The organism is Streptomyces sp. NPDC005925 (assembly GCF_040638805.1).
GTDB lineage: Bacteria > Actinomycetota > Actinomycetes > Streptomycetales > Streptomycetaceae > Streptomyces.
This window is the reverse complement of record NZ_JBEXVL010000005.1, coordinates 226,030-282,747: the sequence shown is the minus strand read 5'-3', so window position 1 is coordinate 282,747 and position 56,718 is coordinate 226,030. Positions and strand designations below refer to the sequence as shown.

The following is a 56,718-nucleotide window of genomic DNA, read 5'->3' as shown; positions in this document are numbered from 1 at the left end:
CCCGGCGGCAGACCTCGAAGATCTCGGCGGGGTCGGGCAGCCGGCCCTTGCCGGTGTCGACGCCGGTGAGGCGCCCGACGGCCGGTTCGACGACGAGGGCGCCGCGGCGGCGCAGCGTGGCCACGTTCTCCCGGGTGGCCGGGTGCTCCCACATCTCGGTGTGCATCGCGGGGGCGAAGACGACGGGGCAGCGGGCGGTGAGGAGCGTGTTGGTGAGCAGGTCGTCGGCCATGCCGTGGGCGGCCTTGGCGAGCAGGTCGGCCGTGGCCGGGGCGACGATCACCAGGTCGGCGTGCTGGCCGATGCGGACGTGCGGGACCTGGTGCACGTCGTCCCAGACCTCGGTGGAGACCGGGTGGCCGGACAGGGCGGACCAGGTGGCGGCGCCGACGAAGTGCAGCGCCGACGCCGTGGGGACGACGCGGACGTCGTGGCCCGACTCCGTCAGTCTGCGCAGCAGCTCACAGGCCTTGTAGGCCGCGATGCCGCCACTGACTCCCAGAACGACCTTGGGCTTGTCCACCGTCTCTCCCGCATGCTCGGCTCGGGTGCGCCGGACGACGCGCGCACGCCTCCATCACACACCACAGGCCCGGCAGCGTGACTGCCGGGCCTGTGGAAAAGCCAACCGCAAGCTGTGAATACGCCTACTGCGCCGGGCCCTCGACGGCCTCGGACGTCAGCAGTCCCGCGTTGATCTCCCGGAGGGAGATGGACAGCGGCTTCTCGTGGACGTGCGTGTCGACGAGCGGACCGACGTACTCGAGGAGGCCCTCGCCGAGCTGCGAGTAGTACGCGTTGATCTGGCGGGCCCGCTTGGCCGCGTAGATCACGAGGCTGTACTTCGAGTCGGTGGCCTCGAGGAGCTCGTCGATCGGCGGGTTGATGATGCCCTCGGGCGCGGAGATGGAAGAGGACACGCTCTACCTTCCGATGGATGGGAAAAGACCGGTCGTGATCACAGAGCGGGGAGGGGCTCCGCGTGGAGACCCGGAGGGAAATCCGGACAGAACCTGTCAGAGCTCGCGATCACACAACACCCAGCAAGGCTAGCAGCTCGCGCGCCACATCCTCGACGGAGGTGTTGACCAGGGTCTCGTCGAACTCGGGCTCGGCCGCGAGCTCGATCTTGGCCGCGGTCAGGCGGCGCTCGATCACGTCGGGCGGCTCGGTGCCCCGGCCGGTGAGTCTGCGCACCAGCTCCTCCCAGGAGGGCGGAGCCAGGAACACGAGATGAGCCTCCGCCATCGACTCGCGTACCTGCCGGGCACCCTGCAGGTCGATCTCCAGGAGGACGGGCACGCCCGCCCCCAGGTGCTCCAGGACGGCCGCACGCGGCGTGCCGTAGCGGTTACCGGCGAATTCGGCCCATTCCAGCAGCTCACCATTGGCGATCAGCTTGTCCATCTCCTCGTCGGTGACGAAGAAGTAGTGGACTCCATGCCTCTCGCCCGGGCGGGGCTTGCGGGTCGTCGCCGACACCGAGAGCCAGACCTCGGGGTGTTCCTTGCGCATATGGGCGACGACCGTGCTCTTGCCGACCCCGGAGGGGCCGGAGAGCACGGTCAGCCGCGGACGTTCACTCATGCAGCGATTATTCCAGCAATCCCGGGCTGCCCGGGACTCAGGAGCCGGTGCTGCCGAACTCGCGCTCCAGGGAGGCGATCTGGTTGGAACCGAGGCCACGCACTCGACGGCTCTCGGAGATACCCAGCCGCTCCATGATCTGCTTGGCGCGGACCTTGCCCACGCCCGGCAGGGACTCGAGGAGGGCGGAGACCTTCATCTTGCCGATGACGTCGTTCTCCTGGCCCTGCTTGATGACCTCGTGGAGGGAGGCGCCGGAGTGCTTGAGTCGATTCTTGACCTCGGCCCGCTCCCGGCGAGCCGCGGCGGCCTTTTCGAGCGCGGCTGCGCGCTGTTCAGGGGTAAGGGGCGGAAGAGCCACGCCTACGTCACCTCGGATGTCGAACTGTCGGATACGGACCGGTGAGGAACCTAGTCGCCCCACACCTGGGGAGCCACGAGCAACACGCTTGCCCGACCTCCTCCTCTGCCGCGAGGGCGTGGGAGGTGCACCCACCCGTCGGAGACTAGCGGGCAAGTCCGCCAGAGTCAGCGAGAACAGCGGAAAAGTCCTGGTCAGCCTCCGTCAGGCTGGACATTTAAGACATAATGCCCTGGATTCGAGGATGTATCCACGCTCAGGCCGGCGGCGGAACGTTCAGTCGGCGCTCCGGAAAGCGGTGGAAAGGGCTCCGGGAACGTTCTCGCCAGGGCTCCGGCGTGCTCAGCGGGCGGCCACCGCGTCGCGGATCTCCCGGGCGAAACGGTCCGCCGCCGCGCGCAGCGCCCCGGCGCCGGGCCCGTGCCGCAGGACGCCGCGGCTGACGTTCGGCACGACGTTGCGCACCGCGGCACCGAACACGGCGGGCAGGTCGGCCGGAGTCGCCCCCTGCGCGCCGATGCCGGGAGCCAGCAGCGGGCCGTTGATGTCCAGGTCGTACGTCGACAGGTCGCCCAGGGTGGCGCCGACCACCGCGCCGAAGGAGCCCAGCGGCTCCTCCCCCGCGTTCTCGGCGGCCAGGTGCGCCAGCACGGTCGCCCCGACGCCCCGCCCGTCGGGCCGTACGGCGTGCTGGACCTCGCCGCCCTCCGGGTTGGAGGTCAGCGCCAGCACGAACAGCCCGGCGCCGCTCTCGCGGGCCAGCGCGACCGCCGGGCTGAGCGAGCCGTAGCCGAGGAACGGGGAGACGGTCAGCGCGTCCGAGAACAGCGGGGCGTCCCGGCGCAGGAACGCCTCGGCGTACGCGGCCATGGTCGAGCCGATGTCGCCGCGCTTGGCGTCCATGACGACCAGCGCGCCAGCGGCACGGGCCTCCCCGACGGACTTCTCCAGCACGGCGACGCCGCGCGAGCCGAAGCGCTCGAAGAACGCGCTCTGCGGCTTGAGCACGGCGACCCGGTCGGCCAGGGCCTCGACGACGGTGCGGCTGAACCGCTCCAGGCCCGCCACGTCGTCGTTCAGTCCCCACTCGGCGAGCAGGGAGGCGTGCGGGTCGATGCCGACGCACAGCGGGCCGCGCTCGTCCATGGCGCGGCGCAGGCGGGCGCCGAAGGGCTCCAGAACCGTCATGCGGGCTTCCTCACGTCGGCGCCGACCGCGTCGGCGAGGGTGGCGTACGGGCTGGTGCGCAGGCGGGCCGCCAGGCCCTTGTGGACGGCGCGGCTCCAGAAGGGGCCCTCGTAGATGAAGGCGCTGTAACCCTGGACCAGCGTGGCGCCGGCCAGGATGCGCTGCCAGGCGTCCTCGGCGCTCTCGACGCCGCCGACGCCGATCAGGGTGATGCGGTCGCCCACCCGCGCGTACAGGCGGCGCAGTACCTCCAGGGAGCGGGCCTTGAGGGGTGCTCCGGAGAGCCCGCCGGTCTCCGCGACCAGGGACGGCTCGGATTCCAGACCGAGCCCCTCACGCGCGACGGTGGTGTTCGTGGCGATGATGCCGTCCAGGCCGAGTTCGACGGCGAGGTCGGCGACCGCGTCCACGTCCTCGTCGGCCAGGTCGGGTGCGATCTTGACCAGCAGCGGCACGCGCCGGGCCGGGACGCTGCGGTCGGCGGCCTCGCGGACGGCGCTCAGCAGCGGGCGCAGGTGGTCGACGGCCTGGAGGTCGCGCAGTCCGGGCGTGTTCGGGGAGGAGACGTTGACGACGAGGTAGTCGGCGTACGGGGCGAGCCGCTCGGCGGACTTCACGTAGTCGGCGACGGCCTCCTCCTCCGGGACGGCCTTCGTCTTGCCGATGTTCACGCCGACGACCGGCTCGAAGACGGGGCTGCGGGCGGCCAGCCGGGCGGCGACGGCGAGCGAGCCGTCGTTGTTGAAGCCCATGCGGTTGATCAGCGCGCGGTCCGGGACGAGGCGGAACAGCCGCTTTTTCGGGTTGCCGGGCTGCGGCTCGCCCGTGACCGTGCCGATCTCGACGTGGCCGAAGCCGAGCATGGCCAGGCCGTCGATGGCGACGGCGTTCTTGTCGAAGCCGGCCGCCAGCCCGAAGGGGCCGTGCAGGCGCAGCCCGAGCGCCTCCGTGCGCAGCTCCTTGTGGCGGGGGGCCAGCACAGCGGCGACGACGGTACGCAGCACAGGGACGCGGGCGGTGAGGCGGATCCAGCGGAAGGCGAGGTGGTGGGCTCGTTCCGCGTCCATCCGGCGGAAGACGAGAGTGAAGAAGAACGTGTACATGGGTGTCCTCAGCAAGGTGGCCTCATGCCGAGGGGGACACCGTTCTCGGTGTCCCCCTCCGGGTCGGCTGCTAGTCGCGGGCCGCGGTCAGGAACTCCGCGTGTTCCTGGAGTGATCGCACGCCCACGTCGCCGTGGTTGAGCGCGTCGATGCCCTGGACCGCGGCGGCGAGCGCCTGGACCGTCGTCAGGCAGGGCACGGAGCGCGCCACGGCCGCCGTACGGATGTCGTAGCCGTCGAGGCGGCCCCCGGTGCCGTACGGGGTGTTGACGATCAGGTCGACCTCGCCGTCGTGGATGAGCTGGACGACGGTCCGCTCGCCGTTCGGGCCGGGGCCCTCGGACTGCTTGCGCACGATGGTGGCGTGTATGCCGTTGCGCTTGAGGACCTCGGCGGTGCCGGAGGTGGCCATCAGCTCGAAGCCGTGGGCGACCAGCTCGCGCGCCGGGAAGATCATCGAGCGCTTGTCGCGGTTGGCGACCGAGATGAAGGCGCGGCCCGTGGTGGGCAGCGGGCCGTAGGCACCCGCCTGCGACTTGGCGTACGCCGTGCCGAAGACGGAGTCGATGCCCATGACCTCGCCGGTGGAGCGCATCTCCGGACCGAGGACGGTGTCGACGCCGCGGCCGTGGATGTCGCGGAAGCGCGACCACGGCATGACGGCCTCCTTGACGGAGATCGGCGCGTCCAGCGGCAGCTCGCCGCCGTCACCGGTCGCCGGCAGCAGGCCCTCGGCGCGCAGCTCGGCGACGGTCGCGCCGAGCGAGATACGGGCGGCGGCCTTCGCCAGCGGCACCGCGGTCGCCTTCGAGGTGAAGGGGACGGTCCGGGAGGCGCGCGGGTTGGCCTCCAGGACGTAGAGGATGTCGCCGGCCAGCGCGAACTGGATGTTGATCAGACCGCGTACGCCGACACCGCGCGCGATGGCCTCGGTGGAGGCGCGCAGCCGCTTGACGTCGAAGCCGCCGAGGGTGATCGGGGGCAGGGCGCACGCCGAGTCCCCGGAGTGGATGCCGGCCTCCTCGATGTGCTCCATGACGCCGCCGAGGTAGAGCTCCTCGCCGTCGTAGAGGGCGTCGACGTCGATCTCGATGGCGTCGTCGAGGAAGCGGTCCACCAGGACCGGCCGGGAGGGGCTGATCTCGGTGGACTCGGCGATGTAGGACTCCAGCCGGGTCTCTTCGTAGACGATCTCCATGCCGCGCCCGCCGAGGACGTAGGACGGGCGGACGAGGACGGGGTAGCCGATCTCGTCGGCGATGGCCTTGGCCTCGGCGAAGGTGGTGGCGGTGCCGTGCTTGGGGGCGGGCAGGCCGGCCTCCTTGAGGACCTGGCCGAAGGCGCCGCGGTCCTCGGCGGCGTGGATGGCCTCCGGGGAGGTGCCGACGATCGGTACGCCGTTGTCCTTGAGGGCCTGGGAGAGGCCGAGCGGGGTCTGCCCGCCGAGCTGCACGATGACGCCCGCGACCGGCCCGGCCTGCCGCTCGGCGTGGACGATCTCCAGCACGTCTTCCAGCGTGAGCGGCTCGAAGTACAGGCGGTCGGAGGTGTCGTAGTCCGTGGAGACGGTCTCGGGGTTGCAGTTGACCATCACGGTCTCGTACCCGGCGTCGCCGAGCGCGAAGGACGCGTGGACGCAGGAGTAGTCGAACTCGATGCCCTGGCCGATGCGGTTCGGGCCGGAGCCCAGGATGATCACCGCGGGCCTGGTCCGGGGCGCGACCTCGGTCTCCTCGTCGTAGGAGGAGTAGAAGTACGGCGTCCGCGCGGCGAACTCGGCGGCGCAGGTGTCGACCGTCTTGTAGACCGGGCGGATGCCGAGCGCGTGCCGTACCTCGCGGACGACGTCCTCGCGCAGGCCGCGGATCTCGCCGACCTGCTGGTCGGAGAAGCCGTGCCGCTTGGCCTCGGCGAGCAGTTCGCGGGTCAGCTCGGGCGCCTCGGCGAGCTCGTCGGCGGTCTCCTTGATGAGGAAGAGCTGGTCGACGAACCAGGGGTCGATCTTCGTGTGGTCGAAGACCTCCTCGGCAGTGGCCCCCGCGCGGATGGCCCGCATGACGGTGTTGATGCGGCCGTCGGTGGGGCGTACGGCCTCGCGCAGCAGCTCGGCCTTGTCGCCGGGGTCGCCGGTGAACGTGAACTGGCTGCCCTTCTTCTCCAGCGAGCGCAGCGCCTTCTGGAAGGCCTCGGTGAAGTTGCGGCCGATGGCCATGGCCTCGCCGACCGACTTCATGGTGGTGGTGAGCGTGGAGTCGGCCTGCGGGAACTTCTCGAAGGCGAAGCGGGGCGCCTTCACGACCACGTAGTCGAGCGTCGGCTCGAAGGAGGCCGGGGTCTCACGCGTGATGTCGTTCGGGATCTCGTCGAGGGTGTAGCCGACGGCGAGCTTGGCGGCGATCTTGGCGATGGGGAAGCCGGTCGCCTTGGAGGCGAGTGCCGAGGAACGCGACACGCGGGGGTTCATCTCGATGACGATGACGCGCCCGTCCTCGGGGTTCACCGCGAACTGGATGTTGCAGCCGCCCGTGTCGACACCGACCTCGCGGATGATCGCGATCCCGACGTCGCGCAGCACCTGGTACTCGCGGTCGGTGAGCGTCATCGCCGGGGCGACGGTGATGGAGTCGCCGGTGTGCACGCCCATCGGGTCGAAGTTCTCGATGGAGCAGACGACCACGACGTTGTCGTGCTTGTCGCGCATCAGCTCCAGCTCGTACTCCTTCCAGCCGAGGATGGACTCCTCCAGGAGCACCTCGGTGGTCGGGGAGAGGGTGAGGCCCTGGCCGGCGATGCGGCGCAGCTCGTCCTCGTCGTGGGCGAAGCCGGAGCCGGCGCCGCCCATGGTGAAGGAGGGGCGGACGACGACCGGGTAGCCGCCGAGCTCCGCGACGCCCTTGAGGACGTCGTCCATGGAGTGGCAGATGTAGGACCGGGCGGACTCGCCGTGCCCGATCTTGGCGCGGACGGCCTCCACGACCTCCTTGAACAGGTCGCGGTCCTCGCCCTTGTGGATCGCCGTCACGTTGGCGCCGATCAGCTCGACGCCGTATTTGTCGAGGACGCCGTTCTCGTGCAGCGAGATCGCGGTGTTGAGGGCCGTCTGGCCGCCCAGGGTGGGCAGCAGGGCGTCCGGCCGCTCCTTGGCGATGATCTTCTCGACGAAGTCCGGGGTGATCGGCTCGACGTACGTGGCGTCGGCGATCTCCGGGTCGGTCATGATCGTCGCCGGGTTGGAGTTCACCAGGACGACGCGCAGGCCCTCGGCCTTGAGGACCCGGCACGCCTGGGTGCCGGAGTAGTCGAACTCGGCGGCCTGACCGATGACGATCGGGCCGGAGCCGATGACCAGGACGGACTGGATATCGGTGCGCTTAGGCACGCTGGCCCTCCATCAGGGAGACGAAGCGGTCGAACAGGTATGCCGCGTCATGCGGACCGGCCGCCGCCTCGGGGTGGTACTGGACGCTGAAGGCCGGCCGGTCGAGGAGCCGCAGCCCCTCGACCACGTCGTCGTTGAGGCAGACGTGGGAGACCTCGGCGCGGCCGAAGGGGGTGTCGGACACCGTGTCGAGGGGGGCGTCGACGGCGAAGCCGTGGTTGTGGGCGGTGACCTCGACCTTGCCGGTCGTACGGTCCTGCACCGGCTGGTTGATGCCGCGGTGGCCGTACTTCAGTTTGAACGTGCCGAAGCCGAGGGCGCGGCCCAGGATCTGGTTGCCGAAGCAGATGCCGAACAGGGGTGTGCCGCGCTCCAGGACGCCTCGCATGACGGAGACGGGGTGGTCGGCGGTGGCCGGGTCGCCGGGGCCGTTGGAGAAGAACACGCCGTCGGGGTTCACGGCGTAGACGTCCTCGACGGTGGCCGTCGCGGGCAGCACGTGCACCTCTATGCCGCGCTCGGCCATGCGGTGCGGGGTCATGCCCTTGATGCCGAGGTCGACGGCGGCGACGGTGAACCTCTTCTCCCCGATGGCGGGCACCACGTACGGCTCGGTGGTGGCGACCTCGGCGGAGAGGTCCGCGCCCGTCATCTCGGGCGTCTGGCGGACCTCGGCGAGCATCGTGCCGTCGTCGGGCAGCGCGTGGCCGGAGAAGATGCCGACGCGCATGGCGCCGCGCTCGCGCAGGTGCCGGGTCAGGGCGCGGGTGTCGATGCCGCTGATGCCGACGACGCCCTGCGCGGCCAGTTCCTCGTCCAGGGAACGGCGGGAGCGCCAGTTGGACGGCACGCGCGCGGGGTCGCGGACGACGTAGCCGGAGACCCAGATCTTCTTCGACTCCATGTCCTCGTCGTTGACGCCGGTGTTGCCGACGTGCGGGGCCGTCATCACGACGACCTGACGGTGGTACGACGGGTCGGTGAGGGTCTCCTGGTAGCCGGTCATGCCGGTGGAGAACACGGCCTCGCCGAACGTCTCCCCCACGGCCCCGTAGGCGCGGCCGCGGAAGATCCGGCCGTCCTCCAGGACGAGTACGGCGGGGACCCTGTTCTTTCCCCTGGTGGAGGTCGTCATCGTTCGGCGCCTTCCGTGCTGTTGGTTTCGATCATGGAGTTGACGGCGTCGACCCACTCCCGGTGCTCCGCCGCGCGGTCCGAGCGGAACCCGGAGTCGAGCAGCTTGCCGCCGTGCGCCCAGGTGACGACGAGCAGCCCGCCCTCGGTGAGGACCTTGCCGGCGATGCCCTTGTCGAGCCGGGCCCCGCGCAGCGCCTGGCGGGGGACGAAGAAGTCGGTGGCGCCGGGGCGGACGACGTCCAGTCCCTCCTCCGTCAGGGTGAGCTCGGCCCGGCTGCGGGTGCCCAGGCCGTGCGCGACGATGCGGTCGAGCCACTGCCCGGCGGTGGTGGAGCCGTGATAGCGGCCGCTGAGAGTCAGTTTCGCCGGGCCGGGGCTGTCCGGCGCGTCGGGCAGGTCCGGCAGGTCGCTCTGCAGGGTGCCGCGCCACTTCCAGCCCTCGCGCATCAGCCAGTAGACGAGCGCGACGAAGAGGGCGAGGCCGGCCACCCAGCCGATACGAGCGGCCCAGTCGGTCACTTCCGCCGATTTCTTCTCGGCGGCCAGCAGGATCAGAGTTGTCACGTGAGCTTCCCGTCGACGAGTGTGGCCTTGCCCCGCAGCCAGGTGTGCGTCACACGGCCCGGCAGCTCGCGGCCCTCGTACGGGGTGTTGCGGCTGCGCGAGGCGAAACCCGCGGGGTCCACCGGCCCACGGTATGCCGTGTCCACCAGCGTGAGGTTGGCGGGCTCGCCTGCCGAGACGGGCCGGCCGTGGCCCTCGGCCCGGCCGATCCGCGCGGGCGTGAACGACATGCGGTCGGCGACCTGCGCCCAGTCCAGCAGGCCGGTCTCCACCATCGTCTCCTGGACCACCGACAGCGCGGTCTCCAGGCCCACCATGCCCATGGCGGCGGCGGCCCACTCGCAGTCCTTGTCCTCGTGCGGGTGGGGGGCGTGGTCGGTGGCGACGATGTCGATCGTGCCGTCGGCGAGCGCCTCGCGCAGCGCCCTGACGTCACGCTCGGTGCGCAGCGGCGGGTTCACCTTGTAGACCGGGTTGTACGTCCGGACCAGTTCGTCGGTGAGGAGCAGGTGGTGCGGGGTGACCTCGGCGGTGACGTCGATGCCGCGGGACTTGGCCCAGCGGACGATCTCGACGGAACCGGCCGTCGACAGGTGGCAGATGTGGACGCGGGATCCGACGTGCTCGGCGAGCAGCACGTCCCGGGCGATGATCGCCTCCTCGGCGACCGCGGGCCAGCCCCCGAGGCCCAGCTCGGCGGAGACCACACCCTCGTTCATCTCGGCGCCCTCGGTCAGCCGGGGCTCCTGCGCGTGCTGGGCGACGACGCCGCCGAAGGCCTTCACGTACTCCAGTGCGCGGCGCATGATCACCGCGTCGTGGACGCACTTGCCGTCGTCGGAGAAGACGGTCACGCCGGCGGCCGACTCGTGCATGGCGCCCAGCTCGGCGAGCTTCCTGCCCTCCAGGCCGACGGTGACGGCGCCGACGGGCCGTACGTCGCAGTAGCCGTGCTCCTTGCCGAGCCGCCAGACCTGCTCGACCACGCCCGCGGTGTCGGCGACGGGGAAGGTGTTGGCCATGGCGAACACGGCGGTGTAGCCGCCGGAGGCGGCGGAGCGGGTGCCGGTCAGGACGGTCTCGGAGTCCTCCCGGCCGGGCTCGCGCAGGTGGGTGTGCAGGTCGACCAGGCCGGGCAGCAGCACCTTGCCGCCGGCCTCGACGACCTCGGCGCCCTCGGCCTGCAGTCCGGCGCCCACGGCCGCGACGGTCTCGCCGTCGATCAGGATGTCCTGCGGTTCGCCGCCGAGCACCTTCGCACCTCGGATCAGGGTCTTGCTCATGGTTCCTACTTCTCCTCGGTACGGGTTTGGGTGACGGCGGGCTCGTTGCCGCCCAGCAGCAGGTACAGGACCGCCATCCGGACGGAGACCCCGTTGGCGACCTGCTCCACGACGGTGCAGCGGTCGGAGTCGGCGACCTCGGCGGTGATCTCCATGCCGCGGACCATCGGACCGGGGTGCATGACGATCGCGTGCTCCGGCATCTTCGCCATGCGGTCGCCGTCGAGGCCGTAGCGACGCGAGTACTCGCGCTCGGTCGGGAAGAACGCGGCGTTCATCCGCTCGCGCTGTACGCGCAGCATCATCACCGCGTCGGACTTGGTCAGCGTGGAGTCCAGGTCGTACGACACCTCGCAGGGCCAGGTCTCGACGCCAACGGGCACCAGGGTGGGCGGGGCGACCAGGGTGACCTCGGCGCCGAGCGTGTGCAGCAGGTCGACGTTGGAGCGGGCGACGCGGCTGTGCAGGATGTCGCCGACGATCGTGATGCGCCGGCCGGACAGGTCCTGGCGGAGCCCGGCGTCGCGGCCGACGAGCCGACGGCGCATGGTGAACGCGTCCAGCAGGGCCTGGGTGGGGTGCTGGTGGGTGCCGTCGCCGGCGTTGATCACGGCGGCGTCGACCCAGCCGGAGTTGGCCAGCCGGTAGGGGGCGCCGGAGGCGCCGTGCCGGATGACGACCGCGTCGACGCCCATGGCCTCCAGGGTCTGGGCGGTGTCCTTCAGGGACTCGCCCTTGGACACCGACGAGCCCTTGGCGGTGAAGTTGATGACGTCCGCGGACAGCCGCTTCTCGGCGGCCTCGAAGGAGATCCGGGTGCGCGTGGAGTCCTCGAAGAAGAGGTTCACGACGGTGCGGCCGCGCAGGGTCGGCAGCTTCTTGATAGGCCGGTCGGCGACCCGGGCCATCTCCTCGGCGGTGTCGAGGATCAGGACGGCGTCGTCGCGGGAGAGGTCGGCGGCCGAGATGAGATGACGCTGCATCTGTCAGGCTCCGTAAGGCAGTTCATAGGGGAGAATTCGCAGAATTCGGGCAGGCGGGGGCGTGCCTGGGCGGGCGTACGCCGATGCGTACGCCGGTGTCCTACTGCTGCGCGCCCGGGGCGTCCGGCTTGGCGCCGAGCAGCACGGTGTCGCGACCGTCCTCCTCGGCGAGCAGGACCTTGACCGTCTCCCGCAGCGACGTGGGGAGGTTCTTGCCCACGTAGTCGGCGCGGATGGGCAGTTCGCGGTGGCCCCGGTCGACGAGGACCGCGAGCTGCACCGCGCGCGGGCGCCCGATGTCGTTCAGCGCGTCGAGTGCGGCGCGGATGGTGCGGCCGGAGAAGAGCACGTCGTCCACGAGGACGACGAGGCGGCCGTCGATGCCGTCACCGGGGATCTCGGTGCGGGCCAGCGCACGCGGCGGGTGCATGCGCAGGTCGTCGCGGTACATGGTGATGTCGAGCGAGCCGACCGGCACCTTGCGTTCGGTGATCTGCTCGAGCTTGGCGGCGAGCCGCTGGGCGAGGAAGACGCCCCGGGTCGGAATGCCGAGGAGCACCACGTCGTCGGCGCCCTTGGCGCGCTCGACGATCTCGTGGGCGATGCGGGTCAGTACCCGCGCGATGTCGGGGCCCTCGAGAACGGGCCGCGCATCGGACTGCGTGTGCTGCGTGTCCTGCTTGTCCATACGAAACGGACCTCCTTCTCCGCCTCACGGGACGGACCTTAAAGGACGTCGACATTGCGTTTCCCACCGTAGCAGGCGCTCCCGGCACGCCCCGGGCGGCCCTTCCGGCCACTCGCCCTTCACCCGTTCGGCGCAATCGCCCGCCGCCCGCGCGGAAGCGCCGGGGCGGACCGCTCGGCTTGACGGAGCAGAGTAACGCTGCGTAACCTCACAGTGAGTTACCACCGCGCGGCACGGATCAGAGTCAGGCCGCGTCGACACAGTGCCGGGGAGCTATATGTCCAGCGAATACGCCAAACAGCTCGGGGCCAAGCTCCGGGCCATCCGCACCCAGCAGGGCCTTTCCCTCCACGGTGTCGAGGAGAAGTCCCAGGGACGCTGGAAGGCGGTCGTGGTCGGTTCTTACGAGCGCGGCGACCGCGCCGTCACCGTGCAGCGACTCGCCGAGCTCGCCGACTTCTACGGTGTGCCCGTGCAGGAACTGCTCCCGGGCACGACGCCCGGCGGTGCGGCCGAGCCGCCGCCCAAGCTGGTCCTGGACCTGGAGCGGCTGGCCACGGTGCCGGCCGAGAAGGCGGGCCCGCTGCAGCGGTACGCGGCGACGATCCAGTCGCAGCGCGGTGACTACAACGGCAAGGTGCTGTCGATCCGCCAGGACGACCTGCGCACCCTCGCCGTCATCTACGACCAGTCGCCGTCGGTCCTCACCGAGCAGCTGATCGGCTGGGGTGTACTGGACGCCGACGCGCGTCGCGCGGTGGCCCACGAGGAAGGCTGACCGCCCCCTGGTTCCCTCCGGGGGCCACCAGGACGAGGCCCAGCAGAAACGTGCCTCCCTGAGCCGTACGACGCATCGTGCGGCCGGGGACGAAGGCCGGAGGGCCCGCAGCAGGATCGCTGCGGGCCCTCCGGCGTCTCTCGCTGCCTGTTACGCCTCGTCGCGGCGCAGGGACGGCTTCAGTTCCTTCAGCCGGCCGAGCAGACCATTGACGAACGAGGGCGAGTCGTCCGTGGAGAACTCCTTCGCCAGCTGCACCATCTCGTCGAGAACGACGGCGTCCGGGGTCTCGTCGGCCCAGATCAGCTCGTAGGCGCCGAGCCGCAGGATGCTGCGGTCCACCACCGGCATGCGGTCGAGCGTCCAGCCGACGGAGTACTGCGAGATCAGCTCGTCGATGCGCCTCGCGTGCTCCGCGTAGCCCTCGATCAGCTGCATCGTGTACTCGCTCACCGGCGGCTGCCGGGTGTCGGCCCGGGAGTGCCGGATCCAGTCCGCGAGGACCGTCAGGACGTCGGCGCCGCGCTGGTCGCCCTCGAAGAGGATCTGGAAGGCACGCTTGCGGGCCGTGTTGCGGGCAGCCACGGTTAGCTGTTCACCCGGCCGAGGTAGTCGCTCGTGCGGGTGTCGACCTTGATCTTCTCACCGGTGGTGATGAAGAGCGGCACGTTGATCTGGTGGCCGGTCTCCAGAACGGCGGGCTTGGTGCCGCCCGTGGAGCGGTCGCCCTGCACGCCCGGCTCGGTCTCCTGGATCGTCAGCTCCACGGCGGCCGGGAGCTCCACGAAGAGCACCTCGCCCTCGTGCTGCGCGACGGTGGCGGTGAAGCCCTCCACGAGGAAGTTCGCGGCGTCGCCGACGGCCTTCCGGTCCACCAGCAGCTGGTCGTACGTCTCCATGTCCATGAAGACGAAGTAGTCGCCGTCCATGTAGGAGAACTGCATGTCGCGCTTGTCGACGGTGGCCGTTTCGACCTTGACGCCGGCGTTGAAGGTCTTGTCGACGACCTTGCCGGAAAGCACGTTCTTGAGCTTGGTGCGCACGAAGGCCGGGCCCTTGCCGGGCTTGACGTGCTGGAACTCGACGACGGACCAGAGCTGGCCGCCTTCGAGCTTGAGCACCATGCCGTTCTTGAGGTCGTTCGTGGAAGCCACGGTTGCGGAATCTCCTGGACTGACGTGGACGACCCCGGGGCAGGCGCCGCGGCTGTGCCGCTACAGCGCGAGCAGCTCCTTGGTCGTAATGGTGAGTAGCTCGGGTCCGCCGTCCGCCTCTGGGCGCACGACGAGCGTGTCATCGATCCGGACGCCGCCCCTGCCCGGGAGGTGGACCCCCGGCTCGACGGTGACCGGCACGCAAGCGTCCAGTTTACCCATGGCCGCGGGGGCCAACTGAGGGTCCTCGTCGATTTCGAGCCCGACGCCGTGTCCGGTGAGCGCCGGAAGTGCCTGGGCGTAGCCGGCCGAGTCCAGGACGTGGCGTGTCGCGCGGTCCACGTCGCGGTAGGCGGCACCCGGTACGAGACTCTCGCGGCCGGCCCGCTGCGCCGCGAAGACCAGGTCGTACAGCTCGATCTGCCAGTCGGCGGGGCTGGTGCCGATGACGAACGTGCGGCCGATCTCGCAGCGGTAGCCGCGGTAGGAGGCGCCCAGGCACACGGAGAGGAAGTCGCCCTCCTCCACGCGTCGGTCCGTGGGACGGTGGCCGCGGCGGCCGGCGTTCGGGCCGGTGGCGACGGCGGTGGGGAAGGCGGGGCCGTCACCGCCGTGATCCACGAGGCGGCGTTCCAGCTCGAGGGCGAGATGGCGTTCGGTGCGGCCCACGAGGATCGATTCGAGGAGCTCACCGAGCGCCTGGTCCGTGATCTCGGCGGCGATGCGCAGGCAGGAGATCTCCTCCTCGTCCTTGACGACCCTGAGCTGCTCGACCGCGCCGGCCAGGTCCCCCAGGCACAGGCGGGGGGCGGCCGCGTGGATCTCGCGGTGGCGGGCGACGGTGACGTGGTTCTCCTCCACGGCGAGGGAGTCGGCGCCCTGGTCGACGGCAGCCCGGGCGGCGGCCGCGGCGGGGTGGGGGCCGGGAGCGGGGACGGTGCGGATGTCGAGGGTGTCGTCTGGGTGGGGGCGGGCGTCGGCTCCAGGGATGCCGAGGGTGCCGGATTCGGGGTGGTACGGGGTGGTGGCCCGGGTCGGGTGGTCGTCCGGGGAGTCGGGGCAGAGCAGGAGGTCGTCGGTGGCGCCCAGGAGCAGGACAGCGCCCCGGGGGGCGGGGCCCGCGAGGTAGCGCACGTTGGCGGGGCGGGAGACGAGCGCCGCCGCGCTGCCGCCCGCGTTGCAGCGTTCCCGTAGGCGGGTTCGGCGGTCCGCGTACACCTCTGGCATGAGCCGAGCGTACGAGGGGCGGGGGAATGGTGCCGGTTGGGCGAGCCAAGTGGGGGCGGGCGAGCAGCCGCGGTGCGGGTGCGCCCACGGCCCGTGCACGGGCGGGCATGGGCAGTGCGGGGGCGTCCCGGCCGCTCAGGGGCGGGCAGTCGTGCCGCCCGAAGGGTGCGGCACGGTGGGCGCAGGTGGCGGCACGCGACGCCGGGCCGCGTGACCCACCCCTGGTCCTCGGCTCGCCGGAGGCGGTCGCGTCCGCGTTCACCAGGTGGGCGGGCTGGCTATCGCTCTCGTCAGGATGTCGTCCAGGACTCTCGCCGTTTCCGGGATGTCCAGCTGGGAGTTGTCGATGATCGGGAGGCCCGAGCCGTACCAGCCGGCCATGCGGCCGTGGATGCGGGCGACCTCCTCGTCGGTGAGGCGGCGGTTGCCCGAGCGTTCCGCGTTGCGTTCCAGGACGATGTCGAGGCCGGGCAGGAGGACGACGGGGAGGAGGCCGGGGCCCACGTGGCGCTTCCAGCCGCCGAGGCCGACGACCGGACGGTCGGGGAAGACGGCGTCGTCGAGGATGCAGGAGATGCCGTTGGCGAGGAAGTTGCGGGCGGCGAAGCCGCAGGTGCGGCGGGCCAGGCGGTACTGCGCCTCGGAGTGGTCGTTCCAGCCGGACTGGGGGTCGGCGAAGCCGGAGCGGACCCATTCGCGTACGTCGTCGAGGCTGATGTGGGCGGTGGGAACGCGTCGGTGGTCCGCCCAGTGCTTGGCGACGCTGGTCTTTCCGGCGCCCGCCGGCCCTATGAGCAGCACCGCGAGGGTGGTGGTCGTGGGGTCCGGGGCCGTGGCCGGAGAGGGGACGGGCACGGCGACCGGGGCGCCCGGCGGCAGCGGGACGTGGCCCGTGGTGTCCGGAGCGGGGGGCATCGGCGGGTGCTGCGCGGGTGCCGCGGGCGGGGTGAAGCCCGGTGGCGGAGGTGCGGGGGCGGGACCCTGGTGCTGCGCGCCAGGGTGGTGGGCGGCCGGCGCCCAGCCGGCGGCCGGTCCGTGCCCCGGCTGGTGGGGCGGCGGCAGCGGAGAACCCACTGCGTGCTGCATCCGGTGCCACTCCGTCTCGTACAGGCGATGTCGATGCTGACGGCGGGGGGAAACCCGCGCGTTACCGAACGGTACCGCCCCCTGCCGTCGTTTGGTGAACGGCCGGGGGCGGTGCCAAGTGCCCGGTGCGGGAAGAGAATCGGGCGGACGGCGCCTTCTGTTGGGGCTACTCGCCCACTTCGCCGTAGGCGGCGAGGAGGACGGCCGGGTCCGGGCCCTCCATCACGGTGGGCTTGGCCAGGCCGTCCAGGACGATGAAGCGCAGCAGGTCGCCGCGGGACTTCTTGTCGATCTTCATGTTCTCCACGAGCTTCGGCCACTGGTCGTAGCGGTAGTGGAGGGGAAGTCCGACGGATTCGAGGATCGCGCGGTGGCGGTCGGCGGTCGCGTCGTCCAGGCGGCCGGCGAGACGGCCCAGTTCGGCGGCGAAGTGCATGCCGACGGAGACGGCGGCGCCGTGCCGCCACTTGTAGCGCTCGTTCTTCTCGATGGCGTGGCCGAGGGTGTGGCCGTAGTTGAGGATCTCCCTCAGACCCGACTCCTTCAGGTCGGAGGAGACGACCTCGGCCTTGACCCGGATCGAGCGCTCGATCAGCTCGGCGGTGTGCGGACCGGCCGGAGTGCGGGCGGCTTGCGGGTCCGACTCGATGAGGTCCAGGATCACCGGGTCGGCGATGAAGCCGGCCTTGATGACCTCGGCGAGGCCGGAAACGTAGTCGTTGACCGCGAGGGAGTCCAGCGCGGCCAGGTCGCAGAGGACACCGGCGGGCGGGTGGAAGGCGCCGACCAGGTTCTTGCCCTCGGCGGTGTTGATGCCGGTCTTGCCGCCGACGGCCGCGTCCACCATGGCCAGGACGGTCGTCGGGACCGCGATCCAGCGCACGCCGCGCAGCCAGGTCGCGGCGACGAATCCGGCCAGGTCGGTGGTGGCTCCGCCGCCGACGCCGACGACGACGTCGGTGCGGGTGAAGCCGGACTGGCCGAGGGCCTTCCAGCAGTACGCCGCGACCTCGGCGGTCTTGGCCTCCTCCGCGTTCGGCACCTGGACGGCGATGGCGTCGTAGCCCTGCCCGGCCAGGTCGGCGCGCAGCGCGTCCCCGGTCTCGGCGAGGGCCTCCGGGTGCAGGACGGCGACCTTCCTCGCCCTCGGGCCGATCAGCCCGGCCAGTTCGCCCAGCAGCTGACGGCCCACCAGGACCTCGTACGGGTCGGTGCCCGCCGTGCCGCCCACCTGGATCCGGGTGACTGCCTCGCTCATGCTTCCTTCAACTCCAGTGCGTCCAGGGCCGCTTCGGTGACCTTTTCGGGCGTCCGTCCGTCGGTCGTCACCACGGCCGTGGCGACCTCCTCGTACAGATGGCGGCGGGCTTCCATGAGTTCGCGCCACTGTTTGCGCGGGTTGACGGCGAGCAGGGGCCGCGCGGCGTTCAGGCCGGTGCGCTTGACCGCCTCCTCGACGTCCATGGAGAGGTAGACGACGCGCTGTCCGGCGAGCGCCGCGCGCGTGTCGGCGTCGAGGATCGCGCCGCCGCCCAGGGCGAGGATGCCGTCGTGCTCGGCGAGCGCCCGGCGTACGGCCTGCTTCTCGATCGCGCGGAAGGCCGCTTCGCCCTCCTCGAAGAAGATGTCCGAGATGGCGCGGCCCTGCTCGGACACGATGTCGTCGTCGGTGTCGCGGTAGCCGACACCGAGCCGCTCCGCGAGGAGGTGCCCGACGGTCGACTTGCCCACACCCATGGGGCCGACCACCACGATCAGCGGGGCCGCCGTCATCGGACGGTCAGGTTGTCGAGGTACGACGTGACGTTGCGGCGGGTCTCCCCCACCGAGTCGCCACCGAACTTCTCCGCCACCGCGTCGGCGAGGACGAGCGCGACCATCGCCTCGGCGACGATGCCGGCCGCCGGGACGGCACACACGTCGGAGCGCTGGTGGTGGGCCTGGGCGGCCTCGCCGGTGACGACGTCCACCGTCTGCAGCGCCCGCGGCACGGTCGCGATCGGCTTCATCGCGGCGCGCACACGCAGCAGCCCGCCCGTGGTCAGGCCGCCCTCGGTGCCGCCGGAACGGCCGGTGGTCCGCCTGATGCCCTCGTCGGTACTGACGATCTCGTCGTGCGCCTGCGAGCCGGGCACACGCGCCAGGTCGAAGCCGTCGCCGACCTCGACACCCTTGATGGCCTGGATGCCCATCAGCGCGGCGGCGAGACGGGCGTCCAGCCGGCGGTCCCAGTGCACGTGCGACCCGAGGCCCACCGGTACGTCGTAGGCGAGGACCTCGACGACTCCGCCGAGGGTGTCGCCGTCCTTGTGGGCCTGGTCGATCTCCGCGACCATCGCCTTCGAGGCGTCCGCGTCCAGGCAGCGCACCGGGTCCTCGTCCAGCTTCGCCACGTCCGCCGGCGTCGGGTACACCCCGTACGGCGCCCTGGCCGCGGCCAGCTCCACGACGTGGGAGACGATCTCGATGCCGGCCGTCTCCTTCAGGTACGACCGGGCCACCGCGCCCAGCGCCACCCGGGCCGCGGTCTCCCGCGCGGAGGCGCGCTCCAGCACGGGGCGGGCCTCGTCGAAGCCGTACTTCTGCATGCCGGCGAGGTCGGCGTGGCCGGGGCGCGGGCGGGTCAGCGGCGCGTTGCGCGCCAGGCCCGCCAGGATCTCGGGGTCGACGGGGTCGGCCGCCATGACCTGCTCCCACTTCGGCCACTCGGTGTTGCCCACCATGACCGCGACCGGGGAACCGAGGGTCAGGCCGTGCCGGACACCGCCGAGGAAGGTGACCTCGTCGCGCTCGAACTTCATCCGGGCACCGCGGCCATAGCCCAGCCGCCGCCTCGCCAAGTGGTCCGCCACCATGTCCGTGGTGATCGGCACGCCGGCGGGAAGGCCCTCCAGCGTCGCCACGAGTGCGGGACCGTGGGACTCCCCCGCGGTCAGCCAGCGCAACCTGCTCAACGGTGCTCCTCAGTCCTCGCGCCCCGGTAGTACTGCCCGTACGTGCGCGTGTCCTCGCGCACGGCGACGGCTCGACCGGGTGCGCGGTCCCGGCCCGCCACCTCCGATCCTCCCACGACCCGCGGCGGCCGACGGCCGCCGGTCCATCTGGCGGACGGCCCGGAGGACCGGCAGGGACGCGGGCCGGGGGCGGGCCGGGACGGAAGCGGGGTCAGTCCGTGGGCCCGTCCATGCGGGCCGCCGCGGCCTTGATCGCCTCACGGATGCGCACGTACGTCCCGCAGCGGCACACGTTCGCGATCTCGTCGATGTCGGCGTCGGTGGGGTTGCGGGTGCGCCTGAGCAGGGCGACGGCGGCCATGATCTGCCCGGGCTGGCAGTAGCCGCACTGCGCCACGTCGGCCGCCAGCCAGGCCTCCTGGACCGGGTGCAGGGTGTCGCCGTCGGCGAGGCCCTCGATCGTGGTGACCTCGCGGCCCGCGGCCTGCGCCACCGGGACGACGCACGGGTTGACGGCCTCGCCGTCGAGGTGGCTGGTGCAGGCCTTGCAGACGTTGATGCCGCAGCCGTACTTGGGGCCGCGGATGCCGAGCAGGTCGCGCAGCACCCACAACAGGGGCAGGTCGTCGGGGGCGTCGACGGTGACGGTCTCCCCGTTCACGGTGAAGGTGTGGGACGGCATGACGATGCGGCTCCTCAGCGCGGGAAGGGTTCGAAGTCGACGTCGAAGTTCAGCGGGAAGCGGCGCGGCCGGGTCCCGGTGGCCTTCGCGTACGCGTTGGCGATGGCGCCGACCGCGGCGGGCACGCCGAGTTCTCCGGCGCCGCCGGGCTCGCCGGTGCCGGGCATCACGAAGACGCGGGCGTCGAGCGGACTGTCCTTCTGCCGCGCGTAGTGGAACTGCGAGTAGCTGCCCTCCAGCGGCAGGCCCCGTTCGATGTGCAGGCCGGCGCGCAGGGTGGTGGCGATGGCGTCGGTGAGGCCGCCGAGCATCTGGGCCTCCAGGCCGCGCGGGTTGATCGCCCGTCCGACGTCGACGGCGATGACGGCCCGGACGACGCGCGGGTCCTCGGGGTCCGTGGCGTCGATCTCGACCAGGCAGGCGGTGCAGGACTTGTACTCGTCGTGGAAGCCGACGCCCTGCGCGTGCCCGGCGGGCAGGTCGCGCCCCCATCGCCCCTCGTGGGCGGCCTTGTCGAGGACGGCGCGCTGCCGGTCGTCGCGCAGGTGCCGGCGGCGGAAGGCGACCGGGTCGGAGCCGAGCTCGCGCGCGAGTTCGTCCACGACGATCTCCTCGGCGCCGCGGCTGGTCGCGGAGTACACCGAGCGCCAGGAGCCGGTGGGCATCCGCAGCGGGATCTCGGTGAGGGCGTGCGAGGTGACGCCGAAGTGGTACGGGGACTTCACCGTGAGCAGGAACTCGGACTGCGCGACCGTCCGGTTGACCAGGCCGTCGGGCAGTTCGGAGGCGAAGGAGGTGAGGACGTCGCCCATGCCGTGCCCGAAATCGGTCTGCACGGCCGCCGCCCGGTGGGTGAAGGAGAGGACCTCGCCGAGCAGGTGGGTGGCACGGATGCGGTGGTGCGTGGCGGGCCGCATCCGGCCGTGGCGCATGTCGTCGGTGCGGGTCCACATCAGGCGTACCGGGCGGCCGGACTTCTTCGACACCTTGGCGGCCTCGACGGCGCCGTCGTAGAAGAGGCGTCTGCCGAAGGAGCCGCCGGACTGGGTGACGTGGACGGTGACTCTGCCGAGCGGCAGTCCGACGGCCTCGGCTATCGCCCGCCGGGCGGCTATGGGGGTCTTCAGGCCGGACCAGATCTCGGCGCGGTCCTCCCGTACGTCGGCGACGGCGGAGTTGGGTTCCAGCGGGGCGTGGCTGACGAAGGCGAAGTCGAACTCGGCGTCGACCTTGCCGACGAGCAGGTCCGGCAGGGGCAGCGCGGGCACGGCGGCTCTGAGCCCGGCACGGATGTCGTCGTCGGACAGGTTGTCGACGGTGCCGGGTCCCCAGGCGACGTCGAGGGCGTCCTTGGCGGCGATGGCCTGCCCGAACGTCTCGGCCACGACGGCGACCCCGGTGTCGACGGTCACCACGTCGAGGACGCCGGACATGGCGCGGACGGCGGCCTCGTTGCGTACGGACTCGACGGTGCCGTTCAGGGTGGGCGGGCGGCGCAGCACGCAGGGTTTGGCGCCGGGCACGTCGAGGTCGACGGCGTACCGCAGCCTGCCGGTGACCATGGCGCGGGCGTCGATGCGGTTGGTGGGGGTGCCGACGAGGGTCTGCTCGGACTCCGGCTTCGGCGTACCGGGCGCGGTGGCCAGGTCGCGGGAGGCGGCGTCCGCGGCGAGCTCACCGTAGCCGGCGTGGCGTCCGTCGAGCGCCCGTACGACACCGTCGCGGACGGTGAGGGCACCGGCGTCGGTGTCCCAGCGGCGGGCCGCGGCGGCGACCAGCCGGGCCCGTGCGGTGGCGGCGGTCTGCCGGACCGGGTCGTACAGCGAGCGGATCGCGTTGGAGGCGCCGGTCATCTGGTTGAACAGCAGCTCGGGGCGGGCGTCGTCCAGGGTGACGCGGACCGTGTCGAGAGGCGTGTCGAGTTCCTCGGCGACGAGCATCGCCACCGCGGTGGTGAGGCCCTGACCGCACTCCATGCGGGGCAGTCGCAGCTCGGCGGTTCCCTGCCCGTCGACGGTGAGTACCAGCATGTGCGCGGTGGGTGCGCCGGCCAGGATCAGCAGGTCGCCGATGTCGAGCAGGTCTGCGGGCTGCGGCGGGGTCGGCACGACCGCCGCGGCGGGATGCGCGCCGCCCACGGCGGTCTCGGTGGCCACGGCCAGGGTGGGCGCGGCCACCAGGTAGGTGAGGAATCTCCGCCGGGAATGTGGAGTCATCGGGCGATGATCCCCGGGTGCCGCCCGGACGGCAACGGTCCGTGCCGGGGATACGGCCGGTGTGCACGGGCGTCGTGCACACCCGCCACCTCACCGCACTCAGCCGCGCGGACCGTCACCCGGGTGGGCGGGCTGCTGCGCGTACGCGCCCAGGTGGTCCGCACCGCTCCCCTGCTGTCCCGGCCGCGGCTGCTGCTGGGCCTGCCGCTGAGGGGCGTACGGGCCGAGGTAGTCGGCGCCGCTCCCCTGCTGCCCCGGCTGGACGGGGGCGGGGACCGGCCTGCCGCTGCGCTCGGCACGGCGGCGGGCGATCTTCTCCTGGATGCAGATTCCCCAGTACACGAGGAACAGCAGCGCGATCAGACCGAATATCGTGTACTGGAGCCAGTCGGGCAGGAACCCGAGCACGAGCTCGAAGATCTGCGTCTTCCAGCCCGCCAGGGTCACGGTTTCGGACATGGGCGACTCTTCCCCTCCCGTTCCGCCCCCTGCGGAACGGAGAGGATCTTAGCGGTCGGCGAGAGCGTGCTCGCCCGCTTTTCGCATGGCCTCCACGGGCGCCGGGGCCCGGCCCGTCATCTGCTCGACCTGGAGCACCGCCTGGTGCACCAGCAGGTCGAGTCCGCCGACCACGGCGCCGCCGTGCGCCGACCAGCGCGCCGCGAGCGCGGTGGGCCACGGCTCGTACAGCACGTCGAAGAGGGTCGCCGGGCGCTCGGGCACGGCGTGGGACAGCGCGTCGGTCGTACCGGCCGGGGTGGTCGCGACGACCAGCGGCGCGCGCAGGGCACGGTCGGCGTCCACCCAGTCGGCCGTACGGACCGCGACGCCGAGGCGTTCGCCCCACTGCCGCATCTCGGCGGCGCGTGCCTCGCTGCGTACGTAGGCGACGACCTCGCCGGTGCAGATCCGGGAGAGCGCGGCCAGCGCGGAGGACGCGGTGGCGCCGGCGCCGAGGATCGCGGCGGAGTCGACCTGTTCGATGCCGCGCTCGCGCAGCGCCGCGATCATGCCGGGGATGTCGGTGTTGTCGCCGAGCCGTCGGCCGTCGTCGGTGAACACGACCGTGTTGACCGCCTCGACCGACGCCGCCGTCTCGCTGACGCCGTCCAGCAGCGGCATCACGGCCCGCTTGAGCGGCATGGTCAGCGACAGCCCGGCCCACTCGGGCCCGAGCTCGGCCAGGAAGCCGGGCAGTGCCTCTTCGTCCACCTCGAAGCGGTCGTACGACCAGCCGGTCAGCCCCATCTCCTCGTACGCGGCGCGGTGCAGCACCGGGGAGAGGGAGTGGGCGATGGGGGAACCGAGTACGGCGGCCCGGCGGGCTTCAGTTGCCCGAACTCTCATTGAACTTGTCCTTGAGCCTCTCGAATTCGGCGTACGTCTTGGCGAATTCGGTGTTGTGCACGCCGTCCGTCGCCACGAAGTAGATCCAGCCGTCCCCGGTCGGGTTCAGCGCCGCCTTCAGCGCGTCCTCGCCGGGGTTGCCGATGGGTCCGGGCGGCAGGCCCCGGCGGGTGTACGTGTTGTACGGGTCCTGATTGCTGTTGATCTCGGACTCGCTGATGTGGATGTTGCTCTCGCCCCTCAGGTAATTGAAGGTCGAGTCGAACTGCAGCAGTTGGTTGGTCTCGGTGTTGGTGGGCTTGAGGCGGTTGTAGACCACTTCGGCCATCTTGCGGAAGTCGTCGTGCGTCTTGCCCTCGGCCTGGACGAGGCTCGCGACGGTGACGAGCTCCAGCGGGTTCTCCAGCTTGAGCCCCCGGGCCTTGGCTGCCAGGTCGTAGGAGTCGTACTGCTTGTTTGCCTGCGCGACCATGTCCTTGAGGATCGTCTCGGGCTTCATGCCCTTGGCCGCCGGATAGGTGCCCGGCCGGAGGAAGCCCTCCAGCGGGTCCTTTATGTCGTCGCTGTTGTTCGCCCACTCGGGCAGGCCGAGGCTCTTGTACTTGGCGCCGGCGAGTTTCTCGGTGCTGCCGTCGGACAGCCCGAGCTTGGCGTCGATCGCCTTGTAGACCTGGACGTTGCGCTGGCCCGGCGTGACCATGATGTTGTTCTGGCTCTTGGGGTCGAGCATCAGCTCGACGGCGCTCGCGGCGGACATCTGCTTCTTCAGCAGGTAGGCGCCGGCCTGGAGGGTCTCGCCGTCGGGGTTGTCCGCCTGGGCGGCCACGAAGGCGTCCACGCTCTTGACGACGCCGGCCTCCTTCAGCCGCCGGCCGATGTCGGCGCCGCTGGCACCCTTGGGGATCTGCACGGTCACGCTCTGGCCGGTGCCGTCACCGGCGTAGTCGGGGGCGTCTCCGAAACGATTCTGGTAGAACTCGTAGCCGAAGTAGCCAACTCCGGCAATTCCCCCGCCGAGTACCGCGACGACCACCAGGCAGGCGCAGCCGTTGCGGCGCTTCTTGGGTTTGCCGCCGCGGCCCCGGCCACGACCCGGCCGGCCCCTGCCGCCGCCGTCGTCTCCGTCACCGTCGTCGTCATCGCCGCCGTCCGCGAAGAAGGCGTGTTCGCCCTGGTCGGGGCCGGGGTCCCAGTCGGTCTGCGGGGGTTCGGGCTCGGTCTGCCCGCGGCTCGGCGGCTCGGGCGGCGGGTAGGCCTCCGGGCCGGGGCCACCGTAGTAGTCGGACTGGTCTCCGCCGCCGTACGCGGCGGTCTGCTGTCCGTAGGGGTCGGCGTGGCCGGGGTCGGGCACCTGCTGGTGCGTGCCGGTCCCCCAGCCGTCACCGTCGTACTGCGGGGGCTGCTGAGAGCCGTCGTACTGCGGGGGCTGCTGGGAGCCACCCGGGTACTGCTGGTCGTACTGCTGCTGCGGGTAGTACGGCCGGCCCCACTCGTCGTACTGCGGCTGGTGCTGCTGCGGGTAGTGCTGGGGCTGGTCGCCGTAGGGGGACTGCTGACCCATCTGGGCCTGCTGGCCTGTCCATCCGCCGTCCCCGAACAACGGGTCGTCCGGATGCCACGGTTCGGGACCTGGGCCCCGGCCATACTCAGTCATCGATCCCCTAGAGCCGCGAGGCGGCGGTTGCACGGTGTGCAGCGTCGGCTCCCGTCCCGCCTCTTTCTGTGCGGTGGCTGTTCGAACACCGCCGCATCGCGCGGAACGTTACCGTATCGCGATCAGGTGACCACTTCGACGCCTTCGCCGGGGGCTCTGCCCGACAGCCGTTCGGATTCCAGCGCCTGCTGCAGGATGACGACCGCGGCTGCCTGGTCGATCACCGAGCGGCCCTTCCTGGACCGTACGCCGGAGGCGCGCAGGCCCTGGCCGGCCGTGACCGTCGTCATACGCTCGTCCACGAGCCTCACCGGAACGGGCGTGATCATGCGTGCGAGATCCTGGGCGAAGCCGCGGACCTTGACGGCGGCCGGGCCCTCGCCCCCCTTGAGGGAGCGAGGGAGACCGACGACGACCTCGATCGGCTCGTACTCCTCGATCAGTTGCCGCAGACGGCGGTGCGCGGCCGGGACGTCCCGGCCGGGCACCGTCTCGACGGGGGTGGCGAGGATCCCGTCGGGGTCGCACGAAGCGACCCCGATACGGGCGTCCCCGACGTCGATCGCCAGGCGGCGGCCGCGGCGCATCACCGGGCCGTCCGCCTGCTCGTTCTCCGTACCGGTCACGTGGCGGTGTCCGCCACGAGCCGCTCGACGGCGTCGGCGGCCTCGCCGACGGCGGCCGGGTCCTGGCCACCGCCCTGGGCGACGTCCGGCTTGCCGCCACCGCCGCCGCCGAGGGTCTTGGCGGCGGCGCGGACCAGGTCACCGGCCTTGAGACCGCGCTCGCGGGCGGCCTCGTTGGTGGCGATGACCGTGAGCGGCTTGCCGTTGACCGTCGTGAACAGGGCCACTACGGCGGCCCTGCCGCCCTGGATGCGGCCGCGCACGTCGAGAACCAGCCTGCGCAGGTCGTCGGCGGTGGTGCCGTCCGGGACCTGCCCGGTCACCAGGGCCACGCCGCGGACGTCCTTGGCGGACTCGGCGAGACCGGCGGCGGCCTGGAGGACCTTCTCGGCGCGGAACTTCTCGATCTCCTTCTCGGCGTCCTTCAGCTTGCCGAGCATGGTGGAGACCTTCTCCGGGAGCTCCTCGGGCCGGCCCTTGATCAGCTCCTGGAGCTGGGCGACGACCGTGTGCTCGCGGGCCAGGAAGTTGTAGGCGTCGACACCGACGAGGGCCTCGATACGGCGCACACCCGAGCCGATCGACGACTCTCCGAGCAGCTTCACCAGGCCCAGCTGGGCGGTGTTGTGCACGTGTGTGCCGCCGCACAGCTCCTTGGAGAAGTCACCGATGGTCACGACGCGGACGCGCTCGCCGTACTTCTCGCCGAACTCGGCGATGGCGCCCTGCTTCTTGGCCTCGTCGATGCCCATGACGTCGGCACGCACGTCGAGATCGCGGGCGAGCACCTCGTTGATCTTCTGCTCGACGTCGGTCATCACGGCCGTCGGGACGGCGGACGGGGAGCCGAAGTCGAAGCGGAAGCGGCCGGGCTGGTTCTCGGAACCGGCCTGGGCGGCCGTCGGGCCGAGCGCGTCGCGCAGGGCCTGGTGGGTGAGGTGGGTGGCCGAGTGGGCGCGGGCGATGGCCTTGCGGCGGCGCACGTCGATGACGGCCTGGGCCTTGGCGCCCACCGTCACCTCGCCGACCTGGACGACGCCCTTGTGGACGTAGACGCCCGGGACCGGCTTCTGGCAGTCGCGGATCTCGATGACGGCGCCGGTGTCGACCTTGAGGCGGCCGGTGTCGCCGATCTGGCCGCCGCCCTCGGCGTAGAAGGGGGTGCGGTCGAGGACGATCTCGACCTCGTCGCCCTCGGTGGCGGCCGGGGAGGAGGCGCCGTCGACCAGGATGCCGACGACGGTGGACTCGCTCTCGGTGTCCGCGTAGCCGACGAACTCGGTGGCTCCGGCCCGGTCGGCGATCTCCCGGTAGGCGCCGGCGCCGGCGTGGCCGGTCTTCTTGGCCTGGGCGTCGGCCTTGGCGCGCTCCCGCTGCTCCTTCATCAGGCGGCGGAAGCCGTCCTCGTCGACCTTCAGGCCCTGTTCGGCGGCCATTTCCAGGGTGAGGTCGATCGGGAAGCCCCACGTGTCGTGCAGGAGGAAGGCCTTGTCGCCGGCCAGGACCGTGCCGCCGGAGGCCTTGGTCTCGGTGACGGCGGTGTCGAGGATGTTGGTGCCGGCCTTCAGCGTCTTGAGGAAGGCGTTCTCCTCGGCGAGGGCGACCTTCTCGATGCGCTCGCGGTCGGTGATGAGCTCCGGGTACTGCCGGCCCATCATGCCGATCACGACGTCGATGAGGTCCTTGACGACCGGACCGGTGGCGCCGAGCAGGCGCATGTTGCGGATGGCGCGGCGCATGATGCGGCGCAGCACGTAGCCGCGGCCCTCGTTGCCGGGGGTGACGCCGTCGCCGATGAGCATCGTGGCGGTGCGCATGTGGTCGCTGACGACGCGCAGGGAGACGTCCGAGTCGTGGGCGTCGCCGTAGCGGACGCCGGTCAGCTCGGTGGCCCTGTCGATGACGGCCATGGAGGTGTCGATCTCGTACATGTTCTGCACGCCCTGCAGAATCATGGCGAGCCGTTCGAGGCCGAGGCCGGTGTCGATGTTCTGGCTCGGCAGGTCCCCGAGGATCTCGAAGTTGTCCTTGCCGATGCCCGCGCCGCGCTCGTACTGCATGAAGACGAGGTTCCAGATCTCCACGTACCGCTCGTCGTTGACGGCGGGGCCGCCCTCGGCGCCGAACTCGGGGCCGCGGTCGTAGTTGATCTCGGAGCAGGGGCCGCAGGGGCCGGGGACGCCCATGGACCAGTAGTTGTCCTTCATGCCGAGGCGCTGGATGCGCTCCGACGGCACGCCGACGACGTCGTGCCAGATGCGCTCGGCCTCGTCGTCGTCCTTGTAGACGGTGATCCACAGCCGCTCGGGGTCGAGGCCGTAACCGCCCTTGTCCTGGGGGCTGGTGAGCAGCTCCCAGGCGAGCTTGATGGCGCCTTCCTTGAAGTAGTCGCCGAAGGAGAAGTTGCCGCACATCTGGAAGAACGTGCCGTGCCGCGTGGTCTTGCCGACCTCTTCGATGTCGGGGGTGCGTACGCACTTCTGCACACTGGTGGCACGGTCGAACGGCGGCTTGACCTCACCCAGGAAGTAGGGCTTGAAGGGCACCATGCCGGCCGGGACGAGCAGCAGAGTCGGGTCGTCCGCGATGAGCGACGCCGAAGGGACGACGGTGTGACCGCGCTCCTCGAAGAAGCTCAGCCAGCGGCGGCGGATCTCGGCCGACTCCATCAGTGGTCCTCATTCCGGTTGTACGAGTACGTCGTCCTGTCGCTGCCGACGGACTTGGGGTTGCTGCGGTTCTGGACGGCGGTGTAGTGCCGCACCGCGGGCAGTTCGCGGTCGACGGGGGCGTTCAGCCCGAGCGCGTCGTCCAGTTCGGCCTCGCGGTGGGCCATGTTCTCGCGGACGTCGAGCGCGAACGCGACCGCACGGTCCTTGAGACGGTGGCCTGCCTCGATCGCCTTGTTGGCCGCGGTGACGGCCAGGTGCTCGGGGGTCAGTTGCTTCAGCTTGCGGTTGACCTTGGTGGTGGCCCACACACCGGTGGCCACACCTGTGGTGAACCAGAACGTACGGCGGAACATGTTCGGGTCAGTCCCTCTTTCCGCGGTTTCGCTTCGTCCACCGCGCGGTCGGCACGGTACGGCCCACGATCACTGCACGCCTGGGCGCCGTCGCGGGTACGTCCTCTTCCCGGCGGCCCGCGATCGCCTTGCGCACGCCGTAGCCGAAGGCCGCGACCTTGACCAGCGGGCCGCCGAACGTGGAGGCGACGGTGGTGGACAGCGCGGAGGCGTTGGAGGTGACCTCCTGCACGTCGGTGGCGATCGCGTCGACCCGCTCGATCTGGGTTTGTGCGGAGCGCACCGCCGCGGAGGCGTCCGCCAGCAGCGGGACGGCCCGGTCGGTCACGTCCGCCACGAGCTTGGTGGTCGCCCTGAGCGTCTGGGCCAGTCTCGCCAGTGCGACGGCGAGGAAGGAGACCAGGATCGCCCAGAACACGGCCACCAGGATTCCGGCCACCTCTCCACCGGACACTGTGTGCACCCGCTCCCTGAAAACGTGCCTGAACATCGAGAAAAGACGTGCGCCGAGCCTATCGCGCCGGGCTCGTGAGTCCGTACCGCATTACCGGCGGTGACGCCGGGGGCCCGGCGACGGCCCTGGAGGCGCGGGCAGCGGCACGTACGCGGCAGCCCGCCGCCCCGCCCGCCTCGGAAGGCGGGGGGACGACGGGCTGAGGTACCGCTGAGTGATCTGCGTCCGCCGGATCAGCGGGCGTAGTACTCGACGACGAGCTGCTCGTCGCAGATCACCGGGATCTCCTTGCGGTTCGGCTCACGGTCCAGGCGGAACGCCAGGGCCCTGAGGTTCACCTGCAGGTAGCGCGGGGTCTCGCCGTCGGGGGCGAAGCCACCCTCGCGGGCGATCGTGAAGAGCGTCTTGTCCTTGCTGCGGTCGCGGACCTGGACGACATCGTCGGGACGGACGACGAAGGACGGCTTGTCGACCTTCTTGCCGTTGACCTGGATGTGACCGTGGACGACCATCTGGCGGGCCTGGTAGATCGTGCGGGCGATGCCCGAACGCAGGACCAGCGCGTCGAGGCGCTTCTCCAGCTCCACGATCAGGGCCTCACCGGTCTTGCCCTGGACCTTGGAGGCGCGGTCGTAGGCGCGGACCAGCTGACGCTCGGAGATGTCGTACTGAGCGCGCAGACGCTGCTTCTCGAGCAGACGGACCTTGTAGTCCGAGTTCTGCTTGCGGCCGCGGCCGTGCTCGCCGGGCGGGTAGGGGCGGGCCTCGAAGTACTTGACGGCCTTCGGGGTCAGCGCGATACCGAGGGCACGCGACTTCTTGACCTTGGGGCGGGACTGGTTCGCCATGAACCAAACACCTCATGTTCTGTGTGCGAATACGGCTTCACCAGGGTTAGGGGAGGTCGCATCCGCAGCCGGGGAAACCCGCGGGTCCGCTTGCACGGGCCTGCCGGGCAGCCGCTCCCCTGATCTGGGCACATACGTGCAGCACGCGAGTGGCCCACCGACCGTCCTGGAAATCCGGGGGGTGGTGGGCTGCCCGCGACACCGTTCGCCGGTGCGCGACGCTCCTGGAGATCCCTGCCCGGGGGCCGGGACTCCGGCTGGGTGTCCCGCTCTGGTGGTGCCGGTTTCCCTCAGGAGGGGCCGGACACGGGACTCAGCACTTCGAAGGAGTCTACAGGGTGCTCACGAACGCTTCCGACCGAGGTGTGTGCGGGTCCATTCGACCGCGTCCGCGTAACGCGCCTCGGCGCCGTGCCGGGTCGGCGTGTAGTACTCGCGGTCCTTGAGGGCGTCCGGGGCGTACTGCTGGGGGGCGATGCCCTCGGCCAGGTCGTGCGGGAAGACGTAGCCCTGGCCGTGGCCGAGCTTGCCCGCGCCCTTGTAGTGGCTGTCACGCAGGTGCGGCGGGACGGGCCCGGCCAGTCCTTTGCGCACGTCGTCGAGAGCGGCACCCACGGCGGTGGTCGCGGCGTTGGACTTGGGGGCCAGGGCGAGGGCGATGGTGGCGTGGCTGAGGGTGAGGGCGGCCTCGGGGAAGCCGATCATGGCGACGGCCTGGGCGGCGGAGACCGCGAGGGGCAGCGCGGCCGGATCGGCGAGGCCGATGTCCTCGCTGGCGGAGATCATCAGGCGGCGGGCGATGAAGCGGGGGTCCTCGCCCGCCTCGATCATGCGGGCCAGGTAGTGCAGGGCGGCATCGACGTCGGAGCCGCGGATGGACTTGATGAGGGCGCTGGCGACGTCGTAGTGCTGGTCGCCGTCGCGGTCGTACTTCACCGCCGCCCGGTCGACCGTCTCCTCCAGCGTGGTCAGGGAGATCTCCGTGCCGCCCTTGTCGAGGGCGGCGCCGGCCGCGGCCTCCAGAGCGGTCAGGGCACGGCGGGCGTCGCCGCCGGCGATGCGCAGGAGGTGGTCCTCGGTGTCCGCGGGCAGCGTGACGGCGTCCTTCAGGCCGCGCTCGGCGGCGAGGGCGCGGCGCAGCAGGTTCCGCACGTCGTCGTCGGTGAGGGGTTCGAGAGTGAGCAGCAGGGAGCGGGAGAGGAGGGGGGAGATCACCGAGAAGTACGGGTTCTCGGTGGTCGCGGCGATCAGCGTCACCCAGCGGTTCTCGACGGCGGGGAGCAGGGAGTCCTGCTGGGCCTTGCTGAAGCGGTGGATCTCGTCGAGGAAGAGGACGGTCTCCTTGCCGAAGCCGCCGACGGCGCGGCGGGCGCCCTCGATGACCGCGCGGACCTCCTTGACGCCCGCGGTGATCGCGGACAGCTCCACGAAGCGCTTGTCGGTGGCCTTGGAGACGACGTACGCCAGGGTCGTCTTGCCGGTGCCGGGCGGACCCCAGAGGATCACCGAGGAGGGTCCGGCGGGGCCCGCGGCGGCCTCGCCGACCAGTCTGCGCAGGGGTGAGCCCGGCTTCAGCAGGTGCTGCTGGCCCACCACCTCGTCGAGGGTGCGCGGACGCATACGGACCGCGAGGGGGCTGCCCGCGGGGTCCTTCTCCTGGCGTTCTTCTGCTGCGGCGGTGAACAGGTCGGGCTCCACGTCGGCAACCCTAAATCACCGCACTGACAACGCGTCGGCGCCGTCAGCTCGTCCAGAAGGTCCACCAGCGGGTCAGGATCAGCATGCCGATGACACCGACGTGCAGCACGGGCATGACCCAGGTGAACTCGTCGAAGAAGCCGCGCAGCCAGGCCGGGGCGGGAAGGAAGCCCTTGCGGACGGTGAAGGAGGTCACGTACCAGAACATGATGATGGTGGCGACCCAGGCGAGGCAGCACCACAGGCACAGCGCGTTGATCCGGTACAGGGACTGGAACATCAGCCAGGCGCAGAAGCCGACGCCGAAGAGGGTGCCGGCGTTGAAGGTGAGCCAGTACCAGCGGGGGAAGCGGGCCCCGGCGAGCAGGCTCACGCCGACGCAGACGACGATGCCGTAGGCGACGAGGCCCAGCATCGGGTTGGGGAAGCCGAAGGCGGCGGCCTGGTCGCTCTCCATGACGCTGCCGCAGGAGACGACCGGGTTGAGGCTGCAGCCGGGCGTGAACGTCCTGCCCTCGACCTTGGCCTCGAGCAGCTTGAACTTGTCGATCGTGATGATCCACGCGGCGAGCAGTCCGGCCGCCCCGGTGATCATGAGCAGCAGCGCGAAGGCGCGACTGCCGCCCTGCGCGCCTGACGCACCGGCGCCGCGTTCCGGCCCGGGCTCGGTGGAGACGTCCTTGACTGTCGTCTTGCTCATCACGCCGTTTCCGTCACTCGAGTCTCGGGCCTGCTTCGGGCAGGGTCATTGTGCCGTACGGATCTGTGTGTCCACCGTTCGGTGGACACGAGGAGGTACGTACGGTCGTCCCCGAACGATCGGTTCCGGCCGATGCTCGTGCCATGACAGGACACGGGTACGAGTGGGCGGTGGCCGTACGGGGGCTCCGCAAGCGGTACGGGGACGTGACGGCCGTCGACGGCATCGACCTCGCGATCCGGCCGGGCGAGGTGTTCGGGCTGCTGGGGCCCAACGGGGCCGGCAAGAGCACCACGGTGGAGATCCTCCAGGGCCACCGGGCGCGGGACGCGGGAGAGGTGTCCGTGCTGGGCGCCGACCCGGCGACGGGCACGCGCGCGTGGCGCTCACGGGTGGGCATCGTCTGGCAGGACGAGTCGGCGCCCGCCGAGTTGACGGTCCGGGAGACGGTGCGGCACTTCGCCCGCTACTACCCGCGCCCGCGTGACCCCGAGGAGGTCATCGGCCTGGTCGGCCTCGAGGCGAAGGCCGACGGCCGGGTCAAGGCGCTGTCGGGCGGGCAGCGCAGGCGGCTCGACGTGGCCCTCGGAGTGATCGGCGGGCCCGAGCTGCTGCTCCTGGACGAGCCGACGACCGGGTTCGACCCGGCGGCCCGGCGGCAGTTCTGGGAGCTGATCCGGACGCTGGCCGGCGACGGCACGACCATCGTGCTGACCACGCACTACCTGCAGGAGGCGGAGGCGCTCGCCGGCCGGCTGGCCATCGTCTCCGGGGGCCGCGTCGTCGCCGAGGGCGAGCCCGCCGCGCTGCGCCGGCGGTACGGCGGTGAGGCGACCGTCGAGTGGACGGAGCCCGACGGCAGCCCGCGTGCGGCACGCACACACACCCCGACCCGGACCGTCGCCGAACTGACGGGCCGCTTCGACGGCGAGATCCCCGGGCTCACGATCAGCCGCCCCACGCTGGAGGACGTCTATCTCCGGCTCACCGGACAGGAGGACCCGCGATGACGGCCACGACCATGGCGAGGGCCGGGGAACCGGGGTCCCCCGGGACGCGGCTGCCCGGCGCGTGGGGGCTGGGGCTGCGCCGAGGAGCCCTGGAACTGCGACAGTTCTTCCGGATGCGCGACCAGGTGGTGTTCACGTTCGCCTTCCCGGTCGTCTTCCTGTTCCTGTTCGCCTCGATCTTCAGCGGCGAGGTGCCCGGCGCCGGTGTCGACTCCTCGCAGCTGTACGTCCCGGGGATGATGGCCGCGGGCATCATGTCGACGAGTTTTCAGTCGCTCGGCATCTCCATCGCGATCGAACGGGACGAGAAGGTGCTGCGCCGGCTGCGCGGCACGCCGATGCCCCCGGCGGCGTACTTCCTCGGCAAGATCTGGCTGGTTCTGGTCACCGGGCTGCTGGAGACGGCGATCCTGCTCGGCGTCGGCACGGCGCTGTACGACGTCGAGTTGCCGTCGGACGCCGAGCGGTGGTTCCAATTCGGATGGATCTTCCTGCTGGGCATGACGGCGTGCGCGCTGCTCGGCATCGCGATCAGCTCGGTGCCGACGTCGAGCCGGAGTGCCAGCTCCGTGGTGGTGCTGCCCTTCCTGGTCCTGCAGTTCATCTCCGGGGTATACATCTCCGTCGACATGATCCCCGCCTGGCTGCTGGACATCGCGGCGCTGTTCCCGCTGAAGTGGATGTGCCAGGGCCTGCGCGGGGTGTTCCTGCCGGACTCGGCGCGGGTGCTGGAGCAGGCAGGGAGCTGGGAGTTCGGCCGGGTGGCCCTGGTGCTGGCGGCCTGGTGCGCCGGAGGGCTGCTGCTGTGTCTGCTGACGTTCCGCTGGAAGAACCGGCGCGACGCGTGACGGGTCCGGCCTCCGGCGCGCACACCTGGGACCGCTCGTTCCGGCTCTGGGACTCCTACTTCGCGGTGATCTGGCTGGCCACCCAGGTGTTCGTGCTGGGTGCCGGGCAGCCCGGCCGGTCCGTCCGGCTGGCCGCTGCGGCGCTGCTCGTGCTGCTCATCCCGCTGTACGTCGGGGTGGGGCGCCGCATGCTGCGGGGGCAGCCGTCCGACGGAAGTCCCGCTCTCGTCTATCTCGCTGCGACGCTGGCGCTGTTCCTGCCGTCGGCGGTCCTGGTCGGTGAGACGCGGCTGCTGGCGTTCGCGCTGGTCCCGCAGGCCTTCATGACGCTGCGGAGATGGCGGGCGACGGTCGCCGCGGCCACGATCACTCTCGTGCCGGTGGGGGGCTGGGCACTGGTGTGGTGGCCGGGCGGCTGGGAGGTGTTCTTCCACGCGCTGTTCGCCGTCGTCACCTTCGTGTTCTCGGTGGCGATCGGGGGCTGGATCATCCGCATCATCGAACAGAGCCAGGAACGGGCCGAGCTGATCGCCGAACTCGATGCCAGCCGCCACGAGGCCGCGCAGTTGTCGGCGGCGCACGGGGCGCTGGCCGAGCGGGAGCGCATGGCGCGGGAGATCCACGACACGCTGGCGCAGGGCTTCACGAGCCTGCTCATGCTGGTCCAGGCCGTCGAGGCGGAACTGGACCACGACGTGCCGCGGGCCCGCCGCCATCTGGCGCTGATGGCGGAGACGGCCCGGCAGAACCTCGCCGAGGCCCGCGCCCTGGTCGCCGGGGGCACCCCCGCCGATCTGGCGGGCGCGTCGCTGTCCGGCGCGCTGCACCGGCTGGCTGCGCGGCACGAAGCGGGCCTGGAGGTGACCGGGCCGGTACGGGCGCTGCCGGCGGGCACCGAGGTGGTGGCGCTGCGCGCCTGCCAGGAGGCTCTGACCAACGCCAGGAAGCACGCGGGAGGTTCGGTGGAGGTCGCGGTCGCCCTCGCGTACGCCGCGGAGTCGGTCACCGTGTCCGTACGGGACGACGGCCCCGGCTTCGACCCGGACGCGGTGTCCGGCGGGTACGGTCTGGCGGGGCTGCGGGCCCGGGCCGCCGAGGTGGGCGGGGCGGTACGCGTGCACAGCGTGCCCGACGCCGGCACGACGGTGACCGTCCGGCTGCCCGTTCCGGCCGTGAGGAGTGAGGTGCCGTGATCCGGATCGTCCTGGCCGACGACCATCCCGTCGTACGGGAGGGACTGCGGGCGATGCTGACCGCCGAGCCCGACCTGGAAGTCGTCGGGGACGTGGGGGACGGGCCGCGCGCGGAGGCGCTGGCGGCCGAGTTGCGGCCCGACATCGTGCTGATGGACCTGCGGATGCCGGGCGGCGGGGGTGTCGACTCGATCGCGCGGATGACCGCGGCCGGGCTGCCGTCCCGGGTGATCGTCCTGACGACGTACGAGACGGACCGGGACATCCTGCGTGCCGTGGAGGCCGGGGCGGCCGGCTACCTGCTGAAGGACCTGCCCCGTGCGGAACTGGCCGAGGCGGTACGGGCCGCCGCGCGCGGCGAGACCGTCCTGGCACCGTCCGTGGCGGCGCGCCTGGTCGACCAGTTGCGCACCAGGCCGGAACGGCCCCGGCTGTCGGACCGCGAGACGGCGGTCCTGCGGCTGGTCGCGGAGGGCTGCACCAACGCGGAGATCGGCCGCCGGCTGTTCATCGGCGAGTCGACGGTGAAGACCCACCTTCTGCGCGCCTTCGCCAAACTGGGCGTGGACGACCGGACGGCGGCGGTCACGAGCGCGATGCGGAGCGGACTGCTCGACCCGTGACCGGAGCGCCGGGGCGGGCGCCGGGTGCGCGAGGCCCCCGACGCCCGTCTCGTCGTACTGGCCGAGTCGCCGTCCTAGCCGAGCCGTGACTCCAGTTCCGCGACGATCTCGTTCACGCCCACTGACGTCTGCTCGCCGGACTCCATGTCCTTGAGCTGGACGACGCCGTCGGCGAGGTCGCGTTCGCCGGCGACGATCGTGTAACGGGCGCCGCTGCGGTTGGCGTTCTTCATGGCGCCCTTGAGGCCCTTGCCGCCGTAGGAGAAGTCCGCCGCGATGCCGTTCTTGCGCAGCTCGGTGACCTTCGCGAACAGCAGGCGGCGGGCGTCCTCTCCGAGCGGTACCGCGAACACGCTGGTCGCGGCGGGCAGTTCGAGGTGTACGCCCTCCGCCTCCAGCGCCAGGACCGTACGGTCGACGCCGAGGGCCCAGCCCACCGACGGCAGCGCGGGGCCGCCGATCATCTCGGACAGGCCGTCGTAGCGCCCGCCGCCGCCCACCGCGGACTGCGAGCCGAGACCGTCGTGGACGAACTCGAAGGTCGTGCGCGTGTAGTAGTCCAGGCCGCGCACCAGCTTCGGGTCGTCCTCGAAGGCGACGCCGGCCGCCTCGATCAGCGCGCGGACCTCCTCGTGGTACGCCTTGCACGCGTCGCACAGGAAGTCGCGCAGCAGGGGTGCGCCGGTCAGCTGCTTCTGGACCGCGTCACGCTTGTCGTCCAGCACGCGCAGCGGGTTGATCTCCGCGCGCCGCAGGGTGTCCTCGTCCAGGTCCAGGCCGCGCAGGAAGTCCTGCAGGGCGGCCCGGTACACCGGCCGGCACTCCTTGTCGCCCAGGGAGTTCAGCAGAATGCGGAAGTCCCGCAGGCCCAGCGAGCGGTACGCCTGGTCGGCCAGGATGATCAGCTCGGCGTCGAGGGCCGGGTCCTCCGCGCCGATCGCCTCGGCACCGACCTGCGAGAAGTGGCGGTAACGGCCCTTCTGCGGACGCTCGTAGCGGTAGTACGAGCCCGAGTACCAGAGCTTGACGGGGAGGTTGCCGGTCTTGTGCAGGTTGGCCTCCAGCGCGGCGCGCAGCACGGAGGCCGTGCCCTCCGGGCGCAGGGCGAGCCGGTCGCCGCCCTTGGTCTCGAAGGCGTACATCTCCTTGGTGACGATGTCGGTGGACTCGCCGACACCGCGCGCGAACAGCTCGACGTTCTCGAAGCCGGGTGTCTCGATGTAGCCGTAGCCGGAGTTGCGCAGCGGGGCGGCGATCGCCTCGCGGACGGCGAGGTACGTGGCGCTGTCCGGCGGGATCAGGTCGTACGTGCCCTTGGGGGCCTTGAAGGTGCTCACGGGAGGTCTCTCGTCACATTCCTCGTCGGGGAGCGTCGTCCACACGCGCTCCCTGGCCGGCGGCCACCTGCCGCAGATACGGGTTGGTGGCGCGCTCCTGGCCGATGGTCGTCTGGGGGCCGTGTCCGGACAGCACCACGGTCGAGTCGTCGAGCGGCAGGCACACGCGGGCCAGCGAGTCGAGCATCTCGGCCATGTCGCCGCCGGGCAGGTCGGTGCGTCCGACGGAGCCGGCGAACAGCAGGTCGCCCGAGAAGAAGACGGGCGGGATGTCCGCCGTCTCGGGCATCCCGAAGGTCACCGACCCCTTGGTATGGCCCGGCGCGTGCGCGACGGAGAACTCCAGGCCCGCCAGCTCCAGCTGCGCGCCGTCGGCCAGCTCCTTGACGTCGTCGGGCTCCCCCACGGTGAGCTCGCCCATCAGCGGCATCCCGATGGAACGGCCGAGCGCCTTCTCGGGGTCGCTCATCATGTACCGGTCGTCGGGGTGGATCCAGGCCGGCACGTCGTGCGCGCCGCACACCGGGACGACCGAGGCCACGTGGTCGATGTGGCCGTGGGTGAGGACGACGGCGACGGGCTTGAGCCGATGCTTCTTCAGTGCCTCCTCGACGCCCTGGGTGGCCCGGTGGCCGGGGTCGATGATCACGCACTCCTCGCCGGCGGCGGGGGCGACGAGATAACAGTTCGTCCCCCAGGCCCCGGCGGGGAACCCGGCAATGAGCACGATCGTCCTTCTTTGCGTCGGTTCGAGTGGCTTGCGCTCGGGCTGCGCCCGTGGTCAGAGCCTACCGGCGCTGCCGATTCCACAGCGAACCCATATACGGTACGGGGCACACGCAGGCGGGCGGCTCACCGCTGCCACGCGTACCGGTCGGCACACGAGACGCATGAGGAGAGAACCCGGTGGTCAGCCAGGAGCAGCGGCGGCGTCAGCTCGCCCGGGAGAAGTTCTTGCGGCAGCAGCAGCGGCGTACGTCGACACGGCGCAAGGCGCAGATGCGCAACGCCGTGATCGCGTCGGTCCTCGGCGTGGTAGTGGTGGGCAGCGTCGCGCTGTACACGACCGACGCGTTCAAGGGTGACGACAAGACCAACGCGAACGCGGAGGTCTCCCCGAGCGCGTCGGCGAGCAAGGCGCCCGACCCGTGCGAGAAGCCCGCCGAGGGCAAGATCGCGTCGAAGACCTGGAAGAAGGAGCCGGCGGTCTCGATCGACAAGTCGGCGAAGTACACGATGAAGTTCGCGACGACGTGCGGCGACATCGACGTCGCCCTGAAGGCGTCGGCCGCGCCGCACACGGTCAACTCGTTCGCCTTCCTCTCCGGGAAGGGCTACTTCGACCACACGAAGTGCCACCGCCTCACCACCACCGGCATCTACGTGCTGCAGTGCGGCGACCCGACCGGCCAGGGCAACGGCGGCCCCGGCTACACGATCCCGGACGAGAACCTGAAGGACAAAAGCCTGAAGGGCAACAGCTACCCCAAGGGCACCATCGCCATGGCCAACACGGGGCAGCCGCACTCCGGGGGCAGCCAGTTCTTCCTGGTCTACAAGGACAGCCGGCTGCCGCCCAAGTACACACCGTTCGGTACCGTCTCCGCGTCCGGCATGAAGGTGCTGGAGAAGATCGCCAAGGCGGGCGAGAGCACCGGAAACGGCGATGGCGCCCCGAACGCGACCGTCGTGATCGACAAGGCGACCGTCACGAAATCCTGACCCCCAGCTGCGTAAGTTCGGTCGCGCGGGATGCGGACAGCCGCCCCGCCGGTCGCCTATGTTGGCCGTGACGAAACTGTGGACGATGCCCGGGGGAGCTCGACAGCTCCTCGCCGGCATCATGTGGAGGAGGCGCTGTGAGCAGCGACCCGTGGGGCCGCGTCGACGAGACGGGGACCGTGTACGTGCGTACGGCCGACGGTGAGAAGGTCGTCGGTTCCTGGCAGGCAGGCTCTCCCGACGAGGCGCTGGCCTACTTCGAGCGCAAGTACGAGGGCCTGGTTGTCGAGATCGGCCTCCTCGAGAAGCGGGTGAAGACCACCGACCTGTCGGCCAAGGACGCGCAGGCCGCCATCGGCCATCTTCGCGAGCAGGTCGACGCGCACCACGCGGTGGGCGACCTGGACGCCCTGCGGGTGCGGCTGGACAAGCTCGTGGAGACGGTGGAGAAGCGTCGCGAGGAGCGCAAGCAGCAGCGCGCGAAGCAGTCCGACGAAGCGCGTCACGCCAAGGAGGCGCTCGTCACCGAGGCGGAGCAGCTGGCGCAGTCCGACCAGTGGCGGGTGGCCGGTGAGCGGCTGCGGGCGCTGGTGGACACCTGGAAGGGGCTGCCGCGTCTGGACCGCAAGTCCGACGACGAGCTGTGGCACCGCTTCTCGCACGCCCGCTCGGCGTTCTCCAAGCGGCGCAAGCAGCACTTCGCTCAGCTGGACGCCCAGCGCGAGGAGGCCCGCCGGATCAAGGAACGGCTGGTCGCCGAGGCGGAGTCGCTGTCGGGTTCGACGGACTGGGGTCCGACGGCCGCCCGGTACCGCGACCTGATGACGGAGTGGAAGGCCGCGGGTCGCGCTCAGCGCGAGCACGAGGACGACCTGTGGAACCGTTTCCGGGGCGCGCAGGACGTCTTCTTCGCGGCCCGCAGCTCGGTGTTCGCCGAGCGGGACGCCGAGCAGACGGAGAACCTGAAGCTCAAGGAGGAACTGGCCCAGGAGGCCGAGAAGATCCTCCCCGTCACGGACCTCAAGGCGGCTCGTGCCGCGTTCCGTTCGGTCAACGAGCGCTGGGAGGCCATCGGTCATGTGCCGCGGGACGCCCGGCCGAAGGTCGAGGGCCGGATGCACGCCGTGGAACGGGCCATCCAGGAGGCCGAGGAGGCCGAGTGGCGCCGGACGAACCCGGAGGCACGCGCGCGCGCCGAGGGTCTGACCGGTCAGCTGCAGGCGGCGGTCGACAAGCTCAGGGGTCAGATCGAACAGGCCCGCGCCCAGGGCAACACCGCGAAGGCCGACAAGCTGGGGCGTGAGCTGGAGGGCCGCCAGGCTCTGCTGGACCAGGCGCTGAAGGGCCTGCAGGAGTTCGGCGGCTGACGCAGACGTCAGCGGCAAGGGGGGCTTGCGTACGTGGCGTACGCAAGCCCCCCTTGCCGTGCTGTTCCCGGGCCTACGCCCGGCTGCGCGCCGACGTCACGCGGTACACGTCGTAGACGCCCTCCACTCCCCTGACTGCCTTCAGGACGTGCCCGAGGTGTTTCGGGTCGCCCATCTCGAACGTGAAGCGGGACGTGGCGACACGGTCGCGGGAGGTCTGGACGGCCGCGGACAGAATGTTCACGTGCTGGTCGGACAGTACGCGGGTGACGTCCGACAGCAGCCGGGAGCGGTCCAGCGCCTCGACCTGGATGGCCACCAGGAACACCGAGGACTGCGTGGGCGCCCACTCGACCTCGAGGATGCGCTCGGGTTCACGGGACAGCGAGTCGACGTTGACGCAGTCGCTGCGGTGCACCGAGACGCCGCTGCCGCGGGTGACGAACCCGATGATGGGGTCGCCGGGGACCGGGGTGCAGCAGCGGGCCAGTTTGACCCACACGTCCTCCACGCCCTTGACGACGACACCGGGGTCGGCGCTGGAGCGGCGCTTGCGGCTGCGGGCCGGCGGTACGGACTCGTCGACCTCCTCGCTGGCGGCCTCCTCACCGCCGAGGGCCTGCACCAGCTTCTGCACGATGTTCTGCGCCGAGACATGGCCCTCGCCTATCGCCGCGTACAGCGCGGAGATGTCCGAGTAGCGCATCTCGTGCGCGAGCGTGACGAGCGAGTCGCCGGTGAGGATGCGCTGGATCGGCAGGTTCTGCTTGCGCATCGCGCGGACGATCGCGTCCTTGCCGTGCTCGATCGCCTCGTCTCGGCGCTCCTTGGAGAACCAGGCCCGGATCTTGTTGCGGGCGCGCGGCGACTTGACGAAGCCGAGCCAGTCGCGGGAGGGGCCCGCGCCGGACGCCTTGGAGGTGAACACCTCCACCAGGTCGCCGTTGTCCAGGGTGGACTCCAGCGGCACCAGGCGGCCGTTGACCCGTGCTCCTATCGTGCGGTGGCCGACCTCCGTGTGGACGGCGTACGCGAAGTCGACCGGGGTGGCGCCCGCCGGGAGCGCGATGACGTCTCCCTTGGGCGTGAAGACGAAGACCTCGTTGCGGGACAGGTCGAAGCGCAGGGACTCCAGGAACTCCCCGGGGTCCTCGGTTTCCTTCTGCCAGTCCAGCAGCTGCCGCAGCCACGCCATGTCGTTGATGGCGGCCGAGTCCTTGCCGGCCTTGCCGGTGCTGCGGGGGGCGTCGGTGCGCACCTTGGAGGCGCCCGCGACGGCCTCCTGCTTGTACTTCCAGTGCGCGGCGATGCCGTACTCGGCGCGGCGGTGCATGTCGAACGTGCGGATCTGCAGTTCGACGGGCTTGCCGCCGGGGCCGATGACCGTCGTGTGCAGCGACTGGTACATGTTGAACTTGGGCATCGCGATGTAGTCCTTGAACCGGCCGGGGACCGGGTTCCATCGCGCGTGCACCGTGCCGAGGGCCGCGTAGCAGTCGCGGACGGTGTCCACGAGGACGCGGATGCCCACCAGGTCGTAGATCTCCGCGAAGTCACGGCCGCGGACGATCATCTTCTGGTAGACGCTGTAGTAGTGCTTGGGGCGGCCGGTGACGGTGGCCTTGATGCGGGCGGCCCGCAGGTCCTGCTGCACCTCGTCGGTCACTATGGCGAGGTACTCGTCGCGCTTGGGCGCGCGCTCGGCGACGAGGCGGACGATCTCGTCGTACATCTTGGGGTAGAGGATCGCGAAGGCGAGGTCCTCCAGCTCCCACTTGATGGTGTTCATGCCCAGGCGGTGGGCGAGCGGCGCGTAGATCTCGAGGGTCTCGCGCGCCTTCTTCTCCTGCTTCTCGCGCTTGAGGTAGCGCATGGTGCGCATGTTGTGCAGGCGGTCGGCGAGCTTGATGACCAGGACGCGCGGGTCCTTGGCCATGGCGACGACCATTTTGCGCACGGTCTCGGCCTGCGCGGCCTCGCCGAACTTGACCTTGTCCAGCTTGGTGACGCCGTCGACGAGCAGGGCGACGACGTCGCCGAAGTCGCGGCGCAGGTCGTCCAGGCCGTACTCGGTGTCCTCCACGGTGTCGTGCAGCAGACCGGCCATCAACGTGGCCGGATCCATACCCAGCTCGGCGAGGATCGTGGTGACGGCGAGGGGGTGCGTGATGTACGGGTCGCCGCTCTTGCGCTTCTGGCCGCGGTGCCAGCGCTCGGCGACCTGGTACGCGCGCTCGATCTGGCGGAGCGTCGCCGTCTCGATCTTCGGATCGTTGCTGCGGACTATGCGCAGCAGAGGCTCCAGGACCGGGTTGTACGGGTTCGCGCGCTGGACGCCGAGCCGGGCGAGGCGGGCCCGGACGCGGTTGGAGGAGCCGGAGCGGACGGGCGGGTTGGTGGGCGCACGGACCACCGGCGGCTGCACGGGGCGTTCGATGGATGGCACCGGCTTGGGCCGGGACCCCTCGGCCCCCTTGTCGACGGGCGCCGACTGGGCGTGCTGGACCGGACCGCTGGTGTCGTTCTTCACCTGCGGCGTGCTCGGCGCGGGCTTGGCCGCGGCGGCCGAGACGGACTCGGGCTTCGCGGCGGTCAGGGGCTGGGCCTCGTCTGGCAAGAGGGCTCCTCGTGCACGGTCCGGGTCCCCCGGTCAGGCCCGGACACCCCATGGTAGCGATCCTGGGACGCAGGATCGCCTTCAGGTCACTGTGAGACCTGTCCACCGGAGGAACACGAGAGGCGGGCGCCGGATTCCTCCGGGCCCGCCTCCGCGGTGCCGTGCCGATGCGTCCGGCCTGGTCCAAGACCCGCTAGACAGTGAGCAGCGCCCGCAGCGGGACGCCCGCCAGAGCCGGTTCCAGGCGGGCCCTGCCGCCGAGGAAACCGAGCTCCATGAGGACGGCGACGCCCGCGATCTCGGCGCCCGCCCTGCGGATGAGCCGGACCGAGGCCTCGGCCGTGCCGCCGGTGGCGAGGACGTCGTCGACGACCAGGACCCGGTCGTCCCGGCCCAGGTCTCCGGCGTGCACCTCGATCTCGGCGGAGCCGTACTCCAGGTCGTACGCCTGGCTCAGCGTGGCGCCGGGGAGCTTGCCCGCCTTGCGCACCGGGACGAAGCCGAGTCCGGCGCGAACGGCGACCGGGGCGCCGAGGATGAAGCCCCGGGCCTCCAGGCCGACGACCTTGGTGGCGCCGGTCTGCTCGGCGATCTCGGCGAGCGCGTCGGTGAGCGCGGTGAACGCCGCCGGGTCCGCCAGGAGCGGGGTGATGTCCTTGAACATCACGCCCGGCTCCGGATAGTCGGCCACGTCCCGGATGCGGCTGAGCAGCAGCTCCTGGATGTCGGTCATCGGCGCTTCCCCGAGGGGCGGCCGCGGCCCCGGCCGCGGGACGCGGGCCGACTGCGCGGGCCGACCACGGCGTGGGCGGCGTCGTCGTCCACGTCGGAGTCCTGCGGCTCGTCGTCGTACGCGTCGTCTGCGGAGCCGTCCAGCGGCTCGCCCTTCGCGGCGGCCTGGGCCCGCTTCGCCAGGACCCGCTTCTTGAGCGCCTTCATCGACGGCTCGAGCTCCTTGAGGTCCGCGACGAGCGGCGTGGCGATGAAGATCGACGAGTACGCGCCGGCGGCGAGGCCGACGAACAGCGACAGCGAGATGTCGTTGAGCATGCCGGCGCCGAGGACACCGCCGCCGATGAACAGCAGGCCGGCCACCGGCAGCAGCGCGACGATGGTGGTGTTGATCGACCGCACCAGGGTGCTGTTGATCGACCGGTTGGCGATGTCGCTGTACGTCCAGCGGGTCTGCCTGGTGATGTCCCTGGTCTGCTCCTTGAGGCTGTCGAAGACGACGACCGTGTCGTAGAGCGAGTAGCCGAGGATGGTCAGCAGACCGATCACCGTGCCCGGCGTGACCTCGAAGCCCACGAGGGCGTAGATGCCGACGGTGATGGTGATGTCATGGATGAGGGCGACGAAGGCGGCTACGGCCATGCGCCACTCGAAGGCGATCGCCAGGTAGATCACCACGAGGACCATGAAGATGCCGAGGCCCTGCCAGGCCTTGTTGGCGATCTGGTCGCCCCAGCTGGGGCCGACGAGGTCCGCGTTGATCTGCTCGGCGTCGATCTTGAGGTCGTCGGCGAGTGTTTCCTTGATCTTGTCGGCCGCGCCGGTGTCGATGCCGGCGACCTGCACGCGCAGGCTGCCGTCACCGAGCTCCTGCACGATCGCGTCGTGACCTGAGGCCTCTGCGGCGTACTCCTCGGCCTTGGCCACGGAGACGCTCGTGTTCTTGGGGGTGGTGAAGACCGCTCCGCCCTGGAACTCGATGCCCATGTTCAGGCCCCGCACCGCCAGGCCGACGATGGCCGTGATGGTGATCAGGATGGAGATGCCGTACCAGATCTTGCGGTTCTTGACGAAGTCGTAGCCGACCTCGCCGCGGTGCAGTCGGGCGCCGAGAGTGCCGAGTTTCGACATCGACTCACGCCTCCTTCGGGTCGACGGGGCCGGCGGCCGGGACGGAACGGCGGGTGCGGCGCAGCGGGGGCTTGGCACCCAGGCTCTTCGGATCGAGACCGGAGAGCTTGTGGCCGCTCGCGAAGAAGTTGCGGCGGGCCATCAGCGTGAGCAGCGGCTTGGTGAACAGGAACACCACGACCACGTCGAGCACGGTGGTCAGGCCGAGCGTGAACGCGAAGCCCTGGACCTTGCCGACGGTGACGACGAACAGCACCGCGGCGGCGAGGAACGACACGAAGTCGGAGACCAGGATGGTGCGCCGGGCGCGCGGCCAGGCCCGCTCGACGGCGGGGCGCAGGGTGCGGCCTTCGCGGATCTCGTCGCGGACACGTTCGAAGTAGACGATGAACGAGTCCGCCGTGATGCCGATGGCAACGATGGCACCGCAGACAGCGGGGAGGTTCAGCGCGAAGCCGATCGCCGGGCCGAGCAGCGACATGATCACGTAGGTGAGGGCCGCCGAGACCAGCAGCGAGGCGACGGCGATGAACGACAGGCCGCGGTAGTAGAGCAGCAGGTAGATGACGACCAGCGCCAGGCCGATCGCGCCGGCGATCAGGCCGGCGTGCAGCTGCTCGCCGCCGAGCGCCGCGGTCACCGTGGTGACGCTGTCCTCGTGGAAGGTCAGCGGCAGGGCGCCGTAGGACAGCATGTTGGCGAGGTTCTGCGCGGACTCCTGGTCGAAGTTGCCGGAGATTTCCGCGTTGCCGCCGGTGAGGGCCTGGCTGACGTACGGGTCGGAGACGACCTCGCCGTCCAGGACGATGGCGAACTGGTTCTGCGGGGACTGGTTCTTGGCCAGCTTGCCGGTGATGCTCGCGAACTTCTTGGAGCCCTTGTCCGTGAAGTCCATCGTGACGGTCCAGCCGGCGCCGGACTGCGTGTTGAAGACCGCCTTGGCGTCGTCGACGTCCGTGCCGTCGACCTCGGCCGGGCCGAGGATGTACTTCTGCCACTGGCCCTGCGCGTTCTGACCGCAGGCGAGCGTGGGCTCCCCGGGCTTGGCACCGTCGCCGGCCGCGGCGCGCACGGCGGGCTTGGTGCAGTCCAGCGCGGCGTACTGCTCCTGGAGCTTGCCGGCACCGGCGGGGGCACTGGCTTCGGCGGACGGCGTGGCGCTCGGGGAGGCCTTGCCGGTCGCGGACGCGGAGGGCGTGGGGCTGGCCTTCAGGGCGTCGCTCGCGGGGCGGCCCCGCGTGGTGGCGCTCGCGGAGGGGGCCGTGGAGCTGCCGGCGGAGGGCGAGGAGGTCGCCTTCTCGCCGTCCTTGTCCTTGTCCTTCGCCTTGTCCTTGCCGGAGGCGCTCGGCGACGGGGCGGCGGGGTCTGCGGCGCCCGCGACCTCGGTGGCGGTGACCGGGCGGAAGTAGAGCTTGGCGGTGGTGCCCACCTGGTCCCGGGACTGCTTGGAGTTGGTGCCCTTGGGGATGTTGACGATGATGTTGCGATCGCCCTGCGTCTGGACCTCGGCCTCCGAGACACCCAGACCATTGACACGACGCTCCATGATGGAGACCGCCGTGTCCATGTTGGTCTTGTTGATCGCGTTCTCCTGGCCGGCCTCGGGAACAGCCCGGAGCGTGATGCTCGTACCGCCGGCCAGGTCGATGCCGAGACGCGGAGTGGTGTGTCCGGAGGCGAACATGCCGCCCGTGAGCGCCACGATGGCGATCAGAATGAGGGCCAGCGAGCGGCCCGGCTTGCTCTGGGCGCTCGCGTTCCGGCCCTTTTTAGGTGCTGCCACCTTCTCGTACTCCCTCTCGGGCCGCTCTCACGCCGGGTGGGCGCGCGGGCGGCCATGACATGGTGTCGGGATCCCCCGTGCGAGCTGCGCAGGCCCAGGAGCGTGCGGGCCCGTGCCCGCACCGACCCCGGGCGCGACTACTTCGCCTCGGATTCGCCGTCGGTCTTCTTCGTCCCCTTGTCCGTCTTCGCCTCGGCGGGCGCGACCTGGGCCGGCTCGTCGGCGGACTCGTCCTTCTTGCCGAGGTCGACGGACTCGTCGTCGGAGTCGGCGGCAGCGGGCTCGTCGGTCTCGGTGAGGGAGGAGGCGTCGTCCGGGACGATGTCGGCGTCGGACTTCAGGTCGTGCTCGATGCCGTGCACGATGCGGTTGTACTCGTCGTCGGTCAGGACCGCACCGATCGAGTTCTTCGCGAAGAGCAGGTCGACGCCGGGACCGGCGTCGAGGAGGACCGTGTCCTCGCTGACCTCCTTGACCGTGGCGTACATGCCCCCGATGGTGCGGACGCCGGAACCGGGCTGCATCTGGTTCCGCATGTCGGTGGCCTGCTGCTGCTTCTTCTTGGCCGAGCGGGTCATCAGGAACATGGCCCCGATGAGCACGATGAACGGGGCGAGGGTCAGGAGACTCACGGGTCGAACTTCCTTCACGCGACCGCGGTGGTGAACGGCCTGCTGGTTGGGGGTGTGTGATGCCGTCGGCTAAGGCGGCATCGGCGGAGTCTAAGCGAGTCCCCGCGCAGGGAACAACGCTCAGCATCGCACCGGGGTTCCTGCCTGGGCGAATGCGCTCGCCGTCACGCCCCGAACAAGTCCTGTTGTCCGTTTCCCCCGCCCTGCGACCCGGGCGCGGCAAGGCCGAGATGCGCCCATGCGGCGGGTGTGGCGACCCTGCCGCGCGGGGTACGGGCCAGCAGCCCCTCCCGTACGAGGAAGGGCTCGGCCACCTCTTCGACGGTCTCGCGCTCCTCCCCCACGGCGACCGCCAGCGTCGACAGTCCGACGGGGCCGCCGCCGAACAGCTTGACCAGGGCCTGGAGCACGGCCCGGTCGAGGCGGTCGAGGCCGCGGGCGTCCACTTCGTAGACCGCGAGGGCCGCGGCGGCGATGTCCCGAGTGATCACGCCGTCGGCCTTGACCTGGGCGTAGTCGCGCACCCGGCGCAGCAGACGGTTGGCGATGCGGGGCGTGCCGCGTGAGCGGCCGGCGATCTCCGCGGCGCCGGCCGTGTCGATCTCGACGTCGAGCAGGCTCGCCGAGCGGTGCACCACCCGCTCCAGTTCGGCGGGCTCGTAGAACTCCATGTGCGCGGTGAAGCCGAAGCGGTCGCGCAGCGGGGGCGGCAGCAGTCCCGCGCGGGTGGTGGCGCCCACCAGGGTGAACGGGGGCAGTTCGAGCGGGATGGCGGTGGCGCCGGGACCCTTGCCGACGATGACGTCGACGCGGAAGTCCTCCATCGCCATGTAGAGCATCTCCTCGGCGGGCCGGGACATGCGGTGGATCTCGTCGAGGAAGAGGACCTCGCCCTCCTGGAGGGAGGACAGGATCGCGGCGAGGTCGCCGGCGTGCTGGATGGCGGGTCCCGAGGTGATCCGGATGGGGGCGCCCATCTCCGCCGCGATGATCATGGAGAGAGTGGTCTTGCCGAGGCCCGGGGCGCCGGAGAGCAGGACGTGGTCGGCGGTGGCACCCCGCGCGCGGGCGGCGCGCAGCACGAGGTCGAGCTGTTCGCGGACCTTCTCCTGGCCGATGAACTCGCCCAGGTCCTTGGGGCGCAGCGCGGCCTCGACGGCCTGGTCCTCACCGTCGGCGACGGAGCCGACCAGCCGCTCGGCCGCGGTGCCGTCGGTCGTGTCGGTCGTGTCGTCCCAGTTCATGGAGTGCCTCGGGTCGGGTCGCGGTGGGTGGGATCAGGGGTGTGGAGCCGGGGCGGGAGCTCCGGGGGCTGTGAGGCCGGCGGCTGAGCGGCGCGAGACGGCCCGTAGGGCGACTTTCGGCCATTGACGCGGGGCGGTGTCAGGCCAGCGCGGTCCGGGGGCCCTGCGTGGCGCTCAGCGTGTTCTGTTCAGGGTCTGCAGAGCCGCCTTCAGCAGCCGGCCCACCTGCGGCGTGCCCTCGGCGGCCTCGGCCTGCGGGGCCACCGCGTCGACCGCCTCGTCGGCCTCGCGGGTCGCGTATCCGAGGCCGATCAGGGCGGCGTGCAGCTGGTCGCGCCATCCGGTGGTCACCGGCGCTCCGACGACGGGGGCGCCGGTGGGGGCGCCGAGGCGGTCCTTCAGTTCCAGCAGCAGTTTCTGCGCGCCCTTCTTGCCGATGCCGGGGACGGCGGTGAGGGCCTTCTCGTCCCCTGTGGACACCGCGCGCCGCAGGGCGTCGGGGGTGTGCACGGCGAGCATCGCCTGGGCGAGGCGGGGGCCGACGCCACTGGCGGTCTGGAGCAGCTCGAACGTCTGCCGCTCGTCGTCGTCCGCGAAGCCGTACAGCGTGAGGGAGTCCTCCCGCACGACCAGGGACGTGGCGAGCCTGGCGGGCCGGCCGACGCGGAGCGTGGACAGTGTGTTCGGCGTGCACTGGACGGCCATGCCGACGCCGCCGACCTCGACGACCGCGGCGTCGGGGGCGAGCGCGGCGACGGTGCCGCTGACGAAGGCGATCATGCCGTACGGCCTTTCGTTGCGTGGGGGGCGTGCCGGGCGACCGCCTGCTGGAGGCGGCTCTGCGCCGGGGAGCGCCAGATGTGGCAGATGGCGAGCGCGAGGGCGTCGGCCGCGTCGGCCGGTCTGGGGGGCGCGGCGAGCCGCAGCAGCCGGGTGACCATGGCTCCGACCTGCGCCTTGTCGGCGCGTCCCGAGCCGGTGACGGCGGCCTTGACCTCGCTGGGGGTGTGCAGGGCGACGGGTATGCCGCGACGGGCGGCGCAGAGCATGGCGACGGCGCTGGCCTGCGCGGTGCCCATCACCGTACGGACGTTGTGCTGGCTGAAGACGCGCTCCACCGCGACGAACTCCGGGCGGTGTTCGTCCAGCCACCGCTCCAGCCCCTGCTCGACGGCGACGAGGCGGTGGCCGAGGTCCGCGTCGGCGGGTGTGCGCACGACACCGACGCCCAGCATGGTGAGCGGCCGTCCGGCGACCCCCTCGACCACGCCGACGCCGCACCGGGTCAGGCCCGGGTCCACCCCCAGTACGCGCACGCGCCTCTCCCCTTTCCGCGGCTGAGCCGCCGCCGCTGTCGCGGAACCGGCCGGGCACCGTCGTGGCCACCCCGTGACGGTGACGGGCTGTGGACGGTGATCTGTGCAATGACGCCATCGCCAGGCTAGCCGCTGCCACTGACAGCGACGGCGGGCCGAGGGGAACGTGTCCCCTCGGCCCGCCGGAAGCTGCGGTGCGACGCATGGCTGCGGTGCTCCGAGAAACACGGTGCCCGCGGCGGCGTTACGCGTCGACCTTCTCCATGATCTCGTCACTGACGTCGAAGTTGGCGAAGACGTTCTGCACGTCGTCGCTGTCCTCGAGGGCGTCGATCAGCTTGAAGATCTTCTTGGCGCCCTCCTCGTCCAGTTCGATCTGCATGGTCGGGACGAAGTTGGCGTCGGCGGAGTCGTAGTCGATGCCCGCGTCCTGGAGGGCGGTGCGGACCGCGACCAGGTCGGTGGCCTCGCTGAGGACCTCGAAGGTCTCGCCGAGGTCGTTGACCTCCTCGGCGCCCGCGTCCAGGACCGCGCCGAGGACGTCGTCCTCGGACAGTTCGCCCTTGGGGACGATCACGACGCCCTTGCGGTTGAACAGGTACGACACCGAGCCCGGGTCGGCCATGGAGCCGCCGTTGCGGGTCATGGCGACACGCACCTCGGAGGCGGCACGGTTGCGGTTGTCGGTGAGGCACTCGATGAGCACCGCGACACCGTTGGGGCCGTAGCCCTCGTACATGATCGTCTCGTAGTCGGCGCCGCCGGCCTCGAGGCCGGCGCCGCGCTTGACCGCGGAGTCGATGTTCTTGTTGGGGACCGACGACTTCTTGGCCTTCTGGATGGCGTCGTACAGCGTCGGGTTGCCCTCGATGTCGGCGCCGCCCATCCGCGCCGCGACCTCGATGTTCTTGATCAGCTTCGCGAAGAGCTTGCCGCGCTTGGCATCGATGACGGCCTTCTTGTGCTTCGTCGTGGCCCATTTAGAGTGGCCGGACATCTGCCTGTCTCCTTCGCGTAACCCATCTCGGCAACGAACGCAGGAATCCTACAAGGACTCGGCTCCCGCGTTCGCGCGCACCATGTCGACGAACAGGGCGTGCACGCGGTGGTCGCCGGTCAGTTCCGGGTGGAACGACGTGGCGAGCGCGTTGCCCTGGCGGACCGCGACGATGTGCCCCTCGTGCTCGGCGAGCACCTCGGCCGCCGCCCCGGTGGACTCCACCCAGGGGGCGCGGATGAAGACGCCCTCCACGGGGTCGCCCGCGACGCCCTTGACGCCGACCGCCGCCTCGAAGGACTCGTTCTGGCGTCCGAAGGCGTTGCGGCGCACGATCATGTCGATGCCGCCGACGGTCTCCTGGCCCGAGCGCGGGTCGAGGATCTTGTCGGCGAGCATGATCATGCCCGCGCAGGTGCCGTACACGGGCATCCCGGCCCGCACGCGGGTGCGCAGGGGCTCCATCAGGCCGAAGAGGACGGCCAGCTTGGAGATGGTGGTCGACTCGCCGCCGGGGAGGACGAGGCCGTCGACCTCGGCGAGTTCCGCGGGGCGCCTGACCGGCCTGGCCACGGCGTCGGCCGCGGCCAGGGCGACGAGGTGCTCCCGTACGTCGCCCTGGAGGGCCAGGACGCCGATGACAGGGGTTCCTCCGGACATAGGGTGCTTACCAGCCGCGGTTGGCGTAGCGCTCGGACTCGGGGAGGGTGTCGCAGTTGATGCCGACCATGGCCTCGCCGAGGTTGCGGGACGCGTCCGCGATGATCTTGGGGTCGTCGTAGAACGTGGTGGCCTTCACGATGGCGGCGGCGCGCTTGGCCGGGTCGCCGGACTTGAAGATGCCGGATCCGACGAAGACGCCCTCGGCGCCGAGCTGGCGCATCAGGGCCGCGTCGGCCGGGGTGGCCACGCCGCCGGCGGAGAACAGCACGACCGGCAGCTTGCCCAGCCCGGCGGTCTCCTTGACCAGCTCGTACGGGGCGCGCAGTTCCTTGGCGGCGGCGTACAGCTCGTTGTTGTCGTAGCCGCGCAGGCGGGCGATCTCGTTCTTGATCTGGCGCAGGTGGCGGACGGCCTCGACCACGTTGCCGGTGCCGGCCTCGCCCTTGGAGCGGATCATGGCCGCGCCCTCGGCGATGCGGCGCAGGGCCTCACCGAGGTTGGTGGCGCCGCACACGAAGGGGGTCGTGAAGGCGAACTTGTCGCTGTGGTTGACCTCGTCGGCCGGGGTGAGGACCTCGGACTCGTCGATGTAGTCCACGCCGAGGGACTGCAGGACCTGCGCCTCGACGAAGTGGCCGATGCGGGACTTGGCCATCACGGGGATGGACACCGCGTTGATGATGCCCTCGATCATGTCCGGGTCGGACATCCGGGCCACGCCGCCGTCCTTGCGGATGTCGGCCGGGACCCGCTCCAGGGCCATGACGGCGACGGCGCCCGCGTCCTCGGCGATCTTCGCCTGCTCCGGCGTGACGACGTCCATGATCACGCCGCCCTTGAGCTGCTCGGCCATGCCGCGCTTCACGCGTGCGGTGCCGGTCTCGGGAGCCTGGTTCTGGGTGCTGGACACGGGTGACCTCACTGACGGGAAAGAGGGATGCTGCAGCACTGAGGAAACGTGAGGGGACCAGGCCACAGCAAGGGCCAATGGGAAGGCGGTGGATCGTTTTCCCGCCCCGAAGGGGGACGGGCGGCCGCGGTGTCCCTGCCGTTCGGCCGGTCACTTCCCGCACACGCAGGTCCGGCGCGGGCAGTCGGGCACCCGTCCACCTGCTCTTCGTCGTCCTGTCCGCCATCCCGTACGCCGGCGGCGGCACCAGCGCCAGAACCCCGCCGGAGGCACCGGAGGCTAGGCGGCGGACCGGTCCACCAGGGCCGTCGGGGGTTCGTCGTCCATCTCGAAGGCCAGCGGGAACGGCGCGTGGCCCGCCAGCCGGAACCAGCGCACCTTGCGGTGCCGGCGCAGCGCGCGTGCCGCCCGTACGGCGTCGTTGTGGAAGCGCCGGGCCATCGGCACCTTGCGCACCGCCTCGGTCAGTTCGCGGGCGGCCTCCTCGCCGCCGGGCGCCTCGCGCACCGCCTCCACCTGCGGCGCCTCGCCGAACACGGCGCGCAGCGCCTGGCTCAGCTCGCTCTCGGCGACCTCCCGATGCTCCTCCTCGGCCTGGCGCGCGGCGTGCGCAGCCTCGTACAGCACGATCGACGCGGCCGGGTCGAGGACTCCCGAGGTGGCCAGTTCCTGGGCGACGGAGGCGCGGCGCAGCAGTTGCGCGTCGAGCGCGGCGCGGGCGGCGTCGATCCGGGCGTGCAGCCGGTCCAGCCGCCCGGCGGTCCAGCTGAGGTACAGGCCGGTCGCGACGAGCGCGACGAGGATCCAGATGAGGGTTGCGGTCACGTGCCGCAACGTTACCGGGGCGCCCCGCGGAGGCGGCCGGGCGTCCGGCAGTGCGCACCGGCGGGTGCCTGGCCGGACGGCCCGCTCCACCGCCGGACGGCGCCCCGGACCTGCGGCCCGGCAAGCGCCGCGCCGCCCGTCAGTCCCGCGCCAGCCCCAGCCGGGCCCTGAGCCCCGTCGTCCTGTCGTCCGCCGCCACCGCCGCCGCGCCCGCCGTCACCGTCTCGTAGACCGACAGGATGTCCGCGCCGACCGTCGACCAGTCGAAGCGGCGTACGTGGCTGCTGCCGCGCTCGCGCAGTTCGGCGCGGCGGGCCGGGTCGCCCAGGAGGCGGACGGCCGTCTCGGCCAGCGCGTCCGCGTCCTCGTTGGGGAACAGCTCGCCCGCCGCGCCCCGGTCCAGGACCTGCGCGAAGGCGTCCAGGTCGGAGGCGAGGACGGGAGCCCCGGCGGACATCGCCTCGACGAGGATGATGCCGAAGCTCTCGCCGCCGGTGTTGGGCGCCACGTACAGGTCGACGCTGCGCAGCAGCCGGGCCTTGTCCTCGTCGCTGACCATGCCGAGGAACTCCACGCGGGGGCGCAGCTCGGCGGGCAGGGTCTCCACCGCCTCCTCCTCGTCGCCGCGCCCGGCGACCAGCAGCCGCGTCTGCGGGCGGGCGGCGAGGATCTTCGGCAGGGCCCTCATCAGGACGGGCAGGCCCTTGCGGGGCTCGTCGATGCGGCCGATGAAGCCCATGGTGTCGCCCTGCCACTCGGACTTGGGCTTGGCCTTGGCGAAGAAGTCGACGTCGACGCCGTTGGGGATGACCACCGCGTCCCCGCCGAGGTGCTCCACGAGCGTGCGGCGCGCGTACTCGCTCACGGCGACCCGCGCGCTGATCTTCTCCAGGGCCGCCTGCAGGATCGAGTACGCGGCGATCATGGCGCGCGAGCGCGGGTTCGACGTGTGGAACGTCGCGACGATGGGGCCCTGCGCGGCCCAGCAGGCCAGCAGGCCGAGGGACGGCGAGGTCGGCTCGTGGATGTGGATGACGTCGAACCGTCCGTCGTGCAGCCAGCGCCGCACCCGGGCCGCCGAGAGGAAACCGAAGTTCAGGCGTGCCACCGAGCCGTTGTACGGCACCGGCACCGCGCGCCCGGCGGAGACGACGTACGGCGGCAGCGGCGTGTCGTCGTCGGCGGGCGCCAGGACGGACACCTCGTGCCCGAGCCGGATGAAGTACTCGGCCAGGTCGCGGATGTGGAACTGGACGCCGCCCGGTACGTCCCAGGAGTACGGGCAGACGATGCCGATCCTCACGCGGCGTCCCCGTCCGTCGGGCGGGCGTCGAGATCGGCGAGCCACAGGCGCTGCAGCATGTGCCAGTCCTCCGGGTGGTCGGCGATGCCGGTGGCGAAGGCGTCGGCCAGCGACTGCGTCATGACGGACGTCTTCTCGGCGCGGGTGCCCGCCTCGGGCACGGCGACCGGGGCGTGGATCCGGCCCTTCATCACCGGCGACTCGTCGTACCAGAGCGTCACCGGCAGCAGCAGGGCGCCGGTCTGCTGGGCGAGCAGGGCGGGACCCGCGGGCATGCGGGCGGTGTCGCCGAAGAACTCGACGGGCACGCCCGAGGCGGACAGGTCGCGGTCGGCGACCAGGCAGACCAGGCCGCCGTCGCGCAGCCGCCGGGCGAGGGTGGCGAAGGCGGCGCCGCCGCTGTGCGGCAGGACCTCCATGCCGAGGCCCTCGCGGTAGGCGACGAACCGGTCGTAGAGCGTCTCGGGCTCGAGGCGTTCGGCGACGGTCGTGAACGGGGTCTTCAGATGCGTGGTGACCCAGGCGCCGGCGAGGTCCCAGTTGGCGAGGTGCGGCAGGGCGATGATCACGCCCCGGTCGCCGGCCAGACCGTCGGTCAGGTGGTGCAGGTCCTTGGCCTCGAAGCCGGTGCTGATCCGCTCGGCGCTCCAGGCCGGCAGCCGGAAGGACTCCATCCAGTAGCGCAGGTAGGAGCGCATTCCCGCGCGGGACAGCTGGGCGAGCCGCTCGGGGCCCGCGTCCGGCACCACGCGCGCGAGGTTGCGCTCCAGCCGCAGGACGCCCTTGCCGCGCCGCTTCCAGGCGGCGTCGGCGATGGTGCGGCCGAGCCGTACGGCGACGGGCTCGGGGAGTTTCTTGACGGTGCTCCAGCCGAGTCCGTACAACGTGTCCGTGACCCGGTCCCGGGTGGTCATGTCGCGGCCCCGCTGCCGTGGGAGGCGTTGTGCTGCCCGCCCTCATTGTCCTGCGCGGCGGCCTCCGCGGCCTCGGCCTCGGCGGACTCCCGGCGAACGGTCACGACGCGCTGGATGAGCGTGACCAGGCTGCCGACGGCGACGAGCCACAGCGCGATGGGCAGCAGCACGTGGATACCGGGCACGCCGAAGGTGTCGAAGCCCGCGAGACCGGCCGCGACCAGCGACACCACCAGCCGCTCGGCGCGCTCCACGAGCCCGTTGACGGCCACCGGCAGCCCGATCGACTCGCCGCGTGCCTTGGTGTACGACACCACCTGGCCGCTGGTCAGGCAGAAGATCGAGACCGCGCACAGGACGTTGTCGTCGCCGCCGCCCGCGTACCACAGCGCGAAGCCGCCGAAGATCGCGCCGTCGGCGACCCGGTCGAGGGTGGAGTCCAGGAAGGCGCCCCAGCGGCTGCTGCGGCCGAGCTGGCGGGCCATGTTGCCGTCGACCAGGTCGGAGAACACGAACAGCGTGATCACGACCGTGCCCCAGAAGAGCTCCCCCTGGGGGTAGAAGACCAGCGCACCCGCGACCACTCCGGTGGTGCCGAGGAGCGTGACCGTGTCCGGGCTGACGCCCCGGCGGATGAGAAACGCGGCGAACGGTGTGAGGACACGCGTGAAGAATGCACGCGCGTACTTGTTCAGCATGGCCTTCCCGACGGTCGGTGTCGCCGGACGGCCCCTGCTGGCCACCGGCTGGCCCATCGTAGTCACGCCCGCGTGACGGCGACGGCCGGGCACCCGGAGCCCGTGTCACGCCGGAGGGCCCGGGGTCGCAC

At 71.3% G+C, this 56,718-nt stretch carries 55 protein-coding genes (1 of these 55 only partly in view); 7 read left to right on the top strand and 48 right to left on the bottom strand.

All coding sequences use genetic code 11. From position 1 onward, the window contains the following. The 12 genes from coaBC to pyrR form a co-directional block, all read right to left on the bottom strand. Positions 1–523 carry the start of a bifunctional phosphopantothenoylcysteine decarboxylase/phosphopantothenate--cysteine ligase CoaBC gene (coaBC, locus tag ABZ354_RS09900; RefSeq protein WP_358654832.1) on the bottom strand. Its footprint begins 680 nt before the window's first position, so 523 of the gene's 1,203 nt are visible here — the first part of the coding sequence; the start codon lies at positions 521–523; its stop codon lies beyond the left edge, outside the window. 124 nt (positions 524–647) lie between these two features. Next, positions 648–920, bottom strand: coding sequence for a DNA-directed RNA polymerase subunit omega (rpoZ, locus tag ABZ354_RS09895; RefSeq protein WP_030247008.1), 273 nt, complete (start codon positions 918–920; stop codon positions 648–650). Positions 921–1,029: 109 nt separating this feature from the next. Next, positions 1,030–1,587, bottom strand: coding sequence for a guanylate kinase (gene gmk, locus ABZ354_RS09890; protein WP_358654830.1), 558 nt, complete (start codon positions 1,585–1,587; stop codon positions 1,030–1,032). A 37-nt stretch (positions 1,588–1,624) separates the two neighbouring features. Further along, entirely contained in the window at positions 1,625–1,948 is a 324-nt protein-coding gene (locus ABZ354_RS09885) for an integration host factor (RefSeq protein ID WP_003977346.1), read from the bottom strand. A gap of 342 nt (positions 1,949–2,290) precedes the next feature. After that, positions 2,291–3,136: an orotidine-5'-phosphate decarboxylase gene (gene pyrF / locus ABZ354_RS09880; RefSeq protein WP_358654828.1), complete on the bottom strand. Its 846-nt coding sequence runs from the start codon at positions 3,134–3,136 to the stop codon at positions 2,291–2,293. Continuing rightward, a complete protein-coding gene (locus ABZ354_RS09875) occupies positions 3,133–4,239 on the bottom strand; it encodes a quinone-dependent dihydroorotate dehydrogenase (protein ID WP_358654826.1) in 1,107 nt (368 codons plus the stop codon). Before ABZ354_RS09875 ends, pyrF begins: the two co-directional genes overlap by 4 nt. A gap of 70 nt (positions 4,240–4,309) precedes the next feature. Continuing rightward, positions 4,310–7,618: a carbamoyl-phosphate synthase large subunit gene (carB, locus tag ABZ354_RS09870; protein WP_358654824.1), complete on the bottom strand. Its 3,309-nt coding sequence runs from the start codon at positions 7,616–7,618 to the stop codon at positions 4,310–4,312. Beyond that, positions 7,611–8,753 carry a glutamine-hydrolyzing carbamoyl-phosphate synthase small subunit gene (gene carA / locus ABZ354_RS09865; protein ID WP_358654822.1) on the bottom strand — a complete coding sequence of 381 codons (1,143 nt, stop codon included), beginning with the start codon at positions 8,751–8,753 and terminating at the stop codon, positions 7,611–7,613. The genes carB and carA overlap by 8 nt, the downstream gene beginning before the upstream one ends. Beyond that, positions 8,750–9,319, bottom strand: a complete 570-nt coding sequence (locus ABZ354_RS09860) for a hypothetical protein (protein ID WP_358654820.1) — start codon at positions 9,317–9,319, stop codon at positions 8,750–8,752. The genes carA and ABZ354_RS09860 overlap by 4 nt, the downstream gene beginning before the upstream one ends. Further along, positions 9,316–10,602: a dihydroorotase gene (locus ABZ354_RS09855; protein ID WP_358654818.1), complete on the bottom strand. Its 1,287-nt coding sequence runs from the start codon at positions 10,600–10,602 to the stop codon at positions 9,316–9,318. The genes ABZ354_RS09860 and ABZ354_RS09855 overlap by 4 nt, the downstream gene beginning before the upstream one ends. A 5-nt stretch (positions 10,603–10,607) precedes the next feature. After that, positions 10,608–11,585, bottom strand: coding sequence for an aspartate carbamoyltransferase catalytic subunit (locus ABZ354_RS09850; RefSeq protein WP_358654816.1), 978 nt, complete (start codon positions 11,583–11,585; stop codon positions 10,608–10,610). Between the two features lie 100 nt (positions 11,586–11,685). After that, positions 11,686–12,273: a bifunctional pyr operon transcriptional regulator/uracil phosphoribosyltransferase PyrR gene (gene pyrR / locus ABZ354_RS09845; RefSeq protein ID WP_358654814.1), complete on the bottom strand. Its 588-nt coding sequence runs from the start codon at positions 12,271–12,273 to the stop codon at positions 11,686–11,688. 277 nt (positions 12,274–12,550) lie between these two features. On the opposite strand from pyrR, the gene bldD reads away from it, so the two are divergent. After that, on the top strand, positions 12,551–13,051 hold the full coding sequence (bldD, locus tag ABZ354_RS09840) for a transcriptional regulator BldD (protein ID WP_358654812.1): 501 nt from the start codon (positions 12,551–12,553) through the stop codon (positions 13,049–13,051). A 150-nt stretch (positions 13,052–13,201) separates the two neighbouring features. Here the strand turns inward: bldD and nusB are convergent, their stop codons facing one another. The 19 genes from nusB to ABZ354_RS09745 form a co-directional block, all read right to left on the bottom strand. Beyond that, a complete protein-coding gene (nusB, locus tag ABZ354_RS09835; protein WP_358654810.1) occupies positions 13,202–13,636 on the bottom strand; it encodes a transcription antitermination factor NusB in 435 nt (144 codons plus the stop codon). A gap of 2 nt (positions 13,637–13,638) precedes the next feature. Next, positions 13,639–14,205, bottom strand: a complete 567-nt coding sequence (gene efp / locus ABZ354_RS09830; protein ID WP_358654808.1) for an elongation factor P — start codon at positions 14,203–14,205, stop codon at positions 13,639–13,641. Positions 14,206–14,265: 60 nt separating this feature from the next. After that, positions 14,266–15,432, bottom strand: coding sequence for an aminopeptidase P family protein (locus ABZ354_RS09825; RefSeq protein ID WP_358654806.1), 1,167 nt, complete (start codon positions 15,430–15,432; stop codon positions 14,266–14,268). A 258-nt stretch (positions 15,433–15,690) separates the two neighbouring features. Next, positions 15,691–16,518, bottom strand: coding sequence for a Pro-rich N-terminal domain-containing protein (locus tag ABZ354_RS09820; protein ID WP_358654804.1), 828 nt, complete (start codon positions 16,516–16,518; stop codon positions 15,691–15,693). A 166-nt stretch (positions 16,519–16,684) separates the two neighbouring features. Then, the gene (gene aroB, locus ABZ354_RS09815; protein WP_358654802.1) at positions 16,685–17,776 is read right to left on the bottom strand and encodes a 3-dehydroquinate synthase; all 1,092 of its coding nucleotides are present in this window, start codon (positions 17,774–17,776) and stop codon (positions 16,685–16,687) included. Continuing rightward, positions 17,773–18,291 (bottom strand): shikimate kinase, encoded by a 519-nt coding sequence (locus tag ABZ354_RS09810; RefSeq protein ID WP_358654801.1) that lies wholly within the window; start codon positions 18,289–18,291, stop codon positions 17,773–17,775. The genes aroB and ABZ354_RS09810 overlap by 4 nt, the downstream gene beginning before the upstream one ends. After that, the gene (gene aroC, locus ABZ354_RS09805) at positions 18,288–19,472 is read right to left on the bottom strand and encodes a chorismate synthase (RefSeq protein WP_358654799.1); all 1,185 of its coding nucleotides are present in this window, start codon (positions 19,470–19,472) and stop codon (positions 18,288–18,290) included. Before aroC ends, ABZ354_RS09810 begins: the two co-directional genes overlap by 4 nt. A gap of 211 nt (positions 19,473–19,683) precedes the next feature. Then, positions 19,684–20,154 carry a (2Fe-2S)-binding protein gene (locus ABZ354_RS09800; RefSeq protein ID WP_358654797.1) on the bottom strand — a complete coding sequence of 157 codons (471 nt, stop codon included), beginning with the start codon at positions 20,152–20,154 and terminating at the stop codon, positions 19,684–19,686. A gap of 14 nt (positions 20,155–20,168) precedes the next feature. After that, positions 20,169–22,370: a molybdopterin cofactor-binding domain-containing protein gene (locus ABZ354_RS09795; protein WP_358654795.1), complete on the bottom strand. Its 2,202-nt coding sequence runs from the start codon at positions 22,368–22,370 to the stop codon at positions 20,169–20,171. 99 nt (positions 22,371–22,469) lie between these two features. Further along, on the bottom strand, positions 22,470–22,829 hold the full coding sequence (locus ABZ354_RS09790; RefSeq protein ID WP_358654793.1) for a hypothetical protein: 360 nt from the start codon (positions 22,827–22,829) through the stop codon (positions 22,470–22,472). Positions 22,830–22,877: 48 nt separating this feature from the next. Continuing rightward, positions 22,878–23,717 carry a shikimate dehydrogenase gene (locus ABZ354_RS09785; RefSeq protein WP_358654791.1) on the bottom strand — a complete coding sequence of 280 codons (840 nt, stop codon included), beginning with the start codon at positions 23,715–23,717 and terminating at the stop codon, positions 22,878–22,880. After that, a complete protein-coding gene (gene mltG, locus ABZ354_RS09780) occupies positions 23,698–25,371 on the bottom strand; it encodes an endolytic transglycosylase MltG (RefSeq protein ID WP_358654789.1) in 1,674 nt (557 codons plus the stop codon). The genes ABZ354_RS09785 and mltG overlap by 20 nt, the downstream gene beginning before the upstream one ends. A 122-nt stretch (positions 25,372–25,493) precedes the next feature. Further along, on the bottom strand, positions 25,494–25,958 hold the full coding sequence (ruvX, locus tag ABZ354_RS09775; RefSeq protein ID WP_358654989.1) for a Holliday junction resolvase RuvX: 465 nt from the start codon (positions 25,956–25,958) through the stop codon (positions 25,494–25,496). 35 nt (positions 25,959–25,993) lie between these two features. Then, positions 25,994–28,666 (bottom strand): alanine--tRNA ligase, encoded by a 2,673-nt coding sequence (alaS, locus tag ABZ354_RS09770; RefSeq protein WP_358654788.1) that lies wholly within the window; start codon positions 28,664–28,666, stop codon positions 25,994–25,996. Next, positions 28,666–29,022: a hypothetical protein gene (locus tag ABZ354_RS09765; protein ID WP_358654786.1), complete on the bottom strand. Its 357-nt coding sequence runs from the start codon at positions 29,020–29,022 to the stop codon at positions 28,666–28,668. Before ABZ354_RS09765 ends, alaS begins: the two co-directional genes overlap by 1 nt. 7 nt (positions 29,023–29,029) lie before the next feature. Beyond that, positions 29,030–29,485 (bottom strand): DUF948 domain-containing protein, encoded by a 456-nt coding sequence (locus tag ABZ354_RS09760; protein ID WP_358654784.1) that lies wholly within the window; start codon positions 29,483–29,485, stop codon positions 29,030–29,032. 224 nt (positions 29,486–29,709) lie between these two features. Next, positions 29,710–30,324 carry a 30S ribosomal protein S4 gene (gene rpsD, locus ABZ354_RS09755; protein WP_358654782.1) on the bottom strand — a complete coding sequence of 205 codons (615 nt, stop codon included), beginning with the start codon at positions 30,322–30,324 and terminating at the stop codon, positions 29,710–29,712. A gap of 342 nt (positions 30,325–30,666) precedes the next feature. Next, complete coding sequence (locus ABZ354_RS09750) at positions 30,667–32,022, bottom strand: replication-associated recombination protein A (RefSeq protein WP_358654780.1); 1,356 nt, start codon at positions 32,020–32,022, stop codon at positions 30,667–30,669. Between the two features lie 43 nt (positions 32,023–32,065). Next, positions 32,066–32,722 carry a vitamin K epoxide reductase family protein gene (locus tag ABZ354_RS09745; RefSeq protein ID WP_358654778.1) on the bottom strand — a complete coding sequence of 219 codons (657 nt, stop codon included), beginning with the start codon at positions 32,720–32,722 and terminating at the stop codon, positions 32,066–32,068. A 143-nt stretch (positions 32,723–32,865) separates the two neighbouring features. Here ABZ354_RS09745 and ABZ354_RS09740 point away from each other — a divergent pair, with 143 nt between their 5' ends. Genes ABZ354_RS09740 through ABZ354_RS09725 form a run of 4 tightly spaced genes read left to right on the top strand, consistent with a single transcriptional unit; the run spans position 32,866 to position 36,396 of the window. Continuing rightward, positions 32,866–33,732: an ABC transporter ATP-binding protein gene (locus ABZ354_RS09740; protein WP_358654776.1), complete on the top strand. Its 867-nt coding sequence runs from the start codon at positions 32,866–32,868 to the stop codon at positions 33,730–33,732. Continuing rightward, a complete protein-coding gene (locus ABZ354_RS09735; protein ID WP_358654774.1) occupies positions 33,729–34,580 on the top strand; it encodes an ABC transporter permease in 852 nt (283 codons plus the stop codon). The genes ABZ354_RS09740 and ABZ354_RS09735 overlap by 4 nt, the downstream gene beginning before the upstream one ends. Beyond that, positions 34,577–35,773 carry a sensor histidine kinase gene (locus ABZ354_RS09730; protein ID WP_358654772.1) on the top strand — a complete coding sequence of 399 codons (1,197 nt, stop codon included), beginning with the start codon at positions 34,577–34,579 and terminating at the stop codon, positions 35,771–35,773. Before ABZ354_RS09735 ends, ABZ354_RS09730 begins: the two co-directional genes overlap by 4 nt. Continuing rightward, the gene (locus ABZ354_RS09725) at positions 35,770–36,396 is read left to right on the top strand and encodes a response regulator transcription factor (RefSeq protein WP_358654770.1); all 627 of its coding nucleotides are present in this window, start codon (positions 35,770–35,772) and stop codon (positions 36,394–36,396) included. The genes ABZ354_RS09730 and ABZ354_RS09725 overlap by 4 nt, the downstream gene beginning before the upstream one ends. Positions 36,397–36,470: 74 nt before the next feature. Here ABZ354_RS09725 and hisS read toward each other — a convergent pair whose 3' ends face one another. Then, positions 36,471–37,733 carry a histidine--tRNA ligase gene (gene hisS / locus ABZ354_RS09720; protein ID WP_358654768.1) on the bottom strand — a complete coding sequence of 421 codons (1,263 nt, stop codon included), beginning with the start codon at positions 37,731–37,733 and terminating at the stop codon, positions 36,471–36,473. 13 nt (positions 37,734–37,746) lie between these two features. After that, positions 37,747–38,460 (bottom strand): MBL fold metallo-hydrolase, encoded by a 714-nt coding sequence (locus ABZ354_RS09715; RefSeq protein ID WP_358654766.1) that lies wholly within the window; start codon positions 38,458–38,460, stop codon positions 37,747–37,749. A 179-nt stretch (positions 38,461–38,639) separates the two neighbouring features. On the opposite strand from ABZ354_RS09715, the gene ABZ354_RS09710 reads away from it, so the two are divergent. Both ABZ354_RS09710 and ABZ354_RS09705 read left to right on the top strand, forming a co-directional pair. After that, a complete protein-coding gene (locus ABZ354_RS09710) occupies positions 38,640–39,455 on the top strand; it encodes a peptidylprolyl isomerase (protein WP_358654764.1) in 816 nt (271 codons plus the stop codon). A gap of 137 nt (positions 39,456–39,592) precedes the next feature. Next, a complete protein-coding gene (locus tag ABZ354_RS09705) occupies positions 39,593–40,822 on the top strand; it encodes a DUF349 domain-containing protein (RefSeq protein WP_358654762.1) in 1,230 nt (409 codons plus the stop codon). A gap of 73 nt (positions 40,823–40,895) precedes the next feature. On the opposite strand, the gene relA is transcribed toward ABZ354_RS09705, so the two are convergent. The 15 genes from relA to pgsA all read right to left on the bottom strand — a co-directional run bounded on the left by relA (position 40,896) and on the right by pgsA (position 56,644). After that, positions 40,896–43,439 carry a GTP pyrophosphokinase gene (relA, locus tag ABZ354_RS09700; protein WP_358654760.1) on the bottom strand — a complete coding sequence of 848 codons (2,544 nt, stop codon included), beginning with the start codon at positions 43,437–43,439 and terminating at the stop codon, positions 40,896–40,898. A gap of 193 nt (positions 43,440–43,632) precedes the next feature. Beyond that, entirely contained in the window at positions 43,633–44,172 is a 540-nt protein-coding gene (locus tag ABZ354_RS09695) for an adenine phosphoribosyltransferase (RefSeq protein WP_358654759.1), read from the bottom strand. Then, a complete protein-coding gene (gene secF, locus ABZ354_RS09690; RefSeq protein ID WP_358654757.1) occupies positions 44,169–45,302 on the bottom strand; it encodes a protein translocase subunit SecF in 1,134 nt (377 codons plus the stop codon). Before secF ends, ABZ354_RS09695 begins: the two co-directional genes overlap by 4 nt. A gap of 4 nt (positions 45,303–45,306) precedes the next feature. Next, positions 45,307–47,085: a protein translocase subunit SecD gene (secD, locus tag ABZ354_RS09685; protein WP_358654755.1), complete on the bottom strand. Its 1,779-nt coding sequence runs from the start codon at positions 47,083–47,085 to the stop codon at positions 45,307–45,309. A 137-nt stretch (positions 47,086–47,222) separates the two neighbouring features. Then, entirely contained in the window at positions 47,223–47,717 is a 495-nt protein-coding gene (yajC, locus tag ABZ354_RS09680; RefSeq protein ID WP_358654753.1) for a preprotein translocase subunit YajC, read from the bottom strand. Positions 47,718–47,881: 164 nt separating this feature from the next. Continuing rightward, a complete protein-coding gene (gene ruvB, locus ABZ354_RS09675) occupies positions 47,882–48,961 on the bottom strand; it encodes a Holliday junction branch migration DNA helicase RuvB (RefSeq protein ID WP_358654751.1) in 1,080 nt (359 codons plus the stop codon). Between the two features lie 174 nt (positions 48,962–49,135). After that, complete coding sequence (gene ruvA / locus ABZ354_RS09670; RefSeq protein ID WP_358654749.1) at positions 49,136–49,741, bottom strand: Holliday junction branch migration protein RuvA; 606 nt, start codon at positions 49,739–49,741, stop codon at positions 49,136–49,138. Then, on the bottom strand, positions 49,738–50,277 hold the full coding sequence (ruvC, locus tag ABZ354_RS09665) for a crossover junction endodeoxyribonuclease RuvC (protein WP_358654747.1): 540 nt from the start codon (positions 50,275–50,277) through the stop codon (positions 49,738–49,740). The genes ruvA and ruvC overlap by 4 nt, the downstream gene beginning before the upstream one ends. Before the next feature lie 244 nt (positions 50,278–50,521). Then, positions 50,522–51,274, bottom strand: coding sequence for a YebC/PmpR family DNA-binding transcriptional regulator (locus ABZ354_RS09660; RefSeq protein ID WP_358654745.1), 753 nt, complete (start codon positions 51,272–51,274; stop codon positions 50,522–50,524). 48 nt (positions 51,275–51,322) lie between these two features. Beyond that, positions 51,323–51,934, bottom strand: a complete 612-nt coding sequence (pdxT, locus tag ABZ354_RS09655; protein WP_358654743.1) for a pyridoxal 5'-phosphate synthase glutaminase subunit PdxT — start codon at positions 51,932–51,934, stop codon at positions 51,323–51,325. Between the two features lie 7 nt (positions 51,935–51,941). Continuing rightward, a complete protein-coding gene (pdxS, locus tag ABZ354_RS09650) occupies positions 51,942–52,847 on the bottom strand; it encodes a pyridoxal 5'-phosphate synthase lyase subunit PdxS (protein ID WP_358654741.1) in 906 nt (301 codons plus the stop codon). Positions 52,848–53,126: 279 nt separating this feature from the next. Then, the gene (locus ABZ354_RS09645) at positions 53,127–53,672 is read right to left on the bottom strand and encodes a hypothetical protein (protein WP_358654739.1); all 546 of its coding nucleotides are present in this window, start codon (positions 53,670–53,672) and stop codon (positions 53,127–53,129) included. Positions 53,673–53,811: 139 nt separating this feature from the next. Continuing rightward, complete coding sequence (locus ABZ354_RS09640) at positions 53,812–54,975, bottom strand: glycosyltransferase family 4 protein (RefSeq protein ID WP_358654737.1); 1,164 nt, start codon at positions 54,973–54,975, stop codon at positions 53,812–53,814. Beyond that, positions 54,972–55,889, bottom strand: coding sequence for a phosphatidylinositol mannoside acyltransferase (locus ABZ354_RS09635; RefSeq protein ID WP_358654735.1), 918 nt, complete (start codon positions 55,887–55,889; stop codon positions 54,972–54,974). Before ABZ354_RS09635 ends, ABZ354_RS09640 begins: the two co-directional genes overlap by 4 nt. Then, positions 55,886–56,644, bottom strand: coding sequence for a phosphatidylinositol phosphate synthase (gene pgsA / locus ABZ354_RS09630; RefSeq protein WP_358654987.1), 759 nt, complete (start codon positions 56,642–56,644; stop codon positions 55,886–55,888). The genes ABZ354_RS09635 and pgsA overlap by 4 nt, the downstream gene beginning before the upstream one ends. Between the last annotated feature and the right edge of the window lie 74 nt (positions 56,645–56,718).

Coding starts and splice junctions, on each gene's coding strand:
- gmk (WP_358654830.1), bottom strand. CDS start 1,587: ATGAGTGAACGTCCGCGGCTGACCGTGCTCTCCGGCCCCTCCGGGGTC.
- pyrF (WP_358654828.1), bottom strand. CDS start 3,136: ATGACGGTTCTGGAGCCCTTCGGCGCCCGCCTGCGCCGCGCCATGGAC.
- ABZ354_RS09875 (WP_358654826.1), bottom strand. CDS start 4,239: ATGTACACGTTCTTCTTCACTCTCGTCTTCCGCCGGATGGACGCGGAA.
- carA (WP_358654822.1), bottom strand. CDS start 8,753: ATGACGACCTCCACCAGGGGAAAGAACAGGGTCCCCGCCGTACTCGTC.
- ABZ354_RS09855 (WP_358654818.1), bottom strand. CDS start 10,602: ATGAGCAAGACCCTGATCCGAGGTGCGAAGGTGCTCGGCGGCGAACCG.
- ABZ354_RS09850 (WP_358654816.1), bottom strand. CDS start 11,585: ATGCAGCGTCATCTCATCTCGGCCGCCGACCTCTCCCGCGACGACGCC.
- pyrR (WP_358654814.1), bottom strand. CDS start 12,273: ATGGACAAGCAGGACACGCAGCACACGCAGTCCGATGCGCGGCCCGTT.
- bldD (WP_358654812.1), top strand. CDS start 12,551: ATGTCCAGCGAATACGCCAAACAGCTCGGGGCCAAGCTCCGGGCCATC.
- ABZ354_RS09825 (WP_358654806.1), bottom strand. CDS start 15,432: ATGCCAGAGGTGTACGCGGACCGCCGAACCCGCCTACGGGAACGCTGC.
- ABZ354_RS09820 (WP_358654804.1), bottom strand. CDS start 16,518: ATGCAGCACGCAGTGGGTTCTCCGCTGCCGCCGCCCCACCAGCCGGGG.
- aroB (WP_358654802.1), bottom strand. CDS start 17,776: ATGAGCGAGGCAGTCACCCGGATCCAGGTGGGCGGCACGGCGGGCACC.
- ABZ354_RS09810 (WP_358654801.1), bottom strand. CDS start 18,291: ATGACGGCGGCCCCGCTGATCGTGGTGGTCGGCCCCATGGGTGTGGGC.
- ABZ354_RS09800 (WP_358654797.1), bottom strand. CDS start 20,154: ATGCCGTCCCACACCTTCACCGTGAACGGGGAGACCGTCACCGTCGAC.
- ABZ354_RS09795 (WP_358654795.1), bottom strand. CDS start 22,370: ATGACTCCACATTCCCGGCGGAGATTCCTCACCTACCTGGTGGCCGCG.
- ABZ354_RS09790 (WP_358654793.1), bottom strand. CDS start 22,829: ATGTCCGAAACCGTGACCCTGGCGGGCTGGAAGACGCAGATCTTCGAG.
- ABZ354_RS09785 (WP_358654791.1), bottom strand. CDS start 23,717: ATGAGAGTTCGGGCAACTGAAGCCCGCCGGGCCGCCGTACTCGGTTCC.
- mltG (WP_358654789.1), bottom strand. CDS start 25,371: ATGACTGAGTATGGCCGGGGCCCAGGTCCCGAACCGTGGCATCCGGAC.
- ruvX (WP_358654989.1), bottom strand. CDS start 25,958: ATGCGCCGCGGCCGCCGCCTGGCGATCGACGTCGGGGACGCCCGTATC.
- alaS (WP_358654788.1), bottom strand. CDS start 28,666: ATGGAGTCGGCCGAGATCCGCCGCCGCTGGCTGAGCTTCTTCGAGGAG.
- ABZ354_RS09765 (WP_358654786.1), bottom strand. CDS start 29,022: ATGTTCCGCCGTACGTTCTGGTTCACCACAGGTGTGGCCACCGGTGTG.
- rpsD (WP_358654782.1), bottom strand. CDS start 30,324: ATGGCGAACCAGTCCCGCCCCAAGGTCAAGAAGTCGCGTGCCCTCGGT.
- ABZ354_RS09745 (WP_358654778.1), bottom strand. CDS start 32,722: ATGAGCAAGACGACAGTCAAGGACGTCTCCACCGAGCCCGGGCCGGAA.
- ABZ354_RS09740 (WP_358654776.1), top strand. CDS start 32,866: ATGACAGGACACGGGTACGAGTGGGCGGTGGCCGTACGGGGGCTCCGC.
- ABZ354_RS09735 (WP_358654774.1), top strand. CDS start 33,729: ATGACGGCCACGACCATGGCGAGGGCCGGGGAACCGGGGTCCCCCGGG.
- ABZ354_RS09695 (WP_358654759.1), bottom strand. CDS start 44,172: ATGACCGACATCCAGGAGCTGCTGCTCAGCCGCATCCGGGACGTGGCC.
- secF (WP_358654757.1), bottom strand. CDS start 45,302: ATGTCGAAACTCGGCACTCTCGGCGCCCGACTGCACCGCGGCGAGGTC.
- ruvB (WP_358654751.1), bottom strand. CDS start 48,961: ATGAACTGGGACGACACGACCGACACGACCGACGGCACCGCGGCCGAG.
- ruvA (WP_358654749.1), bottom strand. CDS start 49,741: ATGATCGCCTTCGTCAGCGGCACCGTCGCCGCGCTCGCCCCCGACGCC.
- ABZ354_RS09660 (WP_358654745.1), bottom strand. CDS start 51,274: ATGTCCGGCCACTCTAAATGGGCCACGACGAAGCACAAGAAGGCCGTC.
- pdxT (WP_358654743.1), bottom strand. CDS start 51,934: ATGTCCGGAGGAACCCCTGTCATCGGCGTCCTGGCCCTCCAGGGCGAC.
- ABZ354_RS09635 (WP_358654735.1), bottom strand. CDS start 55,889: ATGACCACCCGGGACCGGGTCACGGACACGTTGTACGGACTCGGCTGG.
- pgsA (WP_358654987.1), bottom strand. CDS start 56,644: ATGGGCCAGCCGGTGGCCAGCAGGGGCCGTCCGGCGACACCGACCGTC.